At 38.2% G+C, this 57,671-nt stretch carries 48 protein-coding genes and 1 pseudogene (1 of these 49 running past the window's edge); 13 read left to right on the plus strand and 36 right to left on the minus strand.

Annotated features, from left to right (window positions below; translation table 11 throughout):
• Positions 1-467 precede the first annotated feature (467 nt).
• From ACW6NC_RS08610 to ACW6NC_RS08735, 26 genes and pseudogenes are all read right to left on the minus strand, one after another.
• On the minus strand, positions 468-1,460 hold the full coding sequence (locus ACW6NC_RS08610; RefSeq protein ID WP_457865239.1) for a hypothetical protein: 993 nt from the start codon (positions 1,458-1,460) through the stop codon (positions 468-470).
• Between the two features lie 14 nt (positions 1,461-1,474).
• A complete protein-coding gene (locus ACW6NC_RS08615) occupies positions 1,475-2,626 on the minus strand; it encodes a hypothetical protein (protein ID WP_457865240.1) in 1,152 nt (383 codons plus the stop codon).
• Between the two features lie 48 nt (positions 2,627-2,674).
• Entirely contained in the window at positions 2,675-3,367 is a 693-nt protein-coding gene (locus ACW6NC_RS08620; protein ID WP_457865242.1) for an acylneuraminate cytidylyltransferase family protein, read from the minus strand.
• Positions 3,367-4,407: a nucleotidyltransferase family protein gene (locus ACW6NC_RS08625; RefSeq protein ID WP_457865244.1), complete on the minus strand. Its 1,041-nt coding sequence runs from the start codon at positions 4,405-4,407 to the stop codon at positions 3,367-3,369. The genes ACW6NC_RS08620 and ACW6NC_RS08625 overlap by 1 nt, the downstream gene beginning before the upstream one ends.
• 3 nt (positions 4,408-4,410) lie before the next feature.
• A complete protein-coding gene (neuC, locus tag ACW6NC_RS08630) occupies positions 4,411-5,568 on the minus strand; it encodes a UDP-N-acetylglucosamine 2-epimerase (protein ID WP_457865245.1) in 1,158 nt (385 codons plus the stop codon).
• Position 5,569: 1 nt separating this feature from the next.
• Positions 5,570-6,583 carry an N-acetylneuraminate synthase gene (gene neuB / locus ACW6NC_RS08635; protein WP_457865247.1) on the minus strand — a complete coding sequence of 338 codons (1,014 nt, stop codon included), beginning with the start codon at positions 6,581-6,583 and terminating at the stop codon, positions 5,570-5,572.
• Positions 6,580-7,203: an acetyltransferase gene (locus ACW6NC_RS08640; RefSeq protein WP_457865249.1), complete on the minus strand. Its 624-nt coding sequence runs from the start codon at positions 7,201-7,203 to the stop codon at positions 6,580-6,582. Before ACW6NC_RS08640 ends, neuB begins: the two co-directional genes overlap by 4 nt.
• The gene (locus ACW6NC_RS08645) at positions 7,193-8,335 is read right to left on the minus strand and encodes a LegC family aminotransferase (RefSeq protein ID WP_457865251.1); all 1,143 of its coding nucleotides are present in this window, start codon (positions 8,333-8,335) and stop codon (positions 7,193-7,195) included. Before ACW6NC_RS08645 ends, ACW6NC_RS08640 begins: the two co-directional genes overlap by 11 nt.
• On the minus strand, positions 8,335-9,519 hold the full coding sequence (locus ACW6NC_RS08650; RefSeq protein ID WP_457865253.1) for a UDP-N-acetylglucosamine 4,6-dehydratase: 1,185 nt from the start codon (positions 9,517-9,519) through the stop codon (positions 8,335-8,337). Before ACW6NC_RS08650 ends, ACW6NC_RS08645 begins: the two co-directional genes overlap by 1 nt.
• A gap of 9 nt (positions 9,520-9,528) precedes the next feature.
• Complete coding sequence (locus tag ACW6NC_RS08655) at positions 9,529-11,322, minus strand: ABC transporter ATP-binding protein (RefSeq protein WP_457865255.1); 1,794 nt, start codon at positions 11,320-11,322, stop codon at positions 9,529-9,531.
• Positions 11,323-11,345: 23 nt separating this feature from the next.
• Positions 11,346-12,743, minus strand: coding sequence for a UDP-glucose 6-dehydrogenase (locus ACW6NC_RS08660; protein ID WP_457865257.1), 1,398 nt, complete (start codon positions 12,741-12,743; stop codon positions 11,346-11,348).
• Positions 12,744-13,034: 291 nt separating this feature from the next.
• Positions 13,035-13,235: a four helix bundle protein gene (locus ACW6NC_RS08665; RefSeq protein ID WP_457865259.1), complete on the minus strand. Its 201-nt coding sequence runs from the start codon at positions 13,233-13,235 to the stop codon at positions 13,035-13,037.
• Positions 13,236-13,326: 91 nt separating this feature from the next.
• On the minus strand, positions 13,327-14,613 hold the full coding sequence (locus ACW6NC_RS08670) for a nucleotide sugar dehydrogenase (protein ID WP_457865261.1): 1,287 nt from the start codon (positions 14,611-14,613) through the stop codon (positions 13,327-13,329).
• Positions 14,614-14,739: 126 nt separating this feature from the next.
• A complete protein-coding gene (locus tag ACW6NC_RS08675; RefSeq protein ID WP_457865262.1) occupies positions 14,740-15,738 on the minus strand; it encodes an SDR family oxidoreductase in 999 nt (332 codons plus the stop codon).
• Between the two features lie 437 nt (positions 15,739-16,175).
• Positions 16,176-17,432: a sulfate adenylyltransferase subunit 1 gene (locus ACW6NC_RS08680; RefSeq protein ID WP_457865264.1), complete on the minus strand. Its 1,257-nt coding sequence runs from the start codon at positions 17,430-17,432 to the stop codon at positions 16,176-16,178.
• 66 nt (positions 17,433-17,498) lie between these two features.
• A pseudogene (locus tag ACW6NC_RS08685) lies at positions 17,499-17,768 on the minus strand (GxxExxY protein); the annotation flags it as partial.
• 207 nt (positions 17,769-17,975) lie between these two features.
• Entirely contained in the window at positions 17,976-18,881 is a 906-nt protein-coding gene (gene cysD / locus ACW6NC_RS08690; protein WP_457865266.1) for a sulfate adenylyltransferase subunit CysD, read from the minus strand.
• Entirely contained in the window at positions 18,878-19,477 is a 600-nt protein-coding gene (gene cysC / locus ACW6NC_RS08695) for an adenylyl-sulfate kinase (protein ID WP_457865267.1), read from the minus strand. The genes cysD and cysC overlap by 4 nt, the downstream gene beginning before the upstream one ends.
• Entirely contained in the window at positions 19,474-19,926 is a 453-nt protein-coding gene (locus ACW6NC_RS08700; protein WP_457865269.1) for a DUF2061 domain-containing protein, read from the minus strand. The genes cysC and ACW6NC_RS08700 overlap by 4 nt, the downstream gene beginning before the upstream one ends.
• Complete coding sequence (cysQ, locus tag ACW6NC_RS08705; RefSeq protein WP_457865271.1) at positions 19,919-20,740, minus strand: 3'(2'),5'-bisphosphate nucleotidase CysQ; 822 nt, start codon at positions 20,738-20,740, stop codon at positions 19,919-19,921. The genes ACW6NC_RS08700 and cysQ overlap by 8 nt, the downstream gene beginning before the upstream one ends.
• A gap of 138 nt (positions 20,741-20,878) precedes the next feature.
• The gene (locus ACW6NC_RS08710) at positions 20,879-21,553 is read right to left on the minus strand and encodes a sulfotransferase (RefSeq protein WP_457865272.1); all 675 of its coding nucleotides are present in this window, start codon (positions 21,551-21,553) and stop codon (positions 20,879-20,881) included.
• A gap of 6 nt (positions 21,554-21,559) precedes the next feature.
• A complete protein-coding gene (locus ACW6NC_RS08715; protein ID WP_457865274.1) occupies positions 21,560-22,360 on the minus strand; it encodes a sulfotransferase domain-containing protein in 801 nt (266 codons plus the stop codon).
• Between the two features lie 7 nt (positions 22,361-22,367).
• Positions 22,368-23,801, minus strand: a complete 1,434-nt coding sequence (locus ACW6NC_RS08720; protein ID WP_457865276.1) for a lipopolysaccharide biosynthesis protein — start codon at positions 23,799-23,801, stop codon at positions 22,368-22,370.
• On the minus strand, positions 23,802-24,668 hold the full coding sequence (rfbA, locus tag ACW6NC_RS08725) for a glucose-1-phosphate thymidylyltransferase RfbA (protein ID WP_457865278.1): 867 nt from the start codon (positions 24,666-24,668) through the stop codon (positions 23,802-23,804).
• Positions 24,665-25,717 carry a dTDP-glucose 4,6-dehydratase gene (rfbB, locus tag ACW6NC_RS08730; protein ID WP_457865280.1) on the minus strand — a complete coding sequence of 351 codons (1,053 nt, stop codon included), beginning with the start codon at positions 25,715-25,717 and terminating at the stop codon, positions 24,665-24,667. The genes rfbA and rfbB overlap by 4 nt, the downstream gene beginning before the upstream one ends.
• 278 nt (positions 25,718-25,995) lie before the next feature.
• Positions 25,996-27,003: a LacI family DNA-binding transcriptional regulator gene (locus tag ACW6NC_RS08735; protein ID WP_457865282.1), complete on the minus strand. Its 1,008-nt coding sequence runs from the start codon at positions 27,001-27,003 to the stop codon at positions 25,996-25,998.
• Between the two features lie 129 nt (positions 27,004-27,132).
• Here ACW6NC_RS08735 and ACW6NC_RS08740 point away from each other — a divergent pair, with 129 nt between their 5' ends.
• From ACW6NC_RS08740 to ACW6NC_RS08765, 6 genes are all read left to right on the plus strand, one after another.
• The gene (locus tag ACW6NC_RS08740; RefSeq protein WP_457865283.1) at positions 27,133-27,597 is read left to right on the plus strand and encodes a thiol-disulfide oxidoreductase DCC family protein; all 465 of its coding nucleotides are present in this window, start codon (positions 27,133-27,135) and stop codon (positions 27,595-27,597) included.
• Positions 27,594-27,740 carry a hypothetical protein gene (locus tag ACW6NC_RS08745; protein WP_457865285.1) on the plus strand — a complete coding sequence of 49 codons (147 nt, stop codon included), beginning with the start codon at positions 27,594-27,596 and terminating at the stop codon, positions 27,738-27,740. The genes ACW6NC_RS08740 and ACW6NC_RS08745 overlap by 4 nt, the downstream gene beginning before the upstream one ends.
• A 138-nt stretch (positions 27,741-27,878) precedes the next feature.
• On the plus strand, positions 27,879-28,202 hold the full coding sequence (locus tag ACW6NC_RS08750) for a phosphoribosylpyrophosphate synthetase (protein ID WP_457865286.1): 324 nt from the start codon (positions 27,879-27,881) through the stop codon (positions 28,200-28,202).
• 96 nt (positions 28,203-28,298) lie between these two features.
• On the plus strand, positions 28,299-28,802 hold the full coding sequence (locus tag ACW6NC_RS08755; RefSeq protein ID WP_457865288.1) for a Dps family protein: 504 nt from the start codon (positions 28,299-28,301) through the stop codon (positions 28,800-28,802).
• Between the two features lie 11 nt (positions 28,803-28,813).
• A complete protein-coding gene (locus tag ACW6NC_RS08760; RefSeq protein WP_457865289.1) occupies positions 28,814-29,704 on the plus strand; it encodes a mechanosensitive ion channel family protein in 891 nt (296 codons plus the stop codon).
• 1 nt (position 29,705) lies between these two features.
• On the plus strand, positions 29,706-30,566 hold the full coding sequence (locus tag ACW6NC_RS08765) for a hypothetical protein (protein ID WP_457865291.1): 861 nt from the start codon (positions 29,706-29,708) through the stop codon (positions 30,564-30,566).
• A gap of 167 nt (positions 30,567-30,733) precedes the next feature.
• Here the strand turns inward: ACW6NC_RS08765 and ACW6NC_RS08770 are convergent, their stop codons facing one another.
• On the minus strand, positions 30,734-34,453 hold the full coding sequence (locus ACW6NC_RS08770) for a metallophosphoesterase (RefSeq protein ID WP_457865293.1): 3,720 nt from the start codon (positions 34,451-34,453) through the stop codon (positions 30,734-30,736).
• Positions 34,454-34,504: 51 nt separating this feature from the next.
• Here ACW6NC_RS08770 and ACW6NC_RS08775 point away from each other — a divergent pair, with 51 nt between their 5' ends.
• Positions 34,505-35,689, plus strand: a complete 1,185-nt coding sequence (locus tag ACW6NC_RS08775) for a Pycsar system effector family protein (protein WP_457865295.1) — start codon at positions 34,505-34,507, stop codon at positions 35,687-35,689.
• On the opposite strand, the gene ACW6NC_RS08780 is transcribed toward ACW6NC_RS08775, so the two are convergent.
• Positions 35,681-38,050, minus strand: a complete 2,370-nt coding sequence (locus tag ACW6NC_RS08780; protein ID WP_457865296.1) for a GAF domain-containing protein — start codon at positions 38,048-38,050, stop codon at positions 35,681-35,683. The genes ACW6NC_RS08775 and ACW6NC_RS08780 overlap by 9 nt on opposite strands.
• A gap of 137 nt (positions 38,051-38,187) precedes the next feature.
• Between ACW6NC_RS08780 and ACW6NC_RS08785 the strand changes: the two genes are divergently transcribed.
• Positions 38,188-39,309, plus strand: a complete 1,122-nt coding sequence (locus ACW6NC_RS08785) for a redoxin domain-containing protein (RefSeq protein WP_457865298.1) — start codon at positions 38,188-38,190, stop codon at positions 39,307-39,309.
• A gap of 91 nt (positions 39,310-39,400) precedes the next feature.
• Here the strand turns inward: ACW6NC_RS08785 and ACW6NC_RS08790 are convergent, their stop codons facing one another.
• Both ACW6NC_RS08790 and ACW6NC_RS08795 read right to left on the minus strand, forming a co-directional pair.
• Positions 39,401-40,084, minus strand: coding sequence for an SIMPL domain-containing protein (locus ACW6NC_RS08790; RefSeq protein ID WP_457865300.1), 684 nt, complete (start codon positions 40,082-40,084; stop codon positions 39,401-39,403).
• A 139-nt stretch (positions 40,085-40,223) separates the two neighbouring features.
• Entirely contained in the window at positions 40,224-40,871 is a 648-nt protein-coding gene (locus ACW6NC_RS08795) for a rhomboid family intramembrane serine protease (protein ID WP_457865302.1), read from the minus strand.
• A gap of 53 nt (positions 40,872-40,924) precedes the next feature.
• On the opposite strand from ACW6NC_RS08795, the gene ACW6NC_RS08800 reads away from it, so the two are divergent.
• Positions 40,925-41,830, plus strand: coding sequence for a lysophospholipid acyltransferase family protein (locus ACW6NC_RS08800; RefSeq protein ID WP_457865303.1), 906 nt, complete (start codon positions 40,925-40,927; stop codon positions 41,828-41,830).
• Here ACW6NC_RS08800 and glmM read toward each other — a convergent pair.
• Positions 41,827-43,212: a phosphoglucosamine mutase gene (gene glmM / locus ACW6NC_RS08805; protein ID WP_457865304.1), complete on the minus strand. Its 1,386-nt coding sequence runs from the start codon at positions 43,210-43,212 to the stop codon at positions 41,827-41,829. The two genes, ACW6NC_RS08800 and glmM, sit on opposite strands and share 4 nt — an antisense overlap.
• 118 nt (positions 43,213-43,330) lie before the next feature.
• Between glmM and ACW6NC_RS08810 the strand changes: the two genes are divergently transcribed.
• Entirely contained in the window at positions 43,331-43,921 is a 591-nt protein-coding gene (locus ACW6NC_RS08810; protein ID WP_457865306.1) for an acyl carrier protein phosphodiesterase, read from the plus strand.
• Positions 43,922-44,109: 188 nt separating this feature from the next.
• Here ACW6NC_RS08810 and ACW6NC_RS08815 read toward each other — a convergent pair whose 3' ends face one another.
• The 5 genes from ACW6NC_RS08815 to ACW6NC_RS08835 all read right to left on the minus strand — a co-directional run bounded on the left by ACW6NC_RS08815 (position 44,110) and on the right by ACW6NC_RS08835 (position 51,610).
• Positions 44,110-45,135: a M12 family metallopeptidase gene (locus ACW6NC_RS08815; RefSeq protein WP_457865307.1), complete on the minus strand. Its 1,026-nt coding sequence runs from the start codon at positions 45,133-45,135 to the stop codon at positions 44,110-44,112.
• Between the two features lie 449 nt (positions 45,136-45,584).
• Complete coding sequence (locus ACW6NC_RS08820; protein ID WP_457865309.1) at positions 45,585-47,057, minus strand: hypothetical protein; 1,473 nt, start codon at positions 47,055-47,057, stop codon at positions 45,585-45,587.
• An 88-nt stretch (positions 47,058-47,145) separates the two neighbouring features.
• Positions 47,146-48,537, minus strand: a complete 1,392-nt coding sequence (locus ACW6NC_RS08825) for a hypothetical protein (RefSeq protein WP_457865310.1) — start codon at positions 48,535-48,537, stop codon at positions 47,146-47,148.
• Between the two features lie 165 nt (positions 48,538-48,702).
• A complete protein-coding gene (locus ACW6NC_RS08830) occupies positions 48,703-50,367 on the minus strand; it encodes a hypothetical protein (RefSeq protein ID WP_457865312.1) in 1,665 nt (554 codons plus the stop codon).
• Positions 50,368-50,593: 226 nt separating this feature from the next.
• A complete protein-coding gene (locus tag ACW6NC_RS08835) occupies positions 50,594-51,610 on the minus strand; it encodes a response regulator transcription factor (RefSeq protein ID WP_457865314.1) in 1,017 nt (338 codons plus the stop codon).
• Between the two features lie 425 nt (positions 51,611-52,035).
• Here ACW6NC_RS08835 and uvrA point away from each other — a divergent pair, with 425 nt between their 5' ends.
• The 3 genes from uvrA to ACW6NC_RS08850 all read left to right on the plus strand — a co-directional run.
• Positions 52,036-54,867, plus strand: a complete 2,832-nt coding sequence (gene uvrA, locus ACW6NC_RS08840; RefSeq protein WP_457865316.1) for an excinuclease ABC subunit UvrA — start codon at positions 52,036-52,038, stop codon at positions 54,865-54,867.
• A gap of 17 nt (positions 54,868-54,884) precedes the next feature.
• Complete coding sequence (locus tag ACW6NC_RS08845; protein WP_457865318.1) at positions 54,885-55,574, plus strand: LOG family protein; 690 nt, start codon at positions 54,885-54,887, stop codon at positions 55,572-55,574.
• 77 nt (positions 55,575-55,651) lie between these two features.
• A protein-coding gene (locus ACW6NC_RS08850; protein WP_457865319.1) for a metalloprotease crosses the window boundary here: on the plus strand, positions 55,652-57,671 show its 5' portion. Its footprint extends 791 nt past the window's final position; 2,020 of the gene's 2,811 nt are visible here — the first part of the coding sequence; the start codon lies at positions 55,652-55,654; the stop codon falls past the right edge of the window.

Here is a 57,671-nt window from a genome sequence, read left to right on the forward strand (position 1 = left end):
AAAGTGGCACAATTTGAACCGAAATGCCTGGCACTAACCGACCGAAATCACTGGCACAAATCGATCCGAGATATCCATTAACCTAAACCCTTTACCAATTTTGGCCATCAAATAAACCTGCAAACCAAAACGAGATTTCAAGAAATTATACCAGATTCGGGAAATTAAGCCAAATAAATGTTTTTTTGAATAATTTGTACTAACCCTAAAGAAGACCATATATCTAAAACACGGTTGGATTAGAAATAATTCAATGAAATTTCTAAAATTAAAAATACCAGGATTATACCTCTGAAAATCACTTTGTATTTCGACCTTGCATTTGCTTTTAATTAATTCCATTCCAATTAATTTTAAATATTATAAGCAGTACGCTTCAACAATAACGATCGAGTTTAATATTTTATTCTATTTTTCTAAACTTAATAATTCTTCGATTTTATAGCTATTAATAAAAATAGATGCACCTATTTAATTATTGAAAATTTTTCTAATTCGATATCATCAAAATATTTATAAATATTATTTATATGCCCACGAAGTTGTTTGTGTTTAATTTCTGACTCTGGAATATTAAGCGCAATTACTTCTGATTCCGAATTCAAAAAAAGTAGATTTAAGAGTACTGAACTATAAAAAGAGCAAATTTTCTCGGGAACAATTTTGGCCGCAATATATTCTTTCTCAAAGATATTGTTGAATTTTATAATTTTAAACCGATCTCCAATTATTTTGACAATCTCGGAATCTTCTCTCGGGTGCGGTATATAAACTAAACTTTTATTCGGAAACTTCTTGCTAAGCTGATTTATCTTTTCAAGATAGAACTCCTTCGATATAACACCTATATTTGGTAATGGCTGGCCAATAAAATAAATCAATTGGTCATCAATTTCCTTTTTTTTCTTTAGTTCTGATTCTCTCTTAATTACTACATAAGAATCATTATTCCCGATTTCGTAAAGAGGCACAGGCGTAATATATTTTATTGATTCTAACTTAGGTTTATTAAATCCGAGTAATCGATGAAGTAATGGATAATTGATTAATTCAAAATCACCTGTATTTCTAGCTTTAGCTACCGATATAATTTGTAAGCCATCATATAATAAACATAAATTTCTGCCTTTCTCGAATTCAGCGACAATGCTCAAATGATAAATATTTAAGTAGCTGCCGAAAAAAACATTTTGTATATTTCTGTTTTTCAGTTTTAGCTTTATCAAATTTACTTTAAAGGAAATAACTTTTAAATATTCACTATTAGAATTGCCACATGGAATATACCAAATGAGAATTTTTCCCCAATTCAGGTGATTTAAATATCTCAGCATTTCTCCTTCTTTCTCTTTCTTCTTAACGGTAAGCACAAGAATAGAATCTTTTGGAACAAGGTTAGCCGTCAAACTAAGAAAGAAAGCCTGAGACGGAGTAGATAAGATAAATAATGACTTTGACATTTAAATGCTAAACTTTATCGACTAAAAGAAATATCACTATGGATTTTCCTGATTGCATAATAATATGAGTTTTCGTTAACTATACCGTCCTTTAAAAACTTTTTAATATAATCATCATATGACTTTTTATCCACAGAGAGGTCGATAAGTGCTTTTGTATTTCTGGTATCCATATCCATAATTGGCAAATTTAACATATCTACAAAAGACTTCATGGCAAGAGAGATCCTTTCAACATCTTCAAATTTCCGATCCTTAAGCATAACAATAGGCTTTTGGTAAAAAGCTGCAAAGCCTATAGATGTGCTAAAATGAGCGAATACCACACTTGAATCTCTTATTAATTCGTGAGTCCTCCCTCTTAGTCTGGAATAGCCTTTAAATTTATCTTTTAATTTTTCAGAGTAAATTTTGCTTTCAGGATGTTCTGCTATTAAAATTTCATCTAAATCAAACTCAACTTTTAGTGCATCCAATGATTTCCCCAATTTTTCATAATATTGTTCAAAATATTTATCTGGAAAATGATTTTTATATGCTATTGGAAGTAATTGATCTAGAAAAACCCCGGTTCTTTGATTGGTTTTAGCAGAAGAATCAACTTTTAATGTCTTGTTTATGTCATCTGCATGAGCAATGATTATATTTTCCTTTTTTAGAGTTAAAGCGATCTTAAGAGGCAAGTCATAATTAGTACTGCATAAGAAGTAATCTGGAATAAGGTAATTTCTTTTAAATTTATAAACTTTTTGAAATAGTGAATGAAAAATATTATCTCTCCGAAAAGTAGCCCTTAAAACTCTTTTTAAAATGCTTAAATTTTTATGCTGAATAGGGATGGTTTTAGTACGAAATCCCAAAATCCTGTCTTGATCTCTTTTCAATATATTTAAGCTGTCGTAAGGTTTAGTTAAATAACTATCATTACAAACATATATTACAGGCTCAGAACCAAGGTTTCTAACAAAATTAGTTAAATCCTCCTTGGAATAACATTGTGTAATTAAACTAAGCATAAATTCGTTATCACACGTAGCTCTCCCTCCATGCATTTTTGTTAAATCTAAAAGGATTACCTCATAGCCCTTACTAACCAATTTATCCAATTCAAAAATTTCAAGGTGAGAATTTCTTAAGATTTTTGCGAAATAAAACACTACTTTCATATAGCCAATTTATCTGATTTAGAAGAAGTATGTTTTTAAAAACGTTTATCAACGTATTATCTTTTTAGACAAGATTGTTTCTGCAATAGACCAATCTAACATTGTATCAATATCATGGGAAGGATATTCACCCATGACATATTTTCGAACCTTCTTAATTTCAGATAAAGCTGATTTTTTAATACTTTTAGCATTGATAACATATATTGCACCATTAAGTTCCCATACTTTAGGACAATCCTGCCTTCTTGTAAACTGACCTCTTTTTGAGACTTCTAAATACCCTTGCTTATTTTCTTCTCTCAAAACATAATAGGGATTAGCTTTAGTTTCTTTAACTGAAACAACCATGTCAATTTGATCAGGGTCCTGTTTATAAATTTCAATAGCCTCTTTTATATGGTTAGCCGTACGAAATGGAGAAGTTGGTTGAAGAAGTAAAACAGTAGAATACTTTTTCCCTAAAGATTGCATAAAATCTAAAGCGTGAATTATAACTTCCTGCGTTCCTGAAGTATCGGCCGCAAGTTCGGGGGGCCTTAAAAAAGGTACTTTAAGGCCGATTTCTTCTACAGTTTTCTTTATTTTTTCATCTTCGGTACTTACAATAATATCCTCATCACTAAAAAGCTCTCTCGCAGCCTCTATGGTATAATGAATAAGAGGCTTCCCATTTAATTTTTTAATATTTTTACCAGGTACACCTTTCGAGCCACCTCTAGCAGGAATTACTATTAGCATTAATTTAAATGTTTTACAAATTCCTGAGCTTGTTTGTAATCGACAGGTTTTCCAATATCAATCCAATACCCAACAATCGGGTTATGAATAAGTTTCCCCCCTTCTTTTACAAGGTTTTCCATCAAATCTGTGATATCATAAAACTCATTTTTAGGAATCTTGTCTATCAATTTCTTTTTCAGGATATATATACCCGCATTAGAATGATAGACATATGATGGTTTTTCCTTAAAATTAATTACTTTATCATCTTCAGTTTCAAATACTGCATAAGGAACATCTATCTTATACTCCATTGAAGCAACAGCCATATCCGCATCATTATTTACCAAATCGATAAACAGGTCTTCAAAATCAACATCAGTAAATAAGTCACTATTCATCAGAAGTACCTTATCAGTTTTAAATTCATCTACTAAAGACAAGGCACCGGCAGTTCCAAGAGGCTCATCCTCCCAAATATATTCTATGCTTATTCCTTTATTACTTCCATCTCCAAAATATTCCTGAATTTGCTCACCAAGATATTTAACCGATATATATATTTTTTTGATCCCATAAGAAATCAATCTATCAATATTATGCTCGATAATTGGTTTGTTACCAAGAAGTAACATAGGTTTCGGTACTTTGTCTGTTAAAGGACTTAACCTTTTACCTCGACCTCCCGCCATTATCATACATTCTAATGGCAATATAGATTTGGTTCTATCAAGGTCTATAATTCTTACTAGCCTCATATCAGAATCAACAATAGGTAAGATCTTAATGTCCCTTTTACGAAATAATTTCAGATCTAGAAAACCCTCTTTTTCATATTCAAAAACAAAATTTTTATTACAAATCTCTCCAACAGTTTTCTGTAGATCTCCGTCTTTTGCTAATGACCTTCTTATATCTCCATCTGTCAATGAGCCTAACACCTTCTCATTTCTATCTTCAACAAATAAAATAAGGCGGCTCACATCCCTTATAGAATTTAGCTTTATTAAAGCGTCCTTAATCGTTTTCTTTTCGTTAATAAGTATCTTTTGATTCATTTCCTAAAAATTAATATCATAAAACGGCTTTTTCAAATCTTCAATCTTGGCTTGCAATATTACTTCCAGAATTTTACCAGAGGAATTCCCATTACCATAGACCTGTTCCTGTTTCTGAATTGATTTACGGAAATCAAAATCAAAAGCCTTTTCTATAGCTTTAGAAATTGCTTTTGAATCTACTTCACTATGTATTACACTTTCTGAAGCAATCCTCCCTTTTTGCCGATCTCCGATATCTATAGTAGGAATATTAAAAAAAGGAGCTTCTAAAATACCGCTGGAAGAATTGCCCAAAACCATGTCGACATGCTTTAATGCAGAAAGGTACCTAAGCTGCCCCATAGATTTAAAAGATATCGCTTTATCGCTATGATTAGAAACGTACTCCTCTATCATTCTATTTATAACACGACCTTCCTTATCAGAGTTTGCATGTGTAAATATGAAATTAGTGTCTTTTAATTCCTCTAAAGCGTTTAAGATACTCTCGAATTGGGAACTTGCGGTTTTGGTTTCCAGTGTTACAGGATGATAGGTGATTAGGATATTCCTTTTTTCTAAATTAAAACCTATTGAATTCTGAAATTCTTCTTTATTTAAAAGTTCTAACTCTTTAACCGAATCCAACCCGAGTGCACCGACATTATAGACTCGGTCCGGTGATTCACCCAATTGAATTATCCGTTTTTTATATGTATTTGTTGAAGCAAAGTGCAAATAACTCATTTTTGTTATTGCATGTCTCAAACTTTCATCGTAGGCGCCTTCTGTAGTTTCTCCTCCATGAATATGAGCAATAGGAATGTTTGCTATGGTCGCTCCTGTAGCTGCGGCTAACATCTCCGATCTATCTCCTAAAATAATGATGAGATCTGGACTCATTTCTTCAAAAACCTCTGCAAAACTTATAAGGGCTAAACCTATAGATTTTGAAACTCCTACAGCACTGTCTGAAGATAATAAGCATTCTACTTTTTTATCAACTGTAAATCCTGAAGATTCAATATCTCTTAAGGTATATCCAAACTCAGGTGACAAGTGCATTGCACAAGCAACAATCTGTAATTCTAAGTCTGGATTATTCCTTATTTTCTTCAGCAATGGTGTTAATATTCCAAACTCAGCTCTTGTTCCAGTTATAACGGCTATTTTTCTCAAATTAAATTAATTCTATCAATTCGTCCTCCTTAAAGTCCCTATTTGCAGTTTGACCTAACACATTGTCCCATTCCATTGGACTTATTCCATTTCCTGGACGCTTTACGGTTAAATTATCCTCATTAAATTTATCACCTTTTTTAATCTCTTTCGAGGCAATAATACTCTTCCTGGCAATATCCTTATTCTTCATTTCAGATTTGGAGGGTTCTTTTTTACCATTTCCTGAGATAGCTTTTTCTATATTTCTTATAAACTCAACCATCAACTTTAATTCATCTGGTTCCAATGACGCTCTATGGTCCGGTCCAGGTAAATTTCTGTTCAAAGTGAAATGTTTTTCTATCACTTTTGCCCCCAAAGCAACAGCCGCTATCGGAACCTCAATGCCCAAGGTATGATCTGAATAACCAATTTTAACACCAAGTTCCTCTCCTATGGTATTCATCGCCTTTAAGTTGACATCTTCCATAGGAGTTGGATACTCCGTATTACAGTGTACAATTGTAATATTTTCCTTTTTTAGTCCTTCATTTACAAGTACATTAAAAGCCTCAGCTACCTCCTCCATACTAGCCATTCCTGTTGACATAACTACAGGTTTGTTGAAACTGGCAATCTTTCTTAAATAAGGTAGGTTTGTGATTTCTCCGGAAGGTATTTTAAATAACTCGATATTCAGATTATTGAGAAACTCAAGTGTATCTAAATCGAAACCAGTTGAAAGAAACTTGATTCCCTTTGACCTACAATATTCTATTAGAATATTATGCGCCTCTTCTGAAAGTTCCAGCTTCTTCAACATTTCATACTGAGAATCGTTATTTTCCGTATTACTATTTTGGTATTCTGCTCTTTCTGCACTTTTAGTGACAAGCCCACTTGCTTTAAAAGTTTGAAATTTCACAAAGTCTGCACCTGCATTCGATGCCTTATCAATTAATTCTTTAGCAGTTTCTATATTACCATTATGGTTCACTCCTGCTTCTGCGATAATCAAAACCTTATTTTTCATATTTCTTTACCTGGATTACCTACAATCTTTTTATTATCGGGAATATCATTAATAACTACAGATCCCGCACCAACAATTACATTTTGCCCTATTTTAATCCCTTGTTTAATTACAGAATTAGCTCCAATAAAACTATTCTCTCCTACTTTTACGTTACCGGCCAGTACAGCTCCTGGAGCGATATGCACATTATCTGATATTCTACATTCATGCTCAACTATGGCACCTGTATTAATTATGCAATTTTGGTTTATAATTACAAGGGAATTTATATTAGCATTAGCCGAAATGAAAGTTCCCTCACCAATTGTTGCCGTTTTTGAGATACAGGCACTAGGATGACATACACTTGTTAAGCGCCCGCCTTTCATACATATCATAGAGGCTAATTTACTTCTCAGTGCATTATCTCCAATGCCAACAATGAACCTGTGCTGTTCTTTCCAATATGAATCTGATAGGTTATTTTCTGTACCTAAATATTTTAATCCAAAAGGATTGCTTTCTTTTTTTTCTAAGTCAGTATATCCAATTAATAACATACCTGTTTCAATAATTGCATCTGCCACCACAAGGCCATGACCTGAATAACCAGAAAGTATAATTTTATTATTTAACACTGCTCGGTATATTTACAATTCGATCCTCAAGAAATTCAGCATTTTTTTGCTTGTCCCTTATACAGTTTTTATACATAGGTAATTTGTACATTAGTTTCCAAATAGGACGCGTCATAACCTTAGCATCATTGGTATATTTCAAAAACGCATCTCTTTCTTTTCTATCATTTAATTGAACACACATTAACCAATAGTTTGCTTTGGCTTCTATATCTTCTGTTCTGAATTGGACATTAGAGTTCTTAAAGAACTTTTGATAACTCTCCGCCAATTTTCTTTTGGCTTCTATAAACTTATCCAGACTTTCCAATTGTGCACAGGCTAAAGCAGCATTTAAGTTAGGCATTCTATAATTATAGCCTAATTCGTTATGAACATACTCATAAGTATGGGGCTTCTTTGCTGTGGTTGTAAGATGCTTTGCCTGATTTCCATAATCCAGATCATTAGACACAATTGCTCCTCCCCCCCCACTGGTTACAATTTTATTACCGTTAAAAGAGAATACTCCTAATTTCCCAAAACTTCCAGTTGGCCTACCTTTATACAGACTCCCTAATGACTCTGCAGCATCTTCTATAACTGGAATTGACCACTTTTCACAAATTTCGGATAATTCATCTATTCTAACCGGAAATCCGAATGTATGCATGGGTAAACAGGCGCCAATTCTATTACCTGTTTTTTTATTAAAGCATTCACCGTCTCTAATAACTCCAAACTCTTCTAAAAAGTCAGCCACTGCATCTGGTGATAAGCCCATTGTATCTCTATCAACATCTAAAAAAAGTGGTGATGCCTGATTATAAGCTATAGCATTAGCAGTAGCCACAAATGTAAGTGCCTGGGTTAACACCTCATCTCCAGGTTTAACACCGACTAGTCTTAAAGAGATTTGTATTCCAGCTGTACCATTTACCACTGCAACGGCACGGTTGGTGTTTGTTATACCCTGCATCATTACTTCAAACTTGTCAACATATGCCCCCACCGATGATACAAAAGTTGAATCTATGGTTTCCATAAGATACTTTTTCTCATTCCCCCTAAAACGTGGTTCATGTAAAGGAATGAAACCCTTAGTATTATAGAATTCTCTTATAAATGATATAGCCTCTTTCGCAGTCTCCATTACATTTTAGAATCTAAATATTTGCCAGTTTCCTTATGACCAAAATTCGGAATCATTTCAAAAAACAAATCAACTATCTCATCCTTCTGCCAAGATTTCTTAGAGAGGAGATTATTAATAATTTTTTCGAAAAACTCTAATTTGTCCTGTTCAACATATTCATTCTTTATTATTCCTAGATTTTCAAACCTTTCTGTATCCAGAATTTCTTTTTCGGTAAAAAACTCCTCAAAGTCTTTTTCCCCAGTAGTATCACTTTCTGTAAAAAGACACGGCCATTTATTTTCTTCAGGAAGAGTTTTCACCAATTCCCTGGCTTCTTCTTCATTTTTACAAATGTACGGCTCATAACCTCTTTGATTAAGATACTTTACAGCAACATCTGCAAAAGAAATAAGGTGTAAATTTTCACTTAATTTTGGGAAGAAAATATCACGATTTTCTCCAAATATACAGGACATCAGACAGAGCTCCCCGCTCTCCTGGGGAGTAACAAAGTACCTTTTTACATCATTTGGTGCCACTATAGGTTGCTTTTTCAGAATTCGTTGATTGAAACCGTGCAATAACGAACCATCAGAAAAAGCCACATTCGCAAAACGTGCAGTAGATATTTCTATTTCTTTACTTCTACGCATTAAAAACATTTCCATAATACGTTTGGAAGCCCCCATCATATTAACAGGATTGGCAGCTTTATCTGTAGAAACACAAAAATATTTTTTTGTCCCATTTTTTATACTCTGTTGAATAGTCTTGTCTGTATTAAAAATATTCACATCAATCATTCGCATCAGGGTAAATGGATCCTTTTCACTTCTTACGTGTTTAAGTGCAGAAAGGTTTAACACATAGTCATATTTTCCGTCCGCCTTAATAAATGCATCATACTCAATAGAACCAAGATCTAATGCGAAAGTTTGGAAGTCGCCCTCTATGTATCCCTGAGAGCTCCGGATATCCCGTACAAGTTCAACCATGTTGTTTTCGCTTATATCAACCACATGAAGCTTTTTGGGATTTCTTTTAAAAATTTCTTTAGTCACAGCTTGCCCTATTGAACCTGCTCCCCCTAGTACTAAAAAAGAGGATTCAGAGACCTTATCTTTTAATTCTTCTGACCATTGAGTAATATCCGAATCAAATAACGGCTGACTTCTTCCAATTAAACTTAAAATATCCATTTTACTTAATTATAATTCCTGTAATTCTACCAATTTTCTAAAATATTCGGACCCTTTCAGTAGCTCCTTATAATTTCCTTTTTCTTTGATCTGCCCCTTATTCATAATTACAATATTATCTGCATTTTTAATGGTGGATATTCTATGGGCTACTACCACAACTGTATATTTGCCCTTAAGATCATCAATACTCTTCTGAATTGCCTTCTCGGTTTCGGAATCTAAAGCAGAGGTAGCCTCATCTAAAATCAAAATATCAATCTCTTTGAATAATTCTCTAGCTATTGATATTCTTTGTCTTTGTCCTCCACTTAAATTAGCACCGTTATTTTCTAATACAGTATCTTCTTTTTGAGGAAGATTTTTAACGAAATCAAATAACGCAGACTCTTTAATAACTTGCCAAAATCGATCTAATGATTTTTGATCCTTATTCGACCAAAATGTGACATTATTAAAAATAGTTTCATTGAAAATTACCGGATCCTGAGTAATATAGCCTATATTTTCTTGCAGTTTTTCTATATTCAATTGTTTACTACTTGTTCGATTAACTAAATATTCCCCAGAAGTAACCGGTAATAGCCCGGCAAGAATATTAACTAATGTAGTTTTACCACTTCCACTTTCACCAACAAAAGCAATCGATTTATTTTTTTCTATTTTCAAATTTAAATCTCGAAGGACCCTATTTTCTCCATAATAGAAATTAATATTATTAAATTCTAACTCTGATATCTCTTCATTGATTTCCAGCTCTCCCTTATCTTCTTTATTTCTTTTAAGTTCCTTCCCAAATTCCTGCATATTTTCCAGAGAACCAGAAACACTTAAAAATTTGTTCCACCTTACCTGCATCTGCATCAAGTAGTTGAGGGCCCGATAAAAAAATAATAAACTAATCAAAATAGGTCCTAATTCCGATCCTAACAAAGAAGTTTGAATTACTATGACCGTGGCCACCACAACAATTAATATTGGTTCCCTCCCGGCGGTTAATAAAGAATCAAGTTCACCTATCTTAACATTATTTTCTTTAATCTTATGAATTGAACTTTTTAGCTTTTTACCATATTTTTTTAAAGTTCCGGTTGCCTTTAGATATTTATAATTTGCAACATTTTGAATGACTAAGCTCTGAAAAACATTATTTTCCCCTGTGAGTTCTCTTGATAAACCTTTGGTATTTTGATATAGTCTTTTATAAAGAAAATTGGTTAAACCACCACCAATTGTTACTAAAACAGCAAATTGAGAATTCATGGAAAATGCAAATGCCATATATACAGTAACTAAAATAGCATATTCAAAAGCTTTAAAGTAATTAAAATAGGCTCCAGCTACCCTTTCAACTTCTCCGGTCATAGTGTTTTGGATCCTGCCGACATCAGATTTCGCGAAGTATTTATAAGAAAGATTATTTAAACCTTTAACATTCTGAATTCTGATTCTCTCAATAAACCATTGCTGAACCTTAACCTTATAAACTCCAGAAATATATTGCATCACCCCTTTAAAAAGGAAGAAAAAAACCATAAAGGAGAGAACAGTAACTAGATCAAGGTTAAACCCTAAGTTTTCTATAAAATCTACTATAAACTTTAATTTACCTAAGCTACTACCATCAACACCTTCACCACTATTATTTACCATTTCCAATAATGGCAAAAACATAGAAAGCCCAAATCCATCTAATATCCCAATAAGAATACTAAAAAGCACTACTACGAAAACCCTGTGCTTTAAGTGCGAATAGAAATAAGTAAAGCTTTCGAAGTATTTGGAAACAATTTTTTTTATCAATGAATTAAGATTTTTAGTTTATTTTAATTACCTATTGCATAAAATTCGAATCCTATTTCTTCCTTGGTCTTTCTTTCCAATAATCTTCTACCATCAAAAAGAAAAGCTGGTTTCAGCATCTCTTTATAGATTTGCTTCCAGTCTAATTCCATAAACTCATCCCACTCGGTCAAAACTGCAACCGCATGTGATTCTTTGGTAGCTTCGTAAGGCGTATTTACCACTGTCACCCTTGCTCTATTCTCTTCAGATGAACGTGAGTTTAAATAATCAAGGTCAGCATAAATTTGTTCGGCCTTCACCTTAGGATCGTAAACTACAATCTCGGCCTGTTCATTCAACAAATAGTCTGCCACATAGATTGCAGCCGATTCCCGGGTATCGTTGGTGTCCTTTTTAAAGGCCCAGCCCAGCAAAGCGATCTTCTTACCGGAAACAGTATTAAATAAGGTCTGTACCATCTTTGCCGCAAACCTTCTTTTTTGATGATCATTCATCAAGATAACCTGCTCCCAGTAATCGGCCACTTCATTTAATCCGAAGGATTTTGAGATATAAACCAGGTTTAGGATATCCTTTTGGAAACAGGAGCCACCAAAACCAACAGAGGATTTTAAGAATTTTGGACCAATTCTCGAATCCATTCCTACTGCTTTTGCTACTTCATTCACATCAGCCCCGGTTTTCTCACACAATTCGCTCATCGCATTTATACTCGAAACTCTTTGGGCCAGAAAGGCATTGGCTGTTAATTTTGACAACTCAGATGACCATACATTCGTGGTAAGCAATCTTTCCCTTGGCACCCAATGGGCGTATACATCTACTAAAGCTTCCACCGCTTCTCTTCCCTTTTCAGTATCTATATCTCCACCAATAAGCACTCTATCCGGATTAACAAGGTCATCCACAGCAGTTCCTTCCGCTAAGAACTCAGGGTTGGAAAGGATTTGATAGTTCACCCCGTTTCCGGTATTATCCAGTATATTCTTTAAAGCTTCGGCAGTACGTACAGGCAAGGTAGATTTTTCAATTACAATTTTATCGGTTTTCGATACCCGTGCAATTTGACGGGCACAAAGTTCGATGTATTTTAAATCGGCCGCCATTCCTTTACCTATTCCATAAGTTTTAGTAGGCGTATTCACCGAAATAAAGATCATATCAGCCTTATCTATAGCAGCATCAACATCGGTAGAAAAGAAAAGGTTTCTACCTCTCGCCTCCTTAACCACCGCCGATAAACCAGGCTCATAAATTGGTATATTTTCTACACCCTCATCATTCCAAGCAGCAATTCTCTGCTCATTAATATCTACAACGGTAACCTCGATCTCAGGGCATTTTTGCGCGATCACTGCCATTGTTGGCCCTCCAACGTAACCGGCGCCGATGCAACAGATGTTTTTTATTTTTGTCATTTGTATATTATATCTTTTAATCAGGTAATCGTTCAGTTGAAACAGTAATTCTGCTTTTAATATGTGACGGAGTGACCTTGTGACGGAGAAACGCAGTTTATTTTTTACTTCGTCACAGCATCACTTCGTTACTACTTCACAACATTACTCCTTCAAACTTTGTATTACTTTCAGCATCATTCTCCTGATATATATTATTTTCTCCGCAACTTCCGGAGTCTCTTTCTTAAATTTTAATCTAGAAGCAATCTCAGGTTTAGTTTCTATCTCTGCCACTGAACCTAAAGAAATTTAAAGAAACCTGATAAATTCCTTTTTACTACATCTAGCCGCACCCTCAGCAATATTAGATGGAACTGAAATGGCCGCCCTTCTAATCTGACCCGTCAGTCCGAATTTTTCGGACTCCGGAAAACTCCGACTTATTTGAGAAATATCAACAACCAAATCAACACTTGTATTGTAAACGGTTAATTCTTTGTGTGATTTCATTATACAAATTTTATAATTATAAATTCAAAACTTAATCACATTATTACTCGTTCACATGGTCACATCATCACTCCTTCACAACGTTCCCAGATTACAACTTCTTATCACACCTATCCCCCAGCACTCCCTTCACATCATATACAACTGTACTTCCATTCTTCAACTGCTCGAGATCCAGATCTAAGAATTCTTTATGGGCAACGGCTAAAACAACAGCGTCGTATTTCTTATCAGATAATTCACGAGTCATGTCCAGTCCGTATTCATGTTTCACTTCTACAGGATTTGCTAACGGATCATAGATAGTAACATTTGTCCCATACTCTTTCAGATTTTTAATAACATCTACCACTTTAGTATTTCTAACATCCGGACAATTCTCTTTAAAAGTAATTCCCATTACAAGAATATTAGCGCCTTTCACCTTCTGGTCATTCTGCAACATAAGCTTAACAACTTCTGAAGCCACATATTGCCCCATGGAGTCGTTCATTCTACGCCCGGCAAGAATGATCTCCGGATGGTAGCCGATTTCCTGGGCTTTTTGTGCCAAATAGTAAGGATCTACTCCAATACAGTGCCCTCCAACAAGTCCGGGTTTAAATGGTAGAAAATTCCATTTCGTACCCGCCGCTTCCAAAACATCCTGGGTATCTATCCCCATCATATTGAAGATCTTGGCGAGTTCATTTACAAAGGCGATATTTATATCTCTCTGGGAATTCTCTATTACTTTAGCAGCTTCGGCTACTTTAATAGTAGGTGCCAGATGTGTACCCGCAGTAATCACTTCCGCATACAGCTGGTTGACTTTCTTTCCTGTTTCAGGAGTAGAACCTGCAGTAACTTTTAATATTTTATCTACGGTATGCTCTTTATCACCCGGATTAATTCTTTCAGGAGAATAACCCACAAAGAAATCCTCGTTAAATGTCAGACCGCTAAATTTTTCAAGTACCGGTACACATTCATCTTCTGTAACACCGGGATATACCGTAGATTCATAAATAACTGTGTCTCCTTTCTTAAGCACCTTAGCTACGGTTTCACTGCTTTTATATAACGGTGTAAGATCAGGGCGATTATTTTTATCCACAGGAGTAGGAACCGTAATAATGTAATAATTACAATCTGCTATATCTTCAAGATCGGCGGAGCAATATAAACCATTCCCATTTTGCAATCCTTCCTTTTGAACTAAAGCCGATTGCAATACATCATCTTCTACCTCAAGAGTAGAATCGTGACCAGTCATCAATTCTTTAACCCGCGCTTGATTAATATCAAAGCCTAGCACCGGATATTTGGTGGCAAATAATCTAGCAAGAGGTAGACCGACATAGCCTAAACCGATAACTGCAATTTTAATATTGTTCATTTATTATTTCGTTTTTTGGCTTTATTGTGAGCATGTGACGCTGTGAACCTGTAAAAAAGTAATTAAAAGAAAACTCGTTGTCTAGGTTACACTTATACTTCGTCACGCCTTCACTTCATTACAACTTTACTTTAAATTACTCCAATACCAGGATATCGCTTCCTTTATCCCATCTTCAATTTTATGACTTGGCTTATAACCCAGAAGTTCTTCAGCCTTTTCTACTGAAGCAAGGGAATGCGGAATATCTCCGGGTCGATTAGGTCCGTGTTTTACCTCTACATTTGCAATTTCCGGATCATATTCAGCCAGGTATTTTTTCAGCAACTGGGTTAGTTCAACCAGATTGGTTCTATCGCCTACTGCGGTATTATAAACTTCATTAACTGCTTTAGGATTATCCGTGGTCATCGCCAGCAAGTTCATCTGAAGCACATTGTCTATATAAGTAAAATCTCTGGAATAGGTTCCATCTCCATTTATCACCGGACTCTCATACTTCATAAACTGCATCACGAATTTCGGAATGACTGCAGCATAAGCCCCGTTAGGATCCTGTTTTCTGCCGAATACATTAAAATATCTAAGGCCAATGGTATCAAAATCATATGCCTTCTGAAAGATATCGGCATATAATTCATTTACATATTTGGTAATTGCATAGGGAGAGAGGGGTTTTCCTATTTCATCTTCCACTTTAGGGAGTTTTTCTGAGTCTCCATAGGTAGAAGAACTTGCTGCATATACAAAGCGTTTAACCCCTGCATCACGTGCCGCAACCAGCATATTCAGGAAACCTGAAATATTTACTTCGTTACTGGTAATGGGATCATTTATAGATCTTGGCACCGAACCTAAAGCTGCCTGATGAAGTACATAATCCACTCCTTCACAAGCTTTTTTACAGGTTTCAAGGTCGCGGATATCTCCTTCTATAAGGGTAAAATCGGGATTATCCTGAAAGGCTTCGAGGTTGTGGCGGTGTCCGGTGACAAAATTATCGAGGCAAATTAATTTGGAGTTAAGGCTAAGCAGGATTTCACAAAGATTTGAACCTATGAAACCTGCGCCCCCGGTAACCAGAACCTTATTTCCGGCTATTTTTTCCTTTGAGAAGTCAATCATGTAGAAATGGGGATTTTAACATTTTAAACAGCTGCAAAGATAAGACTTCTCAATGAGTCAATTACTAAAGAAACCTTAAAGCTTCAAAAACATCAGGAATCGTTTTAAATGTGGCAGAGAAAGTTTTGAACCACATACAAATATTTTAAAGCTTCTTCCTCTTTTTAAGTGAAGCCCGCCTCAATGATCATATCAGGCAGGGCATGTTTTCGTTTGTTAAAACAAAAAGACACCGGGATATCCCATTAATTAATTCTTTAATTAAAAGTAAAGGGTATAAAAATTCGGGTTAAAAAGTAACAGATCGCCACGTTGGCTAATGTCCCTGGCCAAAACAAACCTGAAATATTTCTAAACTTGTAACGGATAAATATGGGGCGGTTAAAAACTCCATACCATCACACAGACAAGGAAGAACCCATACCCCAAAACTGATATCAAACTACCATTCCAGCCGCAACGGTTTCATTAGTATTTTCATCAATAAGAATAATACTCCCTGTATTACGATTATCCCTATAAGAATCCAACATTAGCCTTCGAGAAGTTCTTATTTTAACTCTGGCAATATCATTCATCTCTAAATTTGAATCTTCACTATCACGTTCAAAGGTGTTGATGTCCATTTTGTATACCACCTCTTTTATCATTGCCCTTTCCTCATTTGAAGTATGCATAATAGTATACTTAGTCTGGGGTTTTGCAGGTACATTATTAAGCCAACATAACATTACATCAAATTCCTGCTTCATTTCAGGTTGGTTATTTTTTCTAACAATCATATCCCCTCGGCTTACATCTATATTGTCTTCAAGTGTTATAGAAATACTCATAGGTGCATATGCTTCCTGCACTTCCTGTTCCCCTGCATTGATCGAATTGATCTTAGACGTAAATCCAGATGGTAACACTGCTACTTCATCGCCCACTCTGTAAATTCCACTAACGATTCTTCCGGCATAACCCCTGTAATCTCTGAATTCCGCAGTCTGCGGTCTTAATACAGTCTGTACAGGGAAACGAGCGTCAATTTTATTGATATCACTGCTTATATGGAGGTTTTCCAAAGTACTAAGTAAAGTGCCGTTCTGATACCACATCATGTTCTCGGAGCGATTTACCACATTATCTCCAAGTAAGGCACTAATGGGAATAAAACGAACATCTTTCATCAACAGCTTTGAAGAAAATTCCTCAAACTGCCCAATAATGTTATTATAAACCTCTTCAGAATAATCCACCAAATCCATTTTGTTGATGCATACAATGAGGTGAGGAATATTCAACAAAGAGGCGATAAAAGAATGTCTCTTCGTTTGCTCGATTACGCCGTGCTGGGCATCAATAAGAATCACCGCGGCATTAGCGGTAGAAGCTCCGGTCACCATATTACGGGTATATTGAATATGCCCCGGTGTATCGGCAATTATAAATTTACGTTTGGGCGTGGTAAAGTACCGGTAAGCTACATCAATGGTAATCCCCTGCTCTCTTTCGTCCCTTAAACCATCGGTAAATAAGGCCAAATCAATACCATCATGTCCTTTTCTTGCACTCGTCACAGTAATGGAATCCAGCTGATCTTCAAAGATCGACTTAGAATCATACAAAAGTCTTCCGATTAAAGTACTTTTTCCGTCGTCTACGGAGCCTGCTGTGGTGAATCGTAATAATTGATTATTATCTATTGTCATTGTTTAATCTTAATTTTTATAATCTTGCAATTTTTCGGCTCTAATCATTACACGGATTTCAACCGATTACGCAAATTTTGTATTTATAAATCTTTTATAGGTTAAACTCTGCTGTCCAAAATTGATCAACATACCGACGGGCAATCCGGTGGATTTCAAATAATTTATAGTTTGTGCTTCAAAATCTTTTATTAGAAAAGAAGTAGCTTTTATTTCGAGAAGTATTTTCTCATAACTAACAAAATCAGCTATAAAATACTTTTTTAATGGCTGTTCATTATAAGATATTTGCAGTTTGACTTGTCTGTCAAAGTGAATACCTTGGTTCGTTAACTCCCTTTCTAAAGACTCCTAATAAACCGACTCCAAAAATTCTGCCCCCAAACCTCTAGGAACTTTCATACAAGCACCTATTACTTTATAGGTCTCCTCCTCGTATAATAATTCTTTTATCTGATCCATAATCCTTGAAATCCGTTCTAATCAGTATAATACGTTTTAACCCAATCTGTAAAATCAGAAATAATCAGTGTAATCAGCGTACTAAAAGTATCCTTGCTTTTTTCTATCCTCCATCGCCGTTTCACTTCGCTTATCATCAGAGCGATCACCTCTTTCTGTCTTCCGCATTGCAGAAACTTCCTGTACAATTTTTTCCAAATCATCAGCATCAGATTCTATTCCACCAGTGATGGTTATATCTCCTAAGGTTCTGAAACGTATCTTTTTCTTTTCTATTTTCTCACCATCATCCAGCTTTAAATATTTTGAAACCGGGATCCAGGAATTGCTGCGAAACACAACTTCTCTTTCGTGAGCAAAATACAGGGAAGGAATGCTTATATTTTCACGTTTTATATAATTCCACACATCCATCTCGGTCCAGTTACTTATTGGGAAAGCTCTGAAATGCTCCCCTTCGAAATGCTTTCCGTTTAAAAGATTCCACAATTCCGGGCGTTGGTTTTTTGGATCCCATTGCCCAAAGTCGTCACGATGACTAAAGAAGCGTTCTTTTGCACGGGCTTTTTCTTCATCCCTTCTTCCGCCGCCTATAGCACAATCGACTTTATTGGTTTCGATCGCATCCAGTAAGGTTGTGATTTGCAAAGCGTTTCTGGTGGCATTCTTCCCTTTTTCTTCAGCAACGCGGCCCTGGTCAATTGAATCCTGAACGGAACCTACAATAAGCTTTACACCAAGTTCTTCAATTAGATCATCTCTAAAATGGATAGTTTCAGGAAAGTTATGTCCGGAGTCTACGTGCATTAAAGTAAAAGGAATTTTACTGGGGTAAAATGCTTTCTTTGCAAGATGGGTTACTAAAATACTGTCTTTTCCGCCCGAAAAAAGGATTACAGGGTTTTCAAACTGGGACCAGACCTCTCTTAAAATATAGATAGCTTCCGACTCTAATTCGTCTAAATAATTTAAATAATATTTGCTCATTGTACTGAAATTTTCAGTTTTTCTTTAATAAATAAAACAACTCTTTTGGTTGCAATTTTTAAATCTTCTTCTTCAGTTTTTATCTCCAAATCCGGGTTTTCAGGATTTTCATAAGGTGCGTCAATTCCCGTAAAATTTTTGATCTCTCCGGCCCTGGCTCTTTTATAAAGTCCCTTCACATCCAGGCGTTCACATTTCTCTAGAGAAGTATTAACAAAGACCTCAACATAATCCTCTTTTCCAATGATTTGTTTTACCATTTCCCTATCCTTTTTTAAGGGAGAAATAAAAGAGGCTATTACTACTGCACCTGATTCTACAAAAAGCTTAGCAACTTCAGCCACCCTGCGTAAATTTTCCCGGCGGTCATCAGCACAAAATTCTAGGTTATTATTCAATCCTTTTCTAATATTATCTCCATCTAAAGAATAAGTTCTGATTCCTTTTTTAAATAATTCTTGCTCGATTTGGCTGGCCAGGGTTGATTTCCCGGAACCCGAAAGTCCCGTAAGCCATACTACAAAAGAGGAATGCCCGTTCAGCTTATTTCTGTTTAGCCTTTTGACATAAAACTGATGTGAGGTAATATTCTTCATTTCATTTTTTTTATAGATTGCCTCTCGTGCCTTTCCTGGCCCCGATGCTTCAATCCAAAATTAATTTTATACCAGGTTCTTTCATGGAGATAATAAAGAATCATTTTAGTAACTACTTCGGCTCCTCCAACTTTTAAACCAATTATAGGGTTTCCCGATATCAGCCAGGCTAAGACCATGGTATCCAAAGTTCCAACCACTCGCCAGGTTAAGGTTTTAGCCAAATGTCTGGTCTTACTATCTTCATCAATAATTCCTGACCGAAACTTAAACCAAATTCTTTCGTGAAAATAGTAAAGTAACACTTTAGAAATGACTTCAGCAAAACCAATCTGAAGTCCAGTATACGGGTTTCCCGAGATTAACCAGGCTAATAATATGGTATCCAAAGTTCCTACCACCCGCCAGGTGACACTTTTGGCAATATGTCTTTTATAGGAATTAGCCAAGGGTTGAAAGGATAAAATAATTATTAAGAAGATTTTCCTTATTATATTTCATTGGAAAGCCTGTTTTATGGTCTCTCACTTCAAGCCCTACAGCATTGCATATAGCTTGTCCTGCCGCGGTATCCCACTCCATTGTAGGTGCAAATCTGGGATAGACATCAGCTTTTCCTTCAGCAACCAGGCAAAATTTTAAAGAACTGCCTTTTGAAACGATTTCGACATCTTTATTATGTTGCTCTTTTAAGCTCCCGATATAATCCAGGGTTTCCTGATTCATATGAGACCGACTTCCAACTACCCGAATTTTTTCATTAGTTTTTGCTGGAAAAATTTCTTTAAGCTCTAGATTCTTTATTTCTAAATTTTCTTCAGATTCCAGAGTAGTTTTAATACTTTTCTGATTCTCTACATCCCCTATATACAGGTCTTTCTTTGCAGGCACGTATATCACTCCGAAAACCGGAACATTATTTTGAATCAAGGCTATATTAACAGTGAACTCCCCGTTTCTCTTGATGAATTCTTTAGTCCCATCAAGCGGATCAACGACCCAGCATTCCTGCCAGTCTTTTCTTTCCTTAAAATCTATTTGTTTGTTTTCTTCGCTGATAACTGGTATACCAGTAGGCACCAAAAAGGAATTAATAATATCATTAGCCTTTTTATCGGCCAAAGTAAGTGGAGAATCATCTACCTTTGATTCCACCTGGAAATCTTCGCTATCATAGATTCCCATGATGCTAATCCCGGCTTCAACAGCAGCTCTAACGGCAGAAATATGATCTTTATTCAAGCCTAAACCCTGGTTTTTCATTGAAGTTTTTATCAGCTGCAAAATAAAGAATCCTTAAAGTCCTACCAACTTAATAGGTTTATAAAAACTAATTAAAAATCATTAAGCTAAATCATCTAATTTTAGACAGAGTTTACTGCCCCTAATGAGAAGCCTATTTCACAAAGAATTGGTGACATTCACTTTGGGAAAAACCTTACCAGAGGTATCTACCCCCAGAAAATCACCTAGCTTCTTCATTGCATTTGACTCTGAAGGATTAAGAATAAGCAGGTCATTGGGCCTATGCCTGAAATATTCTTGAACTGCGCGATTATGAGATTCATAATAATTTATAAGGTTTTTCTTATTATAAGGATCATCCTCGGAGACATTACAGGCAATTTCTAAGGCATCCCAGGCCCAGCCTTGAGATCTATATGAAGAAGATCTTAGTTTCTTCATATCAGGAATTTCATTATCTGAACCCCATTTTAGAGAATGATAATTAATTAAAGACTTATACCATTCCTCGGAGTCATTTCTTATTGTCAATATAAATTTACTTCCAGGAAATTCATGGTCCAGCACTACATAAGTGAAAGGTAAACTAAAAGGGATATCCTGGAAGAATTGTGCCGAATAACAATACTTAATTATTCTGTGAAAATCGCGATTTCCCCAATCATAAATAAAATTTTCTGCTTTTTTTTGAGAACCAATTATATAACCTAAGTCAGTCATCGCTGTTTTCAAAGAAGTAGTCCCTGTTTTATTTGCACCAATTCCAAACACTTTTGGTTTATTATAAACCTGAATACAATTATTTATTGTTTTAAACCTTTTTCGTATCATAAGTATTTAATCCCAGTTATAGTCAACTCCTAATAATTTGTAAAGCATAGTATTATGCGGCCTAAAATACCCTTTTAAAAAACCTAATTCCTTTTTATATTTATCTTGAACTTCCAGCTGTCTTTTATTTTTTATCTCCATATCCAACCCCTGCTGTCTGATACCCAAAAAAGATTGAATTTTCTCTAAATTAATTACTGGCCTTTCTTTAAGATCCCCACTTTCTAGTACGAGTATCTGTTTTTCTGGAAAATAGTTGTAATATCTCTTTAATTGTTCAAAATACAAACCTCTTGCAATATATCCTCTGTAATCCACAAAGGTAGGACCTTTTTCTAATTCCATAATTTCTGCAGATAAAGCTTCACTAAATTCTCTTTTATCGTAAAATTTATTCCGCTTACCTTTTGAAAAATGATGATGATACATAATATATGCCGATAATGCCCTGGTAGCTGGCTCCCTCAAAATAACAATCAATTTCAAACTTTTATTATATCTCCACAATCTTTCTGAAACGTCAGGATGGTAAAGATATGATGGAGTAGCCTCAAAACTTAGAAGGTTATTTTTAAAGCTCAAGCCTTTAGGAAAATAATTATGATATTCTTTTAAGTTATTCTTTTTATACCAGGAATCGTTGTCAAAATAATGTATTTCTTTTTTAGTTGAGGAAATAAGCTGTGGATGCTTTTTTAACGTAGAATACAATCCTGAAGTTCCTGCTTTTTGAGCTCCAATTATTAGAAAATCAGGCTTATTTGTTAGCCCTAATTCCCCTAACCCTTTCAAAAAGAAACTGTTCAATTGTATTTTATTTTTTCAATAAAATTTTTATTAATAACCTATAGCTATCGAGCTTAAATATATGGCTTAAGACCACTAAAATAAGAATTCCTGAAATACCACCCGCAACTAATCTAATAAAATCAAAATACGACAATAGTATGGAATCTATTAGAAAAACAATTACACCAACCAAAGAAGATATAAACAAAATTGGTGAGATATCCTTTATTTGATCTTTCATTCTATAACCTAGAAAAAGATTCGTGTAATACCCGTTGATAAAGAAAAATAGAATAGATAAAATAACTTGCCCAAATAAAAGACCATAAATCCCATATTGTAAGGCCAATACAATTGTCATTAGAATAAAAACTTTTTTTAGGACTGAAATTTTTAGAAATAGGTCACTTCTTCCTTTAATCTTTAAAATATTAAGATTATATGAGTGTATTGGGGCTAATATTCCGGTAAAAAAAATCACCTGAAAATAGGGTACGGCAGGAAGCCATTTTTCGGTAAATAAAAAACGGAAGAGAGGCTCAGCCAGAACCGCAAAAATTATTAAAATTGGAGATATTATAAAAACAGCAGTTTGCATAAATTGTTTATAGACCCTTTTAAGACGAACCTGATCATTATCAATTTCTGCAAAAAGAGGAAAACTTACCTTGTTTAATGCACTGGATAGGTTTCTAACAGGTAACTGTTTCATAGTTTCTGCCCTGGTATAAAAACCGAGTTGAGCAGGAGAAAAAAACTTCCCAATAATTAATATATATATATTATTAAATATTTTATTTAATAAACCCGAGAGTCCTAGTTGATACCCAAACTTAAAATGTTTTTTAAATTTACCCTTGCTAAAAGTAAAATCCGGGATCCATTTAGAATAAAGCCAAACTTGTATAGAACTGACTAAGGAAGCTGTTATTTGACTCCATACTAAACTCCATACTCCAAAACCGTAATAGGCTAATATTATTCCCATTACACCTCCTGAAATTGTTGCAGGTATAGATATTAATGCCTGGGATTTAAATCGCATTAATTTAGTCAACCTTGTCAGCTGAACAGTTGAAAATGCATTAATTATAAATGTCAATGCATATAATCGTGCGATACCCGTTAGAATGTCCTGATTGTAAAACTCTGCAATATATGGTGCCGAGAAATATACCACCACATACATTAAACTGCTTAGCACCAAATTAAAGTAAAATACAGTTGAGTAATCGGTATTATCCGGTTCTTTCGTTCTTATCAGCGAATCGGTCAGGCCCGAATCCACTAAAACCTGACCTATTGCAATAAAAAAGGTAATCATTGCGATTAAACCGAACTCCTCCGGCAGTAGAATTCTTGCCAGGGTCAGAGAAACAATAAATCCCACCAATTGATTGCCGAATTGCTGGCCAAAGGTCCAAACTAAACCTGATAGAACTTGTTTCCGAAGAGACATTTAAATATATTTTTTAAGTTCCTTCAGGTACTCCCCGTATTTCGATTTTCCATATTTTGTAATAAAAGAATCCAAGGAATTCTTAGATATAAATTTTCTTTCTATTGCGACTTCTTCGATACAGCCAATCATGGTGCTTTGTCGATTCTGTAAAACCCTAATAAATTCTGTAGCGTTGTCCATGGACTCTACAGTTCCAGTATCAAACCAACTCATACCCCGAGTCATTTTCCCAACCTCCAATTGACCACTCTCCAAATACATATTATTAATACTGGTAATCTCTAATTCCCCTCTTTTTGAAGGCCTAACCTTCTTGGCAAAAGAGACAACCTGATTATCATAAAAATAAATTCCCGGAACGGCATAAATCGACTTTGGTTTTTCAGGTTTCTCCTCAATACTAATTACTTTCCCGTCCTTATTAAATTCAACTACTCCATATCGCTCAGGGTCCTTAACAGGATAACCAAAGATTGAGCCTCCAGTAATGTTTTTTTTACTTCTTAAAAGAGGACCTAATCCGTTCCCATAAAATAGGTTATCACCTAGAATTAAAGCTACCTTATCATCACCTATAAAATCTTCTGCAATTATAAAAGCTTCCGCCAGTCCTCTGGGTTTTTCCTGAACAGCATATTCAAAAACACATCCCATCTCAGAACCATCACCTAATAACTTTTTAAATGCTGATTGATCCTGAGGGGTTGTAATTATTAAAATTTCCCTGATATCGGCTAACATTAAAACAGATAATGGATAATAGATCATCGGTTTATCATAGATAGGTAGCAATTGTTTGCTGACTGATATGGTTAATGGGTATAATCTGCTGCCCGTTCCTCCTGCTAAAATTATTCCTTTCATAAATATTGCTTTTGATAATATTCCCGGTAACTGCCTGAAATCACCCCTTCCAACCATTCAGGATTATCAAGATACCATTCCACTGTTTTTCCAAGTCCTTCTTCAAAATTCACCGAAGGCGACCATCCCAATTCGTTTCTGATCTTCGAGGCATCAATGGCATAGCGCTTATCATGCCCGGGGCGGTCTTTTACGAAACTGATAAGGGATTTGGACTCTCCTTTCTCCCTATCCAGTTTTTTATCCATGATGTCGCATAAAAGATTGATGAGATCTATATTCTGCCATTCATTAAATCCGCCGATATTGTAAGTGGCTTTATTCCTTCCCTCATGAAAAACCAGATCTATTGCCTGGGCGTGATCTATTACATATAACCAGTCCCTGGTATATTTCCCATCTCCATATACCGGTAGCGGGCTTTTCTCAATAATATTATTGATAAACAAGGGAATGAGCTTTTCTGGAAATTGATTCGGCCCATAATTGTTTGAGCAGTTGGAAATCACATAATGCAAACCATAGGTCTCTCCATAAGCACGTACAAAGTGATTAGAAGCTGCCTTGGATGCAGAATAAGGTGAATTTGGAGCATAAGGACTACATTCAGTAAATAATCCAGACGCTCCTAAAGTACCGTAAACCTCATCAGTACTGATATGATAAAATAGTTTATCCTTAAAATCTCCTTTCCAGGTAGCCAGTGCTGCTTCCATTAAATTAATGGTTCCGGTGATATTAGTATCCACAAAAACTTGTGGGTCTGATATAGAACGATCCACATGCGATTCTGCGGCAAGGTGAATCACGGAATCAAACCTGTATTTCATGAACAATCGCCCGATTACCTCCTTATTCCGGAGATCAGCTTTAAGAAAATTATAATTCTCTTTTTTTTCAATGTCTTTTAAATTTTCAAGATTTCCCGCATAGGTTAAGGCATCCAAATTGAATATTTCTTTTTCCGGATACTTCTCTACAAACAATCGAACCACGTGAGAACCAATAAAACCAGCTCCACCGGTAATAAGAATTTTCCTTTTATCCATTGAAATTAATTAAGAATGAATGAAGATAAGAATAACTATTACTATTTAAACAGATCTCAATAGGTAAAATACTTATAAAAGTTTAATATACCCATTTCTAACAATAGTGAATCTAACACTCATGAAGGGTCATGAGAGCAAATAATAAAACGCTTGGTTTTAAAATTCAAAATATTAAAAATCGCTTCTAATTGACACTTCTTAGTTATATTCACCTAAATTATAATTGGAGGAAGAATAAGGTTGTTTTTCTCAAACCCTTTTCTTTACTATTCCAATTAAAATTGGGTCGACTCTAAATCCACCAGACTGGTTTTAATGATTCTTTCTACATTGGATTTCTCCTTATTATAATTATTAAGTCGGGCTTCAAGTAGCTCCATGGCTCCTGCCCCCATTTGTTCAGGAAACTGATCAATATAACTAATACTTGGAGCTAAAAATCTGGCGAGCTCCTTGCCTATAAACCCGATTACTTTGAGGTCTTTAGGGATATTTATTTTATGTTCAAAAGCCGTACGGTAAACCTGCATAGTGCTTTCAAAATCCGTACAGATCACAGCCTCGACCTTATCCTCAACGAGCATTTTTTCTGTTTTTTCCTTTAAAACTGCCGGTCTTGCAGAATTGGCGATAAAGAAGTTTTTCTCTTTGGGTAAAGCCTGTTTATATCCATCAATTCTTAATTTCCCAACTCCCATATGATGAATGGTAGTGGCAATGCCAACTTTCTTAAGGCCTTTGTCCAGCAAACGTTTGGTGATCTCACCAAAGGTGCCCACATCATCGATCCCTATCCGGTCGGCCGGGATATCGAAATTTATCCGATCATAGAGTACTACCGGAATACCATAATCCACTAACTGGTATAAATGGTCGAATTCTTTTTTACGTTGGGTCTCCTCAGCAACGGCGATCAATACCCCGTCTACATAACCGGTGGTCAGCATATCACAAATTTGCTTCTCCCGTTCATACTTTTCATTAGAGATATAGGTAATAACCTGAAATCCTGCCCGCTGTGCTTCAGCTTCAATTCCAGAAAGCACCTTTGCAAAAAAGGTATTGGAAATATTGGGAATGATAACCCCTATAGTGCCGCTCTTACTGCTTTTTAAATTCACAGCCACCGGATTAGGACGGTAATTGTGGAGTTTTGCTAATTCCTTTACCCGCTCAACAGTCTTTGTACTAATCTCAGGGCTGTCATTCAAAGCCTTGGAAACCGTTGAAATTGATACATTAAGTAATTTTGCTAGTTCTTTTAGGGTGATCTTATTCTTCATAATATTGCTGAAAAAGTAAATAATTCATAAAAGTATGAATATTTGTTGAAAATAATTCCTTAACTCGGTTGATTTCCCCACTTTATTAAAGATTTAATACCTTTAATCGGTTTTTAAATACTAATGTAGATGTTTGCCAAAATCAATCAGACTAAATATGCCCCCCAAACACCAACAATGGTCTGGGATGGTACCTGCGGTTTCTGTAAATTCTGGAAAACCCGATGGCAATTAAAAACGAAGGATAAAATCAATTTTGTCACCTACCAGGATAAGGCTTCTGAATTTCCGGATATTCCACTCAAAGAATTCAAAAAGGCAAGTAGGCTTATAGAACCCAACGGTAGGGTTTATAATGGCCCCGATTCCGCTTACAGAAGCCTGTATTATACGGGGAATCAAAGGTGGCACTACTGGTACCAAGAATACGCATGGTTTGAGAAGTTCAGCGATATGGCGTATAATCACATTGCTAAAAATCGTGATTTTTATTTTAAACTTACCAAGAGCCTTTTTGGAGAAAATCCTGCAAAGCTCAAACCTTACTGGATTTTCTATCTTCTGGCTGTTTTTATAATTTTGGCAATACTATGAATTTCTTACGAGCCTACTGGTTTTATATTCTTGCAGCCCTGATCACCATCATTGGAATTCTTACCGGCTGGTACCTGTTCATTTTTCTTGTCTTCCCCTTAAGTTTTTTCCGAAAAAACAAAAAAGATCGGGATCAACAATAAATAAAAGACTGGTTAACTTTCATTTACTATACAGGTGAATTTTCCTCGGAGTTAAACTTATCCTAAACCCCCAGAGTAGTTTGCAAATATTAGGCTTCCGCCGTATTTTAATAGTCTAATCATGTCAAAAACATTAAAATGAAAGATTACGGAACATTATCCCAGGCAATTAATAAACTTAAATTGGAGGAAGGATACGAACATGATTTCAATCTGCTGGATGAGCAAATTGAGATCAAATCTAAAAATGAGACCTTTGGGATTGAAGAATTTGATGTTGATAAAGTGCTTCGATTCGAAGGGATGAGCAATCCTGATGATAACGCCATTCTCTACGCCATAACCACTACCAATGGCCGGAAAGGTGTCCTTGTAGATGGCTATGGAATCTCAAGCGGACAAGTTTCCGATGAAATGATGAAAAAACTGGATCTAAAGGACCATCGCCCCATAGATCGGTAACCCGTTAAACTTCTATTAAAGCAATAATACGGCTTGGCAAGTTCACTAAACTATTGTATTTTTATATCATAATTTAAATTTCAATAAACAAAAACTATGAGTTACTTAGGATTAGATAAAAAGAAAACCGAGAACACCGTAAAAGAGCTTAATGTTCTCCTAGCCGATTATCATCTTTATTACCAGAAGCTTCGAAATTTTCACTGGAATGTCATAGGAAAGAATTTCTTTGACCTGCACGAAAAATTTGAAGAGCTCTATGATGATGCCAAGCTTAAAGTCGACGAAATTGCCGAAAGGATCTTAACCCTTCGCCATCAACCCACCAGTAATCTAAGTGAATACTTGAAGGCCTCAAACCTTAAAGAAGCAAAGGCTGATCTCACTGATTACCAAATGATAGAAGCGCTTTTAAAAGACCATGGCATTTTGCTCAAACAGATGCGCAATGTGGTGGAAGTGGCCGATAAAGCCGGTGATGAAGGAACCATAGATCTAATCGGTGCTTATATCAGAGAATTGGAGAAAACAAGCTGGATGCTTGATGCCTGGAAAATGAAAACTACCGATGAACACGCACCGGTAAAAAAGGCCAAGTAATCTCCCATTGAATGTTCGATGATTATAACTTTTATGAATCCCTAACAAAAATAGGGATTAAACTTCAACAATGGCTGGACACAATAATTCTGAATTTACCGAATTTTGTGCTGGCCATTCTTGTTTTTATCTTGTTTCTGATCCTGGCCCGTTACCTGGGTAGGGTTTTGGACCGACTGTTAAGAATCAGGATTAAACAGGAATCCATCCGAAGGATGATCATAAAAGTGCTGAAGGTTGCCGTAGTCCTTATTGGCTTTTTTGTGGCCCTTGGATTACTTAATCTGGATAAGGTACTGACTACAGTCCTTGCAAGTGCCGGGGTTGTTGGTCTGGCCATTGGCCTTGCCCTGCAAGGCACCTTAAATAACACCTTCTCTGGGGTTATCCTCAGTTTTCTTCCTGAAATTCAAATAGGAGATTGGATCGAAACCAACTCCTATGCCGGCCAGGTTATAGATATCAATCTCCGCAATATCGTTATCAAACAGGCAGACAACAATTATGTGGTTATCCCTAATTCAAAGATTGTCGAGGAACCTTTTAAAAACTTTTCCTCTACCCCGAGATCCCGAGTTAGCCTAGATTGCGGAATTGCTTACCATTCCAACCTGGAATTTGTTCAGCAACTGACTATCGATACTATCGAGAAAATTTTTCCTCCAAAACCCAATGAGGAAGTGGAATTTATGTACACCGAATTTGGAGATAGTTCCATTAATTTTGTGATCAGATTCTGGACCGATGTCTCCGGTAACCGCGATATTTTAAAAGCAAAGCACCAGGCGATCATCGCGATCAAAAAAGCCTTTGACAGTAACGAAATCACCATTCCATTCCCAATTAGAACAATAGATTTTTCCAATAAGCTATCCCTACGTGATCCACAAAGTGACCAGTAAGATGATTCACTATAGAATATTAGCATTGTTGACAATTTTCCTGCTTTGGAGTTGTGAGGATTATGGCCAGTTGAAAAAGATTCAACATTTACCGGCCACGATGAAAGAAGTAAGTGGGATGGAGAAATTTCCGGAATCAGACCTGATCTGGATGATCAATGATTCCGGCAACAAAAATTTGCTGTATGGCCTAAGGCCTGGAACTTCATCCTTGAAAACCATAGAAATCACCAATGCGGAAAATAAGGATTGGGAAGACCTGGCTCGGGATCGCTCGGGCCACCTCTATATCGGAGACTTTGGTAATAACCGGAATAAACGGGAAGACCTGGTCATTTACAAAATAAAGAATCCCGAGAAGAATACTTCAGGTAAGACCACCGCCTCCAAAATCTTTTTTAAGCTGGAGGATCAGAAGGCCTATCCCCCCAAAAAAAAGGATCGGAATTTTGATATTGAAGCTTTTGTTCATGTAAAGGATAAGCTTTACCTCTTTACCAAAAACCGGAGCAGCAAAAGCGATGGAATCTCAAAAATCTATCGTTTACCCGATAAGCCTGGAAGACATACCGCTAAATGGATTGGAGAATTCCAGAGCTGTCAAAAGAACTCCTGCCGGATAACAGCAGCTACAGTAAGTGAAGATCAGAAAAAGTTAATTTTACTCACCCATAAATCAGTATATGTAGTTACGGATTATGAAAAGGATCATTTTCCTGGTGGAAAAATAAAACGATTGGAATTTGGCCATAATTCGCAAAAAGAGAGCCTGTGTTTCAAGGATAGCAACAGCCTATACATTGCCGATGAACAGGCTGCAGCAACCGGCAGGAACCTCTTTAAGTTTCGTTTAGATCAATAAAAGAGATCAGCCATAAACTGGTTTATCTCAATTATCATGGCTTGTTATACAAGGAGTTATTTTGCTAAGGTCAATGAAATGTCCCAGGGTTGCCATAAAACCAATACACCTGCCATATTAAGCAGGTGTCGGATAGTGCTGAGTTTCTTAAAACAGAAAGGCTTTCTTTAGAATTCAAAGCCAATACCGAAGGCAAACCTCCATCCTTCAGATCCTTTAAAGAAACTAAATGTACCATTGACGGCTCGTGCACTGGTGACCCAAAAACCTCCACCATAACTGTCGTGCCATTTATTACTCTCTTCGAAATCATTCCAGACCCTTCCCAGGTCGTAACCACCGAAGATCCCTACCTGCAGGGGCAAAAACCCTGTCTTGAATTCATCAAAACTATACCGCAGGTCTCCTCCGGTTGCCATGGAGCTCTGTCCTATGAACCGATGCAACCGATACCCTCTAAGGCCCGTTTCGCCACCAAGACGCGCCGCCTGGTAGAATTCATAACCCTTACCCATATTTAAATGAGCCATAAGCTTGGATTTCAATACCAGTTTCCGGTTTCGACTAAGCGCGTTAAAAAAGCTCAGGTAAGGTTTAAAATACCCATAATGTTGGTCGGTATCCGAAGTATTGATCTTCCCTCCAAGATTGAGTTCAAATTTCATACCTCGGGTTGGGTTCAGGGAATTATCATAACTTTCATAGCGATATAAGGCATCGAGTCCGGCAAAATATTTTCGGTCAAAGAAATCCTCACTTGTAGGATTAAACTCCTCGTGGATAAACCGGCCTTCAGTATCTTCCACTTTATTACTCTCAAAATTGGCCAGGTAACTGAAGTAACTTCCGAATGGGGTTTTTCTGACAAAGCCTGCTTTAGCTCCATATCGACTTATCTTGACGCGGTTATAATCCATCCCAAGCTGGTCATCGAAGTTCTCTGTCTCGTTTCCGTATCCGAAAAGGTTACTGGCAAAATTCGGACTGTTGAAACTAGCACCAACCTGCAGGTTATACCTGCCAATGATATTAGCGAATTCCCCTTCGTAATAAAGATCATAACCGTTGGTGGCAAAATAATACCCTCCGCCAAAGGTGTGTTTGGAAGTAAAGGGGTTGCGTTTAAAATCATTTACAGTATAGACGCTTTCAACTCCTATTTTAAAACCATCATCAGGATTATATCCAAACCCAGGAATAAAAGCTCCCCCTTTAAAATTCTTCTTATCCTTATCATAGGTGTTTATATCATAGTGATCCCTGAATCTAAACCGGGCATCTCCAGCCTCGACGACCGTATTGGGCAGCGATTGATGATCATATACCTTTAATTTATTGCCATTTTTGATCGTATAAATGTCGTTGCCTAGGCCACCTATTATCCTTAGGTAAATTTCTTCATTTCCTTCCCCTTCTACCAGGATCTTATCTTCGTCATCAAGTCCATAGATCCAGATATCTTTGGTTTCATCCCTGGAATAGATTTTTTCACTTAAGGTCTCGGCGCGCTCCCCTCCTTTATTCCGGGTGATTTTCACCTTGGTCTTGCCTTCAGGCATCCTGGTAACATCAATAAAATCATCTTTATCGGTACCCGTGACAATAGCAAGACTTGCAAGGTGATCATAATATCGCATTGAAATATCCACGATATTATCCCTACGCCCTTTTAATTTTTTGATAAGGTCTTCCAGGGTTTCTTCTCTGCTTTCCGGAGGAAGTTTCTCAAAAGCTTTTTCGATGACCTCATCAGTTATATTCTCCTGAACAAATTTCGCCTCTTCCAACCAGGTATCACGACCTACATTCTGAAGCAGGGATCTATCCAGTCCCACCGCAGCGATATTAAACCATTCCACATCCTTTATATCTTCATCGTAGACAGCAAACTGGTTTGCAAAACCAGCCAGGGCTCTTAAGGTTCCAAAAAATGCGCCATCAAAATTAGAAAACACCTGGTCCCGGTCTCTTGGAATCGCTTCAAAAGTGCGATTCCCTTCCTGGTCTTCGATCTCTGCCCAACGCCACTGGTCCTGGTGGCGATCCCAGTCACCGATAAGCATGTCGAAAATACGGGACCTGACATATCTCGGCTCGTCGAGAATATATCGCTCATCCCGTCTTAACCTTTCAAACATATCCGCTGTACTTACAATATCGTGGTTGGGGCTACCAAAACTTTCCTTTCCTAGCCAGTTTTCTTCCGGGCGTTCCACGATCATATAAACATCATCCCCATGTTCCTCATTGTACCTCCCCAGGATAGGCTGCTTGGGCATATAAAATAATTCTGGATTGGTATGGTGTACGTCCACGGCAGAGGCCAGGCCTGGCACGGCAAGAAAAGCATAAGGATGGGCAGCGGTATAGAAATCTGTCATCAGTCGCTCGGCCACGGTGTTTTCCAGGTCATCCTGAATAGGCGTGGTTTTAAAGGCTACCTTTTGCAGATACTGTACAGATTCCTTTTTAATTCTTCTCATATTATACTCCCGATTGAGAGTATCCTTCATCCTCACAGAAACGGTTTGATGTCCACCAGATTTAATTAGGGGTTCCAGACCACCATACAGGGTATCGAGATCAGCTACTTTAAGTTCGATCTCTTTACCATAGAGTTCACGATAGCGCTTACCCCAAACGGTCCGATGAAAATCACTTTTCTCGGTCTCCTCCTTGGAATAGACCGAAGTGGTAATTGTTTCAGGAAATTCTGTAGCGAATTGACTCAGGTCATACTCCTGGGGCGCCGAATAAACTTCCTTCTGAAATAATAGTTTAGCTTTATTTTTTTCATTCCCGTAGAAACTCACCCAGGAGGAACCATCCTTGAATACATCAAGTACTGCGAATCCCTGCCCACTATAGGCAAAGCGCCCATCATTACTCAAACTGGCGAAAGTTCCTTTTGAACCGGAGCCTGAAACGATCTGTTTGATATTACCATTATCTATATACTGAAGGGAATGTTCGTGTCCGGCAAGAAAAATTACCCGCTCCCTTCTATGGGCTATTGTTTCAAGGCGTCGCGCCAGGGACTTATACCTTTCATTTTGGAGATCCTGTATAGACACCCCTCCAGTAGTTCTAATCAACATGGCAAGGGATCCCAGTATGGGTATAGGTAGCTTTTTTTGTGTGGGATATATATGCCGGTTAAAATTATATTGTCCCCCGTGGATCCCGTTGGAAAGCACCGGGTGATGTAGTGTTATGAGCACGGTTTTGTTCTGGCTCTTTTTAAGCTCAGTTTCTACCTCCAGCAGCATGGCTTCGCGGGTTTTGATCTGCCCGCAATCATCGTTCATCTTAGGGTGCCGGTCCCAGTCTTCCAGGTACCATTGGGAATCGATAACTATAAGTTGTATATCCTCTGAAATTTCAATGATTTCCAGGCCACATCCCGTATCGGGAGACCAGATAAGATTTTCCTCAAACTGCTCCTTTAAATAATTCTCCTGGCGATCTAGTCCAGGAATACCTTTATTATACCAATCATGATTACCGGGTACTACAAGGACATTGCCATCATATTCCTCTATGGCATCCAGCTGGGCATCAAGCATATACTCCGCCTTCTCCCTTTCTGGATCCCCCTCAGGCGGCATCCCGTCTGGATAGATATTATCCCCCAGAAAAAAGGTGTAATTTTCTGGCTTTTTTACCGAGTCCAGGAAATTTTTAAAAGCGATAAGGCCCTCAGAAGAACCTCCTTCCGGCGAATACCCTCCATCACCGATCAGGTAAAAAGATTTTTCGATTTCTTTATCTTCAGGATAGCCAAAGTCTTCCTTAGGTTCATCTTCATGGATTTTCGGCTTTACCGTTACACAGGAGGTGAACAACACCAAAATAGCGACAAAGGGGAAGAAGATATTTTTTTTCATATATGAGTTTGAAGTTTTTTGTAATTTGGCTTGGACAAAAAAAAAGTGCACATGAACCAACTAATAGAGAAAGCCGACAAATTTGTGCTGAATCTTTTTAAGGAAAAATTACCCAATACATTTATTTATCATAACTACAAGCATACCCAGCGAGTGGTTAAAAGTACTAAAGAATTAATTGATAATTCTGAAATTAATGTTAAAGACAAAGAGGCGCTATTACTGGCGGCATGGCTTCATGACACGGGTTATACAAGGACATTTAAGGGTCACGAAGAAGAGAGTGTAGCCATTGCTACATCCTTTTTAAAAGAGCAAAATGCCACCCCTGAACTCATCGAAAAAGTTCAGCAATATATAAAAGCTACCTGCTTTAATACTGAACCGAAAAGCCTTCCGGAAAAAATTATGAGAGATGCGGATTCCTCTCATTTCGCAAAAGATTATTTCGAGGAGACCAGTGAATTGCTCCGACAGGAATTGGAACTTCAGAATATTAAAAATTATACCACGCCAGAGTGGGTGCAGGAAAATATTGAAGTACTCACCAAAAAGCACCAGTTCTACACTACTTATGCCCTTACCAACTGGCAACAAGGCAAGGAAAAAAATCTTCTTGATCTTATAGAGTCGCAAAAAAAGCAGGAGAAAAAGCTTAAAAAAGAAGAGGCTAAGGCCCGAATGAAAGCGAAATTTAAAAATGATAATCCTGAACGAAGCATTCAAACGCTCTTTAGGGTCACTTTAAGGAATCATATAAAATTGAGTGATATTGCCGATACCAAGGCAAATATCCTGCTTTCGGTAAATGCCATAATTATTTCCCTTGCTTTTGCCAATTTACTACCGAAACTGGATGCCGAAATGCACAAACACCTGTTAATACCCAGCCTGGTGTTAATGCTGTTTAGTGTGGCTTCCATAATCCTTTCGATAATGTCGACCAAACCTAACGTTACCAGTGGGGAATTCACCAAAGACCAGGTAAAGAACAGGGAGGTGAACCTACTGTTTTTCGGTAATTTCCATAAGATGCCCTTCGACCAGTTTCGTTGGGGAATGAAGGAAATAATTAAGGATAAAGATTATGTGTACGAATCACTGATGCTGGATTTACATCTGCTTGGAAAGGTTTTACATCGAAAATACATGCTCTTAAGACTAACTTATATCGTCTTTATGACAGGAATAATTCTATCGGTGATAAGCTTTGTGATCGCTTTTTATTTAGTTTAGTTCCTGCATTAGATCTTCATAGGTAATGGTTTTTTCCGGGTCAGCCTCATCCGGGGTATAGAGAATATTCACCCTGATGGCTTTTAATCCCACCACGCCCTGAACATCCTCCAATTCAAGGATTTCCACTTCCTCGCCCAGGTATTTTTTGGCCTGGAGGTATTTGATATAACGAAGGTATTCCCGCTCATCGGAACGCTGGGAATAGATTATGGCAATCTTACCTTTCTGGGTGATACGCTCTTCGGTGCTTTTAATGAATGCCTTATCAATACGCTTTTTAATGATCTCATACCGGGCATTATATGTACCATCCACATCAAATTTTTTCTCATCCATTCGATACCTTATCGAAAGGGTGGTGTTGTACACCAGGATTAAGGAGGCTGCATCAAGTTTAATGGGGTTATTTTCCTGCAACTGGTAGAAACGGTTTTCCATTTCACACATCGTACTGAGCTGCCACAATCTCATATTGTATAAATAAACCTTATTAAAGGCTTTATTTCGTGCCATCGAAGCCCCTATGTAAATATTATGGTCCACCCCATCGGTTTTATAACGTTCAAAATAATGCGGATAGATTTCCTGTGCCTTAACCTGTTTCCGATCAATATAGCGGGACATCGTGCGGTTGATCTGTTGTACGGTTTCATCGTAATTCTTGCGATGGTTATACACGATTCCGGTTTCGGGATTAAGTTCCTTTTGATAATCAGCCACCATCTTTTTAAGTTCGGCAGATTGCTTCCTGAGGTGCGACATAATAGGATTCACCTCTTTTTGTAACAGGTTAAAAACCTTCTGTTCACTGGAAGCATTCAGGCTTTCCTTTAATTCTTTTCTGAAATCGGCAATTCGGAACTTTACCTGTTCATAAATAGGTAGGTTCTCTTTTTCGTAGGCCTTGTCGATTATTTTGACAATTATTTTTAACTGGTGCAGCAGGTCTTTCTGAATAGCCTCATTCCGGGCCTCAGAGGATCCTACAACGTCTATTTGCCCATAAAGAGGATATATATCCTTAAAGACGATATCCTTAAATGAGGCCAACCCATCTTCATCAAAATCCTTAATAAATTTCTTGGCTTCCTTTTCAAAGACCCATAGTACGCTCGGGTGGATAGAAGTACATTCGCTTTGAATAACCGCCTTGACCCTGTTTTCGAAATCAGTGCGGTTCCGGTCTACTGCTGTAGCGATGTAAGGCAATATTTCATCGAGCTTAATGGTATTAATACTGTTGAGTTCATTTTTGCGGGTAGACACCAGCTCAAGGATTCCCAAAAGCCGGTTATTTTTCACAACCGGTGCAAGGATACAACTTTTGATATCATTGGAAAGCAATTGTTGCGAGAGGAAATTATCATTGGTTTTTTTGGCATAAGCCTTCACGTTGGGGATACTAAAGAAACTCCGTTCCTTAAACAACTTTCTGAAACCCTTTTCACATAGACCAGACTTACAATCATTCTTCTGCTTTTTATTTAAAATAAAACTCCTGGCATCCTTGGATTCCATTCGTTCAAAGACCTCATCCTGCGGGTTATAGGCCGTATAACCCACTTGTAAATCCGGGATCTTATAAATAGACCGAAAGATCTCCTGGAGTTTTAATAACTCATCTTTCTGAGAGGACTTTTCAAACAACAAGGTGGTTTTGAGTTCTGAGATAGCCTCATCTATGGTTACATCGGTAAGGTTTAGAATGATAAAGCCTTTAAACTGCCAGCTTTGTGGGGGAAACATTTCCTTCCAAACAGAAATATCCTCAAAATTCTGAATGAGTTTATCCACATCTTCCTGGCTGATTTCCCTTGCCTTCTCGGTGGGCTCAAGATCAACAAAATCACCGTTAATAGCGATGCGATAATGTCGCATAATGTCATTTTCATCAGGAATATCATAGTACATCGGTCTGGAGAAGTCGATGTCATAATCATAATAATCATTCAAGATATTGATACAGGCATGGATGTAATGCATATCTTCATCCATATTGCGCATTTGGAGATTAAAGTCCTTTCCAGCATTATTCATTATCCGTTTTAAGCGTTTGGAACGGTTAAAGAATATATTATGATGTGGCGCAGAAGCTGTTTTAATCTCATTATCGCTTAAAATACTGGGGAATATATCATCGAGTAAGATCTTTATAGGCTCCTTAAGCTCAACAAGTTCAGCAGGGTCTTCAATACCCTCTGTAAGCTGAGGAAAGGAGTCGACATAATCCAGGATTTTCTCTACATACTCCCGGGAGATTCCACCTATGCCATTTTCAAGTTGGTCTTTATAAACGTCGATCACCTTGTGAAAACTGATCTTGATCTTAAATGGAAAATCTTGAATTTGTTCTTTCATTACCTGATTATATGGAGTAAAATTACATTTTCTGTAGGCCTGAGCTTTGGTAAAGCCCCAAATTAACAATATTTTATAAAAATGAGATACGCTTGTGTTAGCAGTTGTTTATTTTTGCTAAAATTAAAAATGAAATTATGAGAAAACTATTAGTAATAGCCAGTCTGGCCTTAATAACAGTTTCCTGCCAGGAAGATAAGGGTTATTCTATAAAAGGTAATGCCGAAGGTATTGAGGATGGCAAGATGGTGTATGTTTCGGAGCTCCAGAATCCAAATACCCGTCCAGAAAGAATTGACTCTACCAAAATTAAAGACGAGAAATTTGAACTCGATCTTCCTGCCATCGAAAACTCCAACCTAAGCTTCTTAGAAATTGAAGGCATCAATGGAAATGTTATTTACATTTCTGAAAATCAACCCATAAATTTTGAGATCTATAAAGATAGTATTAGGTCATCAGAGGTTATGGGCGGAAAGGAGAACCAGACCCTGAACACCTACCTGGATCATCTAAAGGAAACCAATAAAAAAGTAGGAGAAGGTCGCCAGCAAATGCAACAGGCATTTCAGCAGCGGGACTCTACACAATTAAGGGTCCTCCAGGAAACCGAAGCCGAATTGATGGATAACGACAAGGTATTTAAAAAGAAAATGGTGAAGGAAAATCCAGATTCATTTGTATCGGTGATGGTTCTTATGGATATGGTCAATATGAAAGCCTTTCCCGTCAAGGAGATCAAGGAATTATATGAAGGGCTGGATGAGCAGGTAAAACAAAGTGCTATTGCAAAATCCTTAGCACAAAAACTTGAAAGTGAAAGCGCCGTGGCCATAGGGAGCAAGGCGCCTAATTTTACCGCCCCAACCCCTGAGGGAGAGGAGCTCTCTTTGGAAGACATCCGAGGTGAAGTAACCGTAATCGATTTTTGGGCCGCCTGGTGTAAACCATGCCGTGTTGAAAATCCAAATGTTGTGAAGATCTATGAAAAATACCATGATAAAGGCCTTGAAATTATAGGGGTATCCCTGGATCGTCCAAACCAGAGAGATAAATGGCTACAGGCCATTGAGGACGACAAGCTTCCCTGGCACCAGGTCTCCCACCTGGAATTCTGGAACGAACCAGTGGCAAGACAATATGGCATTCGCTCAATTCCTGCCACTTTTATACTGGATAAAGATGGGGTTATAGTAGCCCGGGACTTAAGAGGACAGAACCTGGAAAACAAGATCGCTGAGCTTTTAGGAGAACAATAGCAGGACTTAAAATCTCGAAGAGGGTCGGTAAAGAAATACCCCCAAAAGTATCTAACTTTTGGGGGTATTTCTATTTTTAAGCCATGGCATTTTAATGCAACTGAAAACCAACTTCCACCCTCACGCTGATTTCCATCTCTCCGGGAGAAAGGGTTTGTTGAGAGCCTGATTCCTCACTGATTTTCATATCAGCCATTCGATAAACAGGCTGAAAGTTATTTCCTGAGGCCTCTCGTATGCTTATGGCTTTACCGACCTCCTGATTTAGTGCGCCGGCGAATTCTTCTGCTTTTCTTTTAGCTTCAAGAACTGCCCTTCTTCTGGCTTCTGTTTTATGTTTTTCAACCTCAGAAGATTTAAACTGTATTCCGCTGATGCCATTTAAACCATTTTCCAGTAATCCCCCGATTATTTCCTCATACTGATCAAGATCTTCCAAGGTAATGGAAATGGCCTGTCTGGCCACATAGGTATAGGACTTATCATTATAATTATATCGCTTGTTCAGGTTGACATAATCGGTCTGGATATTTTTTTCTGCAATATCCTGGGATTTTAAGTACTTCAGGATCGCGTCCACCGTCTGATCATTTTCCTTCTTTACAGTTTTGGCATTGACGCCCTCATGTTCGATCTGGGATTTTATGATCACCTGGTCCGGAACCACTTTTACAATTCCTTCTCCGGATACAAAAATACCCTGATCCATTTTAGTTTCCTGGGCTATAGTGCCCATACTTAGCATAATAACTGTAAGTAATAGTAGTTTTTTCATAAGGTGTTTATTTAATGATTCTTATATTCCTACCGTAATTGGCAACAGACCTCGGGAGCTAAAAATTTATTCCCTCTTTGCTCATTTGACAAGGAAATAAGAATAGGTTTTCACTTTAAAGAACAAGAAAGGTACCAAATTAAAGCTTTCCCAGTCTTTGCAACACAAATAATACTGCAATTGGTATGGCCAGTAGAATAACCATTAGCAAATGATTCTCTATAACCCAGGGCGCCAGAATAAGGGTTAAAATATAACCGCCTACTGCCCCGCCAAAATGGGCGTCGTGACCAATGTTTCCCAGCCTCCTTTTCATTCCGTAAATCGTGTATAAAAGATACCCAATGCCAAAGATATAAGCCGGAACGGGGATGATAAAAAACAAACCAAGCATCATGTCGGGTTGCAGAAGTATTGCCGAGTATAGTACTCCCATAACGGCGCCACTGGCTCCCACTGCACTATAATGCGGTTCGTTTTTATGAAAGAAATAGGAAAGCAAATTCCCGATAATCAAACTCACCAGGTACACCATTAAAAATCCCAGAGCACCAATCCCATAAATCACCACATTGGCAAAAAAATAAAGCGTGAGCATATTGACCAATAAATGGGTGGTATCCACATGTAGAAAACCAGAAGTGAAAACCTGATACTTGGCACCCCTTTTTAGGTCCGCGATATTGAATTTAAATTTTTGAAAAAATGAATCATCATTAAAGCCTTTAAAAGAGATAAGAACATTCGCGGCAATAATGATAATGGTAATAAGGTTTAATTCCCCCATAGTTGAGTTTAATTTAATGTCAAATATACCATATATTTGCTGAAAGTTGTCTTATGCATCGCCTGGTTTTCTGGTTGACCTACCCCCTTCTCTGGTTTATCTCCATCCTTCCTTTCCGGTTGTTTTACCTGGTTTCAGATATGGTGTTTGTCATAGTTTACTACCTTATTGGTTACCGACGGAAAACGGTAAAGGAGAATCTCGACCTGGTTTTCCCCGAAAAATCCAAGGAAGAAAAAAAATCCATTGAGAAACATTTCTATCGCCACATGTGTGATATCTTCCTTGAGATGATTAAGAGTATTTCCATTTCTGAGAAGGAATTAAAAAAACGATTTGTTTTTGCCAATCCCGAGGAATTTGAAAGACTAAAAAGACTTGATAAGAGCATCGTAGCTATGTGTGGGCATTATGCGAGTTATGAATGGTTAATCGCCCTTCAACTACACGGTATAGACTATAAAGCTTTCGGAATTTACAAGAAGGTTAAAAACCCTTATTTTGATAAACTGGCCAGGGATATCCGCGGTAAATTTGATGGGGTATTGATCCCTACCGTGGAGGCTACATCACAAATCACCGCCCTGGAAAAAGCCGGTCAGCGTGGTATTTATGCCATGATTGCCGACCAGTCTCCCAAACGGTTTAAAAAAACCCATTGGATAGATTTTATGGGGATAAAGGTACCGGTCTTTATTGGCTCCGAGATTCTGGCCAGGAAACTGGATATGGCTGTGGTGTATTTAAATGTGGAAAAAGTCAAACGAGGCCATTACAAGGCCACTTTGATCAATATTTCCGATCATCCACGGGAAGAAACGGAATTTGCCATTACCAAAAATTATATCAGATTGCTGGAGCGCCAGATTAAAGGAAATCCCCAGTATTATTTATGGACCCATAAACGGTGGAAACACCGCAACAGGCCCATAAGTAATGATTCTGTCGTTATAGATTAAGCGATGATGGATTTGATCTCTGCGATCATCTTTTGGGCAAGATCATCAGCTTCCTGCTGAGATTTTGCTTCGGTATATATCCTGATAATCGGTTCGGTATTGGATTTCCTTAGGTGCACCCAGTTTTCCGGGAAATCAATTTTTACCCCGTCAACCGTAGAAACCTTCTCTTCCTTATGCCTTTGCTGTACTGCCTTGAGGATCCCATCGACATCTAGATCAGGAGTTAACTGAATTTTGTTCTTACTCATAAAATATGCCGGGTACTCTTTTTTTAATTCGGAGACCTTTTGGTTCCTTTCAGCCAAAAGACTTAAGAAAAGGGCAACCCCTACCAGGCTATCCCTGCCATAATGAGATTCCGGATAGATAATACCCCCATTTCCTTCGCCACCAATAATGGCATCACTATCCTTCATTAGTTTGACCACATTGACTTCTCCTACCGCACTAGCGCTGTAATTGCCATTGTATTTCCTGGTAACATCGCTAAGGGCACGGGAAGAAGAAAGATTGCTCACGGTATCTCCCGGGGTTTTGGAAAGCACATAATCGGCACAGGCCACAAGGGTATATTCTTCACCAAACATCTGACCGTTTTCGTCAATGATCGCCAGTCTGTCCACATCCGGATCAACAACGATTCCCATATCGGCTTTTTCTTTAACTACCAGCTCAGAGATATCCTTAAGATGCTCTTTGAGAGGTTCTGGATTATGCGGAAAATGACCATTTGGTTCACAGTATAATTCCACGACCTCTACCCCAAGCTTTTTTAACAAATCTGGGATGACAATTCCTCCAGTGGAATTCACTCCGTCGACAACAACCTTAAAACCTGCCTTTTTGATCTTATCGATTTCCACGAGTTTTAAACCTAGAACCTCATCGATATGAATATTCATATAATCCTCCTTAATGGTAATTTCTCCCAGATCATCGACCTGGTTGAAGTTAAAATCTTCCCGCTCTGCAATGTCGAGAATCTTTTTACCCTCCTGCCCATCGAGAAATTCTCCCCGGGAATTTAGCAACTTTAAGGCATTCCACTCTTTAGGATTGTGGCTGGCCGTTAGAATAATACCTCCATGAGCTTTTTCCAAGGGCACAGCGATCTCCACAGTAGGGGTTGTCGAAAGCCCGAGGTCTATGACATCAATCCCAAGACCAGTTAAGGTATTCATCGTTAATTCCTGAATCATTTTTCCTGAAATTCGAGCATCTCTTCCTACCACTACTCTCAATTGCTCTCCTGGTAAGGAATTCTTCAGCCAGGTACCATAAGCAGCAGCAAATTTCACGGCATCCAAAGGGGTTAGATTTTCACCGGTTTTCCCGCCAATGGTACCCCGAATTCCGGAAATAGATTTTATTAAACTCATAAATGTATATTGATTTTTGTAAAACGAAATTTTAACAAATATACAAGTCGCCGGAACTATAGGACAAAACTTAACACAAATTAAACAGGAGAAATCCAGAATTCATTAACTTTCATCAATGAACTACCTGGCCCACATATATCTGTCCGGAGGGGATAATGAGTTGAAAATCGGCAACTTCATAGCAGATTCTGTGAAAGGAAAGGACTTTTTAAATTATCCCGGTAGAATTCAGCAGGGAATAATATTGCACAGGGCCATAGACACCTTCACCGACCTGCACCCGGTTTTTGGTAAAAGCAGAAAGCGACTTTTCCCCGGCTTTCGTCATTACAGCGGGGTGATCGTGGATGTTTTTTACGACCATTTCCTGGCTGCCAACTGGGAAAGATTTTCTGAGGAGCCCCTGGAGTCCTATACCAATAATTTTTATGATTTGCTTAAGAAAAACTGGGAATTTCTCCCCATTCGGGTCCAGAATTTCTATCCCTATATGGTTAATGATAATTGGTTTCTACGGTATGCCACAGTTGAAGGTATAGAAAGAATATTGGCTCAGATGAGTCGAAGAACCAAATTTATTTCCAAGTTAGATCTTTCTATAAGGGAGCTAAAAATATCTTACGAGGACTTTGAAAATGAGTTCCTGGAGTTTTTTCCAGATCTTATGGATTTCACTTCAAAGGAAATTAAAAAATTAAAGGACTAAGGATTTTCCTGTATTTTTCACTTTTTTTATCACCGATTTTTCCACCTAAATTTTTATGAGATTTTTTGGGGAATATTAACACAATTTTGTGTAGAACGGGATTCCCCAATCCTAATTCCAAAAAATGTTAATAAATAAAAAGGCCCGGAATTTTCCGGACCTTTTTGCTTATAATTTGGATTCTGAGCTTATGCCCAGTACCAAACGCCATCAATTAAATTTAATTGTCTCCAACCAAACTGGGTTTTGAGGTACCAATTATCATACATACGCAAAACGGTCACACCATTGATGGTATAATATTCTCCGTTTTGGTAAGTTGGTGAAGTTTCACCTCCAGGATACATTGCAGCAATTCCCTGCTTATCTCCACTGGAAAGTTGAGTTCGTTGTACATTATAGGTACTCCCATTGGTCTTGGTAATAGTAGGCTCACCATTTTTAGAAAAGGAATATGAACCATACATCATGATGGAGCCTAAATCCAGGCTGGAAGTGTATTCATCTCCATCAAAACCACCCTCATCATAGGTATGGAAATTATGCTCGGTTCCACTTTTTACATTATCATAATGAACGGTAATATAGTTATTTCTATCGGCCCGACTTTGCTCGTGCCAAAGACCTACAGCATGTCCTATCTCATGAATAGTGTTACCGGTGGAACAGCTACTAGAAAGTGTGATATTCTGTTTACCTCCGATCATACCCACATAAGAAGAACATCCAGAGCCAGGAGTGAAGTAAATATAATTTGACTGTCCTGATCTTTCGATAAACTCAATGTTGGTATTGGCTTCCCAGTGTTTCAGGGCATCATACACTCTATCCTTACTGGGTAAACTACCGTCTATGGCATAATAGACCTTATTATCTGGCCATAATCCGTTGGTACGGCCTACGCTTTTAAAGTCTACTTTCTCACCTTTTTCATAAACCAGTTTCTGAGGCTCAGCACTGGTTAAATGCGCGGGAATCATGATATCCCCCTGGTATACATAATCTTTACCGTGTTTCTCAACCGGGATCTTTTGGCCGGTATAATACACATCGGATACTGGGCCGGTTTTGTCGGGATAGGCTATCTCTGTAAGTGATTCACCGACTTCCTGGGTCCCTGTTTGCGTTTCTGCTTCTTCCGTTTCGTTGATGGGATCTTTACTACAGGCCAGAATCGCTAGAACCGATAGTAACATAAATTTGCTTTTTCTCATAAGTAGGGTTTTTACCTAAATTTTGATTTTAATGATTTTAGTTAAAATTTACTTACCCAGGTTTTACAAAGGTTATTCCAAAAATTTTCAGAAAAACACAGTCTAACCATTTAATAGTCAGTTTCCTACAAAAAATAAATCGGATCAAGACATTCACTTATCCAGGGGCAAGGATAGCATCTGATCCGATTATTCATTTCTTTTATAAAACTCACTGAAAATGAAGTTGTTACAACTGGAAATCAATCAATAAACTTTGTAATTCTCTGAATTTGACCCTACTAACATAATAAACTCTTTATTTTAATAAAACTTTTTGAAAATTTTAACAAAAAAAGCTGTTCGGAATATCCGAACAGCCTCTTCTACTATCACCACAAAGGATGATAATAAAAACTAACCAGTATATTAGTCACCCCCCGGTTAATCAATAACTGGTTAGTATGAAATTAAATTACTGGGCAAACATTTACCCGCATATCCAAATCAAATCCTAGGGTGTAATCACCCTCGATAGTCATGGTTGCAGTGCCTTCATTATCGAAATCAAAACATTCTATATAGTCTCCAATAATGACTTCGGTCCCATCAACTAAGTAAGCATCATTGGCTACATTCATGGTGATTTCAATAATCACATCGCCGTTAGCATCAACACTTACTCCTACATTTCCTACTGCAGTACCATCAACAAGTAATTGGTAAGGAAATTCATCACTCACATTTTCTTCACTGAAGGTGGTAGTCTCACAACTACTTGTTGTGTCAGGATCTGGTAAACAAGGAACGATAACCACTGCCCCACAGGTTGGATCAGGATCATTTACACATCCTTCTGCTTCTTGTGCGTCTATAATCCCATCACAATCAGCATCAGGCTCCTGATCGGGATTGTATAGATCAGGACAATTATCCTCAGCATTAGGTACTCCGTCTCCATCGCGGTCTCCCTCAGTTCCGTTGCCACCACCGTTATCATCATCGCCACAATTGAATCTGGCATGGTGATATTCCACGGTTTCACCATCATCATTAAGATTCGCCCAAATATCATTTCGGCTTAATGAGCCTTCGATAGGATCCATCTCCGGAGCCTCATATACCCCATCGAAATCCTCCAGGGTGAGACTATAGTAAATGTAATCTTCATCATCTCCATAGGAAGCAATATTTGGCAAGGCAAAACAGATAGGTTTTGCTGATGGGTCTTCTCCTGTAAGGTCTACCTCATTGATCATACCCGTGTATAATTCAGTACCATCTTCCAACCAGATATCGACTGAGAAACGGGCAGGAAAGTGGCGACCATCATCATCGCAATAGTTAGCAAAGAAGCAGAATTCAAAAGCTTCTTTTCCTATAATATCAAAGAACAGGTAACCATATTGATTCACCATTCGGTCATCAAAACAAAGCACCTCGACATCTACATATTTCTTTACTCCTGCTCCAAGACTAATGTCAAGTGGAAGTGGGCTGTCTACAAAATCGTCCAGGTCGCCTCCGGTTGTTGGGGCAAGCCAGATACGGTCCCCACCTTCATTGAACACCGCGAAATAAGTTAGCACATAATCCCCGGGAGTCAGTTCAAGATCCGCAGATTCCTCAGTGAACCATACATCTTCTCCATCTTCCTGTATCGGGGTGGGATTTACATTAACCACTAAGGGTTCCTCCATGGTTCCAACGTTCTCATCTCCGGTTAGCACCACTTCTACATAAGCAGGTTCATCATCGACACAACCAGGTATACCTAAATCTACCTGCTGTCTGTTACTGTTTACAAGATCATTTAGGACAGTACCAAAGGATAAAGTAGCTTTGGCTTCATCCTGTAAAACATCGGTTTCTTCTTTACTACATGAGGTAAATAACATCGCTATAATTGCAATGGCCCCCATATACTTATTAAAATTTTTCATAATTAAATAATTTAAGAATGGTTATTAAAGTGTTTGGTAATCATTAAATTAAAAGGGAAAGGCGCACGCCGCCTTTCCCTTTTCTATCTTAGTCAAATTCATGTAAATCAATTGCACCACAGGCAACAGGAATTCCGGGAACATACTCCCCGTCTACAGTCATCCCGTGGATATTGATAGTTCTGTTCTCCAGTTGTCCTAAGGCTGTTAATTCATCAGCGCTAAGGTTAAACTCCCGGTTATAATTAAGTGATCCCCACATAGAGTGCGCCAGAGGCCATTCTCCGTTTTGCTTTCTCAAGGCAAAGACTGGTCCTCCAGAATCCTCACAATCATCTCCGGCATGGATATGCTGAGGATGGGGACGGTCCATACCTCTTTCGAGGTTAGTTGCCATCACCGTTGCTCTCAACATATCGTCATCAAGCTTAAAATATGCAAACCCAAATACCTCAGATCCATTTTCAGGATATAAACAGGCTTTATAATGTTTGGCATCTTCTCGGGGATCCTGGAAAATTGGAGGTTCATCTCCGGTTTCACAACCTTCACGGAAATGCCAGTAATCGAGGTTATCCTCTCCATCAAAGAAGCTTTTTACTTCCTGGTCAGAAATACTACCTACTCTAATGATTTCCTCTTCTACATTTCCATAGGCGTCAGAACTCAACAGTGTGATTTCGTAATAGTACTCATCATCTCCGCTGGTGTCTGGTAAGGCCATACACAATGGTGTGCCTGCCCAGTCTCCATCGCCGTTTAATTCCACGCTATTGCCTAGATCATCATAAAGCTGAGTTCCTTTTTCTCCATCTTCCCAAACCCATACATCTACGCTAAAGGCAGCAGGATAGTGTCTTCCACTAGGAGGACAGAAGTTTCCGAAAATACAGAACTCGATGGCTTGTTTCCCGATAATATCAAAGAAAAGGTATCCGTATTCATTGACCATGCGGTCATCAAAACAGAGTACTTCTACATCAACATATTTTTTAACTCCTGCTCCAAGATTAATATCAAGGGGTAAGGCATTATCTACAAAGTCAGCCAGATCACCGTCGGTGGTAGGTGCAAGCCAAATCATATCCCCTCCTTCATTGAAAACAGCGAAATAGGTCAGGGTATAAGATCCTGGTGTTAATTCAAGATCTCCGGATTCCTGAGTGAACCATACATCCTGTCCATCTTCCTGAATGGGAGTGGGATTCACATCGATGACCAAAGGATCTTCTTCGGTACCGATATTCTGGTCTCCGGTGAGAATTACTTCTACATAGGCCGGTGTGTCGTCAACGCAGGTTGGAATACCGAGATCGGCCTGTTGCCTGCTAGTGGTCACAAGATCATTAAGCAGTGTTCCAAAAGAAAGAACTGCCTTCTCACTTCCGTTGTCGATCACCGGGGTTTCCTCCTTGCTACAGGAGGTGAAGAGCATCGCAAAAATAGCGAAGCCTCCAAGGAATAGTTTAAAGTTTTTCATAATAAATACATTAAGGTTAATAAATAATCGAATGGTTAATAAAGTTATTAGATGGCCGGTTGGCCTTTGAACTTTCAATAATCGTAGTGAATTATGCAGCTGATTAATCTCCGGCTCTCCGAAATTATGGAGAACCGGATATTAATTTTTACTTAAAAATTTCTGCTAGTCGTCATCACCAGGACACACATCTAGATGGACAGCCAACCAGAACTCTCCGTCACCGGAATATTCAGTATCCCAGCTAAAGCTGTCGTCAAATGCGGGAAGATCATTTCCGAATTGTCCCGGAGCCGTTTTTTCTGGCCAGGTATCATCATCGAAATATAAATGGCCTTCTGTGGCATCAGCACCATCGCAAAGATCGATTTCGACATCAACTTCACCTCCCTCGACCTCAAGGGTAACAACCCCAACAAGAACTCCTTTTTCGAGATCATTTTTACCGGCAGCGGCATAGATATTATATTCATAGACACCATCTTCATCGTTAAAATTAAGTGCCCAACCCCATCGGTTGTTACCTATTTCAAGATCCTGGAAGGTGTAATCCCCTACCATAAAGGCGGTTTCACATTGACCAAGATCTGTTTCGCAGTCGTCTCCGTTTCCATTGTCATCTTCAAGACAATCCGGGATGCCGTTTTCATTATCATCAAGGGTATCGTCTTCATCTGGACAATTATCACAGGCATCGCCCACACCGTCATTATCCGTATCATCCTGCTCCTGATTATCTACAAACGGACAGTTGTCACAAGCATCTCCGTAGCTATCATTATCATAATTTTCCTGACCTGGATTGTAAACATTCGGACAGTTATCATCGTCATTTGGCACATCATCATCGTCATCATCATTTGGTGGCGGAGGTGTATCGCCGCAGTTAAAACGAATATGCTCGAAGTCTACTCTATCAGCTCCATCAAAATTGGCTTCAATCTCATTTCGGCTAAGTGAGCCACTTTCCGTAAAATCTCCTACGGTTCCATAGACGCCATCCCAAGGAAGTAAGGTTACCTCATAATGGATATACTCATAATCATCTCCGTAAGAGGCGATATTTGGTAAGGCCAGGCATAATGGCACGGCAGAGGGATCTTCTCCTTCAGTAGATACGGTATTGGTCTCTCCTTCATAAAGAACAGTGCCGTCATCCAAAGTAATCGTAACTTCATAGTAGCCTGGATGATGCCTGCCGTCCTCGTCACAATAGTTCACGAAGAAGCAGTATTCAAAGGCTTCTTTTCCAATAATATCAAAGAATAAATAACCATATTCATTGACCAGACGATCATCAAAGCACAAGACTTCGACGTCAACGTATTTCTTAACCCCGGCACCAAGAGAAATATCAATTGGCAAAGGAGTATCTACGAAATCCTCAAGCTCGCCATCGCCATCTGAGGTCGGTGCAAGCCAAATCAGGACATCGTCCTCACTATACACTGCAAAATAAGTAAGCTGGTAGTCTCCGGGAATAAGCTCTAAATCGGCAGATTCCTCAGTGAAATAAACCATTTCTCCATCTTCTTCGATAGGAGTGTCATTTACCGGAATCATCAGTGGATCGCCCATAGACCCCACATTTTCCTCTCCGGTCAGCACCACATGTACATAAGCCGGTACATCTCCAGTACAAGTAGGGATTAAATCACCCACGGTTTGTTTAGTGGCATTATCCATCAAATCATTCAGTGCAGAAGCAAAAGAAAGCGTCGCTTTTTCCTGGTTTTCGGTAATCGATGGGTTGTCCTCCTTACTACAGGAGCTAAATAGCATTGCAATGACTGCAATTGCTGAAAAGTAATACCTAAAGTTTTTCATCATTAAAGATTTTTTAGTTAATAATTATTTTAGAATGGTTAATACTATATATAGAGGTCCCCTTCCGGGTATGCTCTCAGAAATTCGGTAAAACTTATTGGGGAAGTAAACACGCAGATAAGATGGAAAGTGGGGTGACTATCTTATCTTCATTTGTCTTATAAAAGTAGATTAATACATGGCGGAGCACCATGGGGGAAATCCCGTAAAATTAATTCCGGCGTATTTATTAGGCCGGTTGATAATCAATTAAATTATGATTAATGGCATAAATAATACTTTCAAGGATCGTTTCGGAATTTGTTCTTTTTATGATATTGGATCGATGTTTCTCTATGGTTTTTGGAGAAATAAATAAAGCAGAAGATATATCCTTTGTCTTATAGCCCTTGATCAATAACTGGATGATCTCTTTCTCTCTTTTGGTAAAGCTAAATTCCGGAATATTACTGTTCTCCTTAAAACAATTCTCCACCAATTCTGAATTTGTCCCGAGTTTAGGATTTACCACGACCTCATCGCCATTGAAATCTATTATCATTATAAAATGATTCCCGGAGTTCTTATTGAGTTTGGAGAAGCTTATTTTTGCATCGCGAACCTTATTGGATCTGAGAAGAAGCGCGGTTTTTGTCGATGCTTTCATATGCTTTCCTCTGCCAAAATTTCTCAGGGCGTTTTTTACTTTTGCCTTATTCTCACATTGCACCAGATCGGTAAGTTTTAGCCCCTGGGTTTTAGCTATTCTAAAATGCTGTTTGAAGGAATCATTCATCGCAATGATATCATCCTGCTGAAGCAGTACTACAGGTTTAGCCATAAGGTTAAAAAGCCCCATAAAGGAATCTTTCCAGAAATTAGAAAGGGAATTATTGGCAAAAACAAGTTTTATAATTTTTCCGCAAAGAGACTGTATAGAGGAAGAATAAATAAACTCGTCCACTACTCTTCTAAAGCGACTTTCAACTTCCATTTTTAGGTTTTCTTCCGCATAAACAATAAGCCAGGCTTTGTTTAAAAAATGAGTGGATTTAAAATTTGAGATATTTTTAAAGTTCCTTCCGGATCTGTATGAGGCATAATCAATTAAAATGATATCCGGTAATAAATTAAGGGCCGTATTGAATCCTGTATGCAGGGAAGGAGCCGTTTTCACCTCAAAATGTAAGCTTAGTCCTTCCTCAATACCCTTCTCGAGCTCACTTCTGCTGGTAATCAACAGCAGTTGTTTTTTATCTGTAATCATTCCACAATATTTTAGGGTGCCTAGGCACTGGTTAATAAGCATTACTCTCTGTTTGGGGCAGTAGTGTATGACTTCAGGAAAGACCTGAGTCCAGCTTTCGGGGGGAATAATTAAAGATTTGGGGTAAGAAATACTATCTCAAATATAGGTGAAATTACCCATTCTTTAGAATTTTTTACTGTAATATTATACTGACAATCAGCGGCATATAATCTTGTTCTAAAACATATTTTTACAGATAAACTTGAAATTTTTGGTAAGCATAAAGTTTTGTTTAACAAGCTGTTTAGAATTAGCATTTTCTACTAAATGCTAAAAGTTGGTGAAAAAGAAGAAAAATATTACCGCTAAATTAACAGCCTGCAGAATAAGCTTTCTTTTTAGTTAGCAACACTTTAAGTACCTTTGCCCCCTTGTTAAAAAATATGGCGAAATTCGAAGAATATATAGAAGTTTTAGGAGCCCGGGTCCACAATCTAAAGAATATTGATGTAAGAATTCCCCGGGAAAAACTTGTGGTCATTACCGGTCTTTCTGGCTCTGGAAAATCCTCCCTGGCCTTTGACACCATTTATGCAGAAGGACAGCGCCGATATATCGAAACATTTTCGGCTTATGCCAGGCAATTTCTTGGTGGTTTGGAGCGTCCCGATGTAGATAAAATTGAAGGCCTGTCCCCGGTTATAGCTATTGAACAAAAAACAACCAGTAAGAATCCACGAAGTACGGTAGGTACCATAACCGAAATTTATGACTTCCTGCGACTATTATATGCCCGGGCAGGAGAAGCCTATAGTTACAATACCGGGGAGAAGATGGTAAGCTATACCGATAACCAGATTAAAGACCTGATCCTGGAGGAATTTAAGGGGAAAAAAGTCACTGTTCTGGCCCCGGTTATCAGATCAAGAAAGGGGCATTACCGCGAGCTTTTTGAACAGATCGCCAAGCAGGGCTTCATAAAAGTTCGAACTGACGGGGAGGTAAGGGATATTGTTAAAGGGATGAAGCTGGATCGCTATGTCACTCACGATATAGAAATAGTGGTCGATCGCCTGAAGATAGATGATAAGACCGAGTCGGATAAGCGCCTGGATGAGAGCATAAAAACGGCTATGTATCACGGAGACGATGTGCTGATGATCATGGAGCAGGAAACCGGAGCACTTCGATTCTTTAGCCGAACCCTGATGTGTCCAACAACAGGAATTTCCTACCCTAATCCTGAACCCAACACCTTTTCATTTAATTCACCCAAAGGCGCCTGTGAATCCTGTAATGGAATAGGTACCTTATTCAAGGTTAATATCGATAAGATCATTCCGGATCCTAAAAAAAGTATTCAGAACGGTGGTCTTGCTCCCCACGGTCCCCAAAAGAAGAACTGGATATTTTCACAACTGGAATTAATTGCAGAAAAGTATGATTTTAAGCTTTCAGAGCCTATTGGTAAAATTCCCAAAGCGGCTATGGAGCTCATCCTTTTTGGGGGTAAGGAAAAATTCTCCAAAGAATCCAAAACCCTGGGCATCACCCGCGATTTCAAGATAGATTTTGAGGGGGTAGCTACATTTATTGAAAATACCTATTACAATAATGATTCCACCTCACTTCGGCGTTGGGCCAAGGAATATATGGATAAGATAGAATGTCCTAAGTGCCAGGGAACCCGTTTAAAGAAAGAGTCTCTTTATTTCAGAATTCACGATAAAAATATCGCCGAACTGGCCCAGATGGATATCAGTGATCTGGCCAAATGGTTCAAAGGACTGGAGAAGCACCTCAGCAGTAAACAGCATCAAATCGCCTCGGAGGTCATTAAGGAAATACGAACCAGGATCCAGTTTCTGGTAGATGTGGGACTTACCTACCTGGCCCTTAACAGGGGTTCCAAAACGCTTTCAGGTGGAGAAGCCCAGCGGATCAGGTTAGCCACCCAAATAGGATCTCAGCTCGTTGGGGTCCTCTATATTTTAGATGAACCCAGCATCGGCTTACATCAGCGCGATAATGACAAGCTCATCAATTCCCTGGTTTCTTTACGAGACCTTGGGAATTCAGTGATCGTAGTGGAACACGATAAGGATATGATTGAACGGGCAGATCATGTGATCGATATTGGACCAGAAGCCGGAAAACACGGGGGTGAAATAATTAGTGAGGGGACCCCCTCTGAGCTAAAAGAACATCACACCCTTACTGCCGATTACCTTAATGGAACTAAAGAAATCAAGGTGCCCGCAAAACGAAGAAAAGGCAATGGAAAGTTCGTGGAATTAAAAGGGGCCACTGGCAATAACCTCAAAAAGGTATCAGTGAAAATTCCCCTGGGAAAAATGGTCGCTGTAACCGGAGTATCCGGAAGCGGTAAATCCACCCTGATCAATGAAACGCTCTACCCCATTATGAATGCTCATTATTTCAATGGGGTTAAAGTTCCCATGCCTTATACTTCAGTAAAAGGACTGGATAATATCGACAAGGTGATCGATATCAATCAAACGCCCATAGGAAGAACTCCGCGTTCAAATCCTGCCACATATACCGGGGTGTTTTCTGAAATCCGAAGTCTTTTTGCTAAAACCCCTGAATCACTTATCAGGGGATATAAGCCCGGACGTTTTAGTTTCAACGTAAAAGGCGGAAGATGTGAAACCTGTAAAGGAGGTGGTCTACGAGTCATAGAAATGAATTTCCTGCCGGATGTGTACGTGGAATGTGAAACCTGCCAGGGAAAACGGTTTAATCGCGAGACCCTCGAGATTCGCTATAAGGGCAAATCGATCTCCGATGTTCTGGAGATGACCATCAATGATGCCACCCATTTTTTCGAGGCTATTCCGAAAATTTACCGCAAACTAAAGACCATCCAGGATGTGGGCCTCGGGTATATCACCCTTGGACAGCAAAGTACGACGCTTTCCGGAGGAGAAGCCCAGCGGATAAAACTAGCTACTGAACTTTCTAAAAGAGATACCGGAAATACTTTTTATATTTTAGACGAGCCGACAACAGGCTTGCATTTTGAAGATATCAGGGTGCTTATGGAGGTATTGAATAAATTAACCAATAAAGGAAATACCGTTTTAATTATTGAACACAATATGGATGTAATTAAAATGGCTGATTATATTATAGATATCGGACCGGAAGGAGGAAAAAACGGAGGAAAGCTTATCGCTAAAGGAAGCCCGGAAGAGGTGGCCAGCTCAGGTAAAGGTTATACCGCTCCTTACCTTAAAAAAGAATTAAATTAAAGAATCTAAAATCGGATATGAGAACAAGCTTGAAGAATAAAGCCTGGAACGAAATTAAAACAAACGACTCCTGGGCTATTTTTAAAATAATGGGAGAATTTGTTAACGGTTATGAAAAACTCAGCCAAATTGGTCCCTGTGTATCTATTTTTGGCTCTGCACGAACAAAGCCAGACCAGAAATATTACAAACTTGCAGAGAAGATTTCAAAAAAAATCGTGGAAAACGGATATGGCGTCATTACCGGTGGGGGCCCAGGAATTATGGAGGCCGGAAACAAAGGAGCCCACCTGGGAGGTGGTACTTCCGTTGGCCTTAATATCGATCTTCCCTTTGAGCAACACGATAATCCTTATATCGATAATGACAAAAGTCTTGACTTTGATTACTTCTTTGTCAGAAAGGTCATGTTCGTTAAATACTCACAGGGCTTTGTGGTTATGCCCGGCGGTTTTGGAACCCTCGATGAGCTTTTTGAAGCGATAACTCTTATCCAGACCCATAAAATCGATAAATTTCCAATAATTCTGGTAGGTACTGAATTCTGGGGAGGGCTGGTTGATTGGGTACGCAAAACCCTTTTGGATAGCTTTCAAAATATCAGTGAACCAGACATGGATCTGGTCCAGGTGGTGGATACCGAAGATGAAGTCATAGAAATCCTGAACCAGTTCTACGATGAGTATAACTTAAGTCCTAACTTCTGATCATAATCAGACTTGGGATAATAAACTTTGATTATATTTAGCAAAATTCTGTTACACGCTAAATAGCCTTGTTCCCCTTGAAGTATTTTTTTTCTTATGTGCTGCTCATTACTGGAATAGGTCTGGGTTTTTCTCAAAACGCCATCACTATCAACGCGCAGTTAAACGACTCTCTGAGGACTTTTAATATCGAGCAGGAGATTACCTACATTAACCAAAGCAAGGATACTTTAAGGGAAATTTATTTAAATGACTGGGCCAATGCTTATAGCAGTAAATCCACTCCCCTGGCCCAGAGATTTGCGGAAGAATTTTCAAGGCGCTTTCATTTTTCTAAGGAAATCGAAAGAGGAGGCACTTCCATTAATTCCCTCTCTCAAAAATCCGGGGATTCCCTCGCCTGGAGCAGGCCCGAATTACATCCGGATATCATTAGAGTTGAACTCCCAGAGGCTTTAGCGCCGGGAGAAGAATTCGAAATACATCTTGATTATAAACTCAAAATCCCCTCTGATAAATTTACCCGATATGGGGTTGACAATGTAGGGAATTATAAATTACGCTACTGGTACATCAACCTTGCGGTATATAGGGAGGGTTGGCAAATTTTCAGTCACCGCAACCTGGATAATCAATTCACAAGTCCTGCGGATCTGAGCATTACCCTGAGCATTCCGCAGAATCTTTATATTGCCAGTGCACTGGCCAAAAGCAGTTCCCATACTTCTAAGGGTTTGAAAACCGTTGAGCTGGTAGGATTACAAAGAACAGAGTCCAAACTCTACCTTACCAAAAGCTACCTCTTTGATTCTGAATACGCCCAGTCCCACGAAATTCTAACTGATATTGAAGACGACGGGCTACCGGCTGTAGTAAAAGGGGTCATCCTGGACAGAATAATAAAATTCATCTATCAGCGTCTGGGGACTTATCCTCATAGTACCATTTTCGTTACCCAGGAGGATTATTTAAACAGCCCGATCTATGGGCTCAACCAGCTTCCGAGTTTTATAAGACCTTTCCCAGATGGTTTCCAGTATGATATTAAACAGTTTAAGACCATAACCAAGAACCTGTTAAAGAATTCCATCCAAGTCAACCCCAGGGATGAACAATGGGTTAGGGATGCTATGCTGGTTTCCCTGATGATGGATTATGTCGACACTTATTATCCCAGGATGAAATTAATCGGCAATTTAAGTGATATCATAGGCATTCGGTGGTTTCATGCGGCAGACCTGGAATTCAATGATCAGTACCAGTTTCTCTATATGAATACGGCCAGGCTCAATTTGGATCAGCCCCTGGCAACCTCACAGGATTCCCTGATAAAGTTTAACATAAATATTGCCAACCCGTATAAGGCCGGGGTGGGGATGAAATATCTGGAAGATTATCTGGATAGTCAAAGCATTAAACAATCCCTCCAAAGGTTTTATCAGGAAAAAAGTATGAAACCGGTTTCAGAAAAGGATTTTAAAAATTATCTGGAAGAGGCTGCTGACAAAGATATTTCCTGGTTTTTTGAGGAATATGTCGCTGAAAATGAAAAAATTGATTTCAGGATTAGTGATCTTGTCAAAACCAAGGATTCCTTAGCGGTGACAATACGCAATAAACGCAGAAACAACTTCCCGGTTTCACTCTATGGTTTAAAGGATGGCAGGATAGTCTATAAAACCTGGGTGGATGATTTCACCAAAGAGAAGACGGTGAGTATTCCACGGGAGAACATTGAAAGGCTTGCCTTAAATTATGAGGGAATAATCCCGGAGATCAACCAAAGGGATAATTATCGGCGGGTTACTACACTCCTGGATAAACCGCTTCAATTCCGACTCCTGCAGGATATTGAAGACCCCAGGTATACCCAGGTTTTTTTCATGCCGGAATTTGATTACAACCTTTATGACGGGATCTCCATCGGTCCCAAGATGTATAACAAAACCTTTCTGAATAAAAATTTTCAATTCAGTATTTCTCCAAAATACGGGTTTAACAGCAAGACCATTGTAGGTTCAGCCTCCTTACTTTATAACAAGCAATTTGAAAATAAAGAATTGCATAGTATTCGCTATGGCCTGAGTGGTTCGCGCT

This window comes from Salegentibacter profundi, assembly GCF_054121475.1.

What these genes read in the sequence shown, in the direction of transcription:
- ACW6NC_RS08720 (WP_457865276.1), bottom strand. Translation starts at nt 23,801, where the DNA reads ATGTCTCTTCGGAAACAAGTTCTATCAGGTTTAGTTTGGACCTTTGGC.
- cysD (WP_457865266.1), bottom strand. Translation starts at nt 18,881, where the DNA reads ATGAGCAAATATTATTTAAATTATTTAGACGAATTAGAGTCGGAAGCT.
- ACW6NC_RS08610 (WP_457865239.1), bottom strand. Translation starts at nt 1,460, where the DNA reads ATGTCAAAGTCATTATTTATCTTATCTACTCCGTCTCAGGCTTTCTTT.
- ACW6NC_RS08795 (WP_457865302.1), bottom strand. Translation starts at nt 40,871, where the DNA reads ATGGGGGAATTAAACCTTATTACCATTATCATTATTGCCGCGAATGTT.
- ACW6NC_RS08625 (WP_457865244.1), bottom strand. Translation starts at nt 4,407, where the DNA reads ATGAATCAAAAGATACTTATTAACGAAAAGAAAACGATTAAGGACGCT.
- ACW6NC_RS08615 (WP_457865240.1), bottom strand. Translation starts at nt 2,626, where the DNA reads ATGAAAGTAGTGTTTTATTTCGCAAAAATCTTAAGAAATTCTCACCTT.
- ACW6NC_RS08810 (WP_457865306.1), top strand. Translation starts at nt 43,331, where the DNA reads ATGAACTACCTGGCCCACATATATCTGTCCGGAGGGGATAATGAGTTG.
- ACW6NC_RS08790 (WP_457865300.1), bottom strand. Translation starts at nt 40,084, where the DNA reads ATGAAAAAACTACTATTACTTACAGTTATTATGCTAAGTATGGGCACT.
- ACW6NC_RS08835 (WP_457865314.1), bottom strand. Translation starts at nt 51,610, where the DNA reads ATGATTACAGATAAAAAACAACTGCTGTTGATTACCAGCAGAAGTGAG.
- ACW6NC_RS08760 (WP_457865289.1), top strand. Translation starts at nt 28,814, where the DNA reads ATGTTCGATGATTATAACTTTTATGAATCCCTAACAAAAATAGGGATT.
- uvrA (WP_457865316.1), top strand. Translation starts at nt 52,036, where the DNA reads ATGGCGAAATTCGAAGAATATATAGAAGTTTTAGGAGCCCGGGTCCAC.
- ACW6NC_RS08680 (WP_457865264.1), bottom strand. Translation starts at nt 17,432, where the DNA reads ATGACAATAGATAATAATCAATTATTACGATTCACCACAGCAGGCTCC.
- ACW6NC_RS08660 (WP_457865257.1), bottom strand. Translation starts at nt 12,743, where the DNA reads ATGACAAAAATAAAAAACATCTGTTGCATCGGCGCCGGTTACGTTGGA.
- cysC (WP_457865267.1), bottom strand. Translation starts at nt 19,477, where the DNA reads ATGAAGAATATTACCTCACATCAGTTTTATGTCAAAAGGCTAAACAGA.
- neuB (WP_457865247.1), bottom strand. Translation starts at nt 6,583, where the DNA reads ATGAAAAATAAGGTTTTGATTATCGCAGAAGCAGGAGTGAACCATAAT.
- ACW6NC_RS08735 (WP_457865282.1), bottom strand. Translation starts at nt 27,003, where the DNA reads ATGAAGAATAAGATCACCCTAAAAGAACTAGCAAAATTACTTAATGTA.
- ACW6NC_RS08675 (WP_457865262.1), bottom strand. Translation starts at nt 15,738, where the DNA reads ATGATTGACTTCTCAAAGGAAAAAATAGCCGGAAATAAGGTTCTGGTT.
- rfbA (WP_457865278.1), bottom strand. Translation starts at nt 24,668, where the DNA reads ATGAAAGGAATAATTTTAGCAGGAGGAACGGGCAGCAGATTATACCCA.
- ACW6NC_RS08825 (WP_457865310.1), bottom strand. Translation starts at nt 48,537, where the DNA reads ATGAAAAACTTTAAACTATTCCTTGGAGGCTTCGCTATTTTTGCGATG.
- ACW6NC_RS08650 (WP_457865253.1), bottom strand. Translation starts at nt 9,519, where the DNA reads ATGGATATTTTAAGTTTAATTGGAAGAAGTCAGCCGTTATTTGATTCG.
- ACW6NC_RS08770 (WP_457865293.1), bottom strand. Translation starts at nt 34,453, where the DNA reads ATGAAAAAAAATATCTTCTTCCCCTTTGTCGCTATTTTGGTGTTGTTC.
- ACW6NC_RS08800 (WP_457865303.1), top strand. Translation starts at nt 40,925, where the DNA reads ATGCATCGCCTGGTTTTCTGGTTGACCTACCCCCTTCTCTGGTTTATC.
- ACW6NC_RS08710 (WP_457865272.1), bottom strand. Translation starts at nt 21,553, where the DNA reads ATGATACGAAAAAGGTTTAAAACAATAAATAATTGTATTCAGGTTTAT.
- ACW6NC_RS08745 (WP_457865285.1), top strand. Translation starts at nt 27,594, where the DNA reads ATGAATTTCTTACGAGCCTACTGGTTTTATATTCTTGCAGCCCTGATC.
- ACW6NC_RS08645 (WP_457865251.1), bottom strand. Translation starts at nt 8,335, where the DNA reads ATGGAGACTGCGAAAGAGGCTATATCATTTATAAGAGAATTCTATAAT.
- ACW6NC_RS08620 (WP_457865242.1), bottom strand. Translation starts at nt 3,367, where the DNA reads ATGCTAATAGTAATTCCTGCTAGAGGTGGCTCGAAAGGTGTACCTGGT.
- ACW6NC_RS08785 (WP_457865298.1), top strand. Translation starts at nt 38,188, where the DNA reads ATGAGAAAACTATTAGTAATAGCCAGTCTGGCCTTAATAACAGTTTCC.
- ACW6NC_RS08780 (WP_457865296.1), bottom strand. Translation starts at nt 38,050, where the DNA reads ATGAAAGAACAAATTCAAGATTTTCCATTTAAGATCAAGATCAGTTTT.
- ACW6NC_RS08775 (WP_457865295.1), top strand. Translation starts at nt 34,505, where the DNA reads ATGAACCAACTAATAGAGAAAGCCGACAAATTTGTGCTGAATCTTTTT.
- ACW6NC_RS08845 (WP_457865318.1), top strand. Translation starts at nt 54,885, where the DNA reads ATGAGAACAAGCTTGAAGAATAAAGCCTGGAACGAAATTAAAACAAAC.
- ACW6NC_RS08820 (WP_457865309.1), bottom strand. Translation starts at nt 47,057, where the DNA reads ATGAAAAATTTTAATAAGTATATGGGGGCCATTGCAATTATAGCGATG.
- ACW6NC_RS08750 (WP_457865286.1), top strand. Translation starts at nt 27,879, where the DNA reads ATGAAAGATTACGGAACATTATCCCAGGCAATTAATAAACTTAAATTG.
- glmM (WP_457865304.1), bottom strand. Translation starts at nt 43,212, where the DNA reads ATGAGTTTAATAAAATCTATTTCCGGAATTCGGGGTACCATTGGCGGG.
- cysQ (WP_457865271.1), bottom strand. Translation starts at nt 20,740, where the DNA reads ATGAAAAACCAGGGTTTAGGCTTGAATAAAGATCATATTTCTGCCGTT.
- ACW6NC_RS08670 (WP_457865261.1), bottom strand. Translation starts at nt 14,613, where the DNA reads ATGAACAATATTAAAATTGCAGTTATCGGTTTAGGCTATGTCGGTCTA.
- ACW6NC_RS08665 (WP_457865259.1), bottom strand. Translation starts at nt 13,235, where the DNA reads ATGAAATCACACAAAGAATTAACCGTTTACAATACAAGTGTTGATTTG.
- ACW6NC_RS08765 (WP_457865291.1), top strand. Translation starts at nt 29,706, where the DNA reads ATGATTCACTATAGAATATTAGCATTGTTGACAATTTTCCTGCTTTGG.
- ACW6NC_RS08830 (WP_457865312.1), bottom strand. Translation starts at nt 50,367, where the DNA reads ATGATGAAAAACTTTAGGTATTACTTTTCAGCAATTGCAGTCATTGCA.
- ACW6NC_RS08755 (WP_457865288.1), top strand. Translation starts at nt 28,299, where the DNA reads ATGAGTTACTTAGGATTAGATAAAAAGAAAACCGAGAACACCGTAAAA.
- ACW6NC_RS08815 (WP_457865307.1), bottom strand. Translation starts at nt 45,135, where the DNA reads ATGAGAAAAAGCAAATTTATGTTACTATCGGTTCTAGCGATTCTGGCC.
- rfbB (WP_457865280.1), bottom strand. Translation starts at nt 25,717, where the DNA reads ATGGATAAAAGGAAAATTCTTATTACCGGTGGAGCTGGTTTTATTGGT.
- ACW6NC_RS08740 (WP_457865283.1), top strand. Translation starts at nt 27,133, where the DNA reads ATGTTTGCCAAAATCAATCAGACTAAATATGCCCCCCAAACACCAACA.